This window comes from Streptomyces sp. LN549 (assembly GCF_043203805.1).
Lineage (GTDB): Bacteria > Actinomycetota > Actinomycetes > Streptomycetales > Streptomycetaceae > Streptomyces.
Map to the genome: position 1 here is coordinate 5143093 of NZ_JAZHRI010000002.1, position 57671 is coordinate 5200763.

Below are 57671 nucleotides of genomic sequence, written 5' to 3' on the forward strand. Positions count from 1 at the left end.
CTTCTGGTTCCCCACCGCGCTGAAGGAGCGGACCCTGATGCCGCCCGGCAGCAACGCCGTCCTGCACCGGAAGCCCTTCGACGGGGTGTCCTTGCACGCCGGGTCCGCGCCGGCATCCCCCGGATCGGCCTGGGGGCGTACCGAGAAGATGACCGGGAAGGTGTTGCCGTCCGATCCGCCCTGATAGCGGTTCACCGCCAGGTCGACCGGGCGGACGGTGCCGAGCCGCTCGGGGAGCAGTTCGTCGAGCAGCACCGCGACCTGCCGCTGGAACTCCTCCTGCCGGGCCCGTTCGGCCGGCGGCAGATCGGCCATCGACGTCTCACCGGCGGTCGGCTCGATGTGCACGGGCGTGGGCGCGGGCCGGCCGGTAGCGGCCGGAGAGGGGGTGGCGGTCGTGGTCTGCGAGGCGGCGGACCCGGTCCGCGCCGTCTGCGCGCCCCCTCCGGAGCCCCACATCGGCAGGAGCGCGCCGAACACGCCCAGGGCCACCACGCCCGTCACCCCCGCCCCGACGGCAGCGCGGGCGCGGACCCGGCGCCTGCGGCCCTGGACCAGGGCGACGGGCACCAGGTCGGGCAGTGACGGTGCGCTCTCGGCGGCCTGCTCCATGGCCGCCCTGACCAGCAGGTCCTGGGCGTCGGTGTCCGGGCCCCGGCCGGGGGAGCGGTCAGTAAACATGTCCATGACGGTCTCCTCAGCTTCGGGTGGTGTAGAGATGCGCGTCGCCCAGGCGGGTGCGCAGCGTGGCGAGCGAGCGCGAACACTGGCTCTTCACGGTGGACGGGCTGCAGCGAAGCAGCTCGGCGACCGTCTCCACGCTCAGGTCCTCCCAGTAGCGCAGGACGACCATCGCCCGTGCGCGGGCGGGAAGTTCGGCGAGCGCGGCCAGCAAGGTGACGGTCAGCTCGGGGCCGACCGCGGGTGTGTGGGCGGCGATCGGCGTATGGGCACGGAAGTCGCGCAGCCGGCGCCGGCGTTCGGCGATGTAGGTGCGCGTCAGCACTGTGCGGGCGTAGGCGTCCGGATGGTCGGCCGCGCTCGCCCGGCCCCAGTGCTGGAACAGCTTCGCCAGCGTCGTCTGGGTCAGATCACGGGCGGCGTCGGCGTCCCCGCACAGCAGATACGCGGTGCGGTACAGGCGCCGCTGGCTTGCGCGGGCGAAATCCTCGAAGCCGGCGGCGTCCGCGTTGCGTCCGGCGGTCATCCAGCCTCCTCTGTGGTCTGTCGGTGGTCACTACGCCTGTTACTGAGTGCCGACGGGCCGGAAAGGTTGAAGCCGGACCGGGACCGGTTTCCGGCCCGACGGGACGCGGAGAAGTGGCGGGCGTGCCCTGGCCCGCCCGTGGGCGGCAGCGCGGCCGTGTCCAGCCCGCGGAGGCGCTGCGCCACTGATCGCCGTCGCGGGGTTCCCCGACAGCGGGCCCGCCCCGCCGCGGCCCGGCCGGGCTGCTTGAATGGGTGGGTGACCCGAGCCTCCCTGGACAAGCAGCCGCACGAAGTCGCCTCGATGTTCGACGACGTGGCGGCGAACTACGACCTCACCAATGACGTGCTCTCGCTCGGCCAGGCCCGGCTGTGGCGCAAGGAGGTCGCCGCCGCGGTGCACGCCCGGCCCGCGGAGAAGGTCCTCGACCTGGCCGCCGGGACCGCGACGTCCTCGCTGCCGTTCGCCGCGACCGGTGCGTACGTCGTGCCGTGCGACTTCTCCATCGGCATGCTGCGCGAGGGCAAGAAGCGCAACTCCTGGCTGCCCTTCACGGCGGGCGACGCCACGAAGCTGCCGTTCCGCGACGAGACGTTCGACGCGGTGACCATCTCCTTCGGGCTGCGCAACGTCCAGGACACGGACGCGGCGCTGCGTGAGCTCTACCGGGTGACCAAGCCGGGCGGCCGGGTGGTCATCTGCGAGTTCTCCCAGCCGGTCTGGGCACCGTTCCGGACCGTCTACACCGAGTACCTGATGCGGGCCCTGCCGCCGGTCGCGCGTGCGGTGTCGTCCAACCCCGACGCGTACGTCTACCTCGCCGAGTCGATCCGCGCCTGGCCCGACCAGGCCGGGCTCGCGGCCAAGCTCCAGCAGGCCGGCTGGTCGAAGGTCGCCTGGCGCAACCTCACGGGCGGTGTGGTCGCACTGCACCGGGGCGTACGCGCCTGAGGCCCGGGAGCTCGGGGCCGGCGGGGGCGCCGCCGGTGAAATCCGGTGCGGTGGATCCGAGTTGACGGGAACCGGGTAACGGGGAAGATGTGTCCGTTGATACGGCACGCGTCTTCCCGGTTCCTGTGTGTCACCGTTCCGGCCGTCCCCGTCTCCCCCTTGCGGAGTCCTCATGCCGTCGTACTGTCCCTTCTGCGGAACCCAGGCGCCGGACGAGGCGCGCTTCTGCATGAAGTGCGGGCGCGAACGCCCGCAGGCACCCGCGGCGCCTCCGCAGGCGCCCATGGCGCCCCCGCAGGCACCCGCGACGCCCCCGCCGCCCGTCGCGCCGCCGCCCCCTGCCGCGGTCCCGCTCGCTCCGGTGGCGGGCCCGCCCCTGCCGCCCGCGTACGCCCCGATGCCGGTGGTCCCGGCGGGGCCGTCACCCCTCGGCGCCTTCTTCGGCCGGGTGTTCCGGGGCGACTGGGCGGGCTCGGTGAAGGCCGCGGCCTGGCCGACCGGACTGATCGTGGCCCTCGCGGTGGCGCTCTCCATCCCGACGTACGGGCAGGGCGACGACGTCGTCGTCGGCTGGAGCGACCGGCTGCGGATCGCGCTCGCGATGCTGCTCCAGGCGTTCGGCGGCGGCTTCGAGCTCCGCGCGGTCGGACCCGGCGGCCTGAACGGCTCCGACTACGGCTCCGACTACGACTCCGATTACGGCTCCGACTACGACTACGGCTCCGGCGGCTCGGACTTCGGCTCGGACTTCGGGAGCCTGGACCCGGGCAGCCAGGGCAGTTACACGCTTGCCCTCATCCCGCTCACCGTCACCGTGCTCTGGATCGGTGCGCTGATCCTCGGCGCCCGTGCGGCCCGCAGACAGGGCGGCGGCCTGGAGGCCGCGGTACGGATCAGCCTCGTGGCCACCGCGGCCGTCCTGCTCCTCGGACTCTTCGCGCAGCCCGAGGTCGCGGACGTCGCGGTCTCGTCCTCCCCGGTCCTTGCCGCGCTCGGTGCGCTCGTCATGGCGCTGCTGGTCACCTGCGGCGTACTGCAACGCGACGCGGCGGCCCAGTGGCTGGCGGGACGGCCCGGTGCGCTGACCCTGGTGCGGGCCGCCGGTTCGGCGGTCCGGGCGCTCGGCGTCGTACTGCTGCTCTGCTCCCTGATCGGCTTCGTCCTGTACGCCACCTCGGACGACGTCAACGGCGAATCCCTGCTGGTCGCCCTGCCGTTCCTGCCCAACATCGGACTGCACGTGCTCGGCCTGAGCTGGGGCGCACACGTCGAGTACGACAGCCACGGGTGGCGGGCCCTCCTCGACTCCGGTCCGGAGCGCGGTGGCTTCGGTCTGTCCGAAATGGGTGACGAACTGGGTGGCTGGGCGGTGACCGGGGCGCTCGTCACCGGCGTCGTCTGCGCGCTCACGGTCGGGCTGCTGGCCGCGCGCCGCTCGGCAGGCCGGGGCGAACAGGCAACCGCGGGCGGGCTGTTCCTGCTGCTGTTCCTGACGCTGGCCGGGCTGGGCGGAATCTCGGCGGAGTTCTCCGGCCGCATCGACGACACGAACGGCCGAGGCGCCGTCGAACTCGCCCTGAGCGTGTCGGACGTGCTGCTGTTCGGCCTGCTGTGGGTGGGCGGTGCCGTGCTCGTCGCGCCGTACCTGCTGCGGCTGACGGGGCGTGCCGGGGCGGTTCCGCCGGCGTACGCGGCGTACCCGGCGGCTCCGGGCCCGTTCACGCCCGCTCCCGCCCCCGCTCCTGAACCGTCCGGCGGCAGACGGACCGTCGTCATCTGGTGCGCGACGCTCGCCGCCGCGCTGCTCGTCGGCGGCGGGGTGACCGCCGGTGTGCTGGCGCTGAAGGACCGCAACAGCGACGACAACAAGCCCGCCCCGGTCCGGAGCAGCGAGACGTCGACGGAGTCACCGCCGACCGGACAGTTCGACCCCGACACGCCCACCGACCAGGTCAACGCCCCCGAGGGACCCTCGACGGCCCGGTCCGTCCGGCTGGCAGGCGACCCCGGCTGACCCCGGGCGTCAGCGGTCCAGCTCCAGCCGGAAGCACCGGGCCTCCTGGCCCGCCCGGGGCGTCGTGAAGCTCTCCGCCTGCTCCATGCCCAGGCGCCGGGCCACGGCGATCGACCGCTCGTTGAGCGCGTCGATCGTCGCCACCACCCGCTCCACCCCGGCCGCGCGCAGCCGCTCCAGCGTGAGGCGCGCGGCCGCGGTCACGTAACCGCGGCCCCAGGCGGACCGGGTCAGCCGCCAGCCGATCTCGATCTCGCCCACCGGCCCGTACGCAGCGTGCGGCCACGGCTGCGCGCCGGTGAAGCCGAGCACCTCGCCGTTGCCGTCGAGCACGGTCCACAGGCAGAAGCCCAGCTCGGCGTCGTGTCTGCGCTGGCGGGCGGTCCACTCCTCGTACATGGACAGCTCGTCGGACGTACCGCCGAAGAACTCCATCACCTCCGGGTCGTCGAACGCGCGGTGCCAGGCCACCGCGTCCTCGTCGGTCGGGACACGCAGTTGTACGACGGGGAGTGGGGGAGGCGCGATCGACATCGGGGAGCCCTTCGGAGGTTGATCAGCAGGCCCCCATAGACTGCCCTGGCCATGTGCCGCGCGGCACGCGAATTCGAGTCTTCGGGAGATCCGACCGTGACCGAGCCCCTGTCCGAACACAGCGCGGACGTGATCGTCGTCGGGGCAGGCCCGGCCGGCTCCACGACCGCCTACTACCTCGCCAAGGCCGGACTCGACGTCCTGCTCCTGGAGAAGACCGCCTTCCCGCGCGAGAAGGTCTGCGGTGACGGGCTCACGCCGCGCGCCACCAAGCAGCTCGTCTCCATGGGCATCGACATCTCCGAAGAGGCCGGCTGGCTGCGCAACAAGGGCCTGCGCATCATCGGCGGGGGCGTCCGCCTCCAGCTGGACTGGCCGGATCTCGCCTCGTACCCGGACTACGGACTGGTCCGCAAGCGCGACGACTTCGACGAGCAGCTGGCCCGCCAGGCACAGAAGGCGGGTGCGCGGCTGTACGAGCGCTGCAACGTCGGCGCCCCGGTCAAGGACGAGCGCACCGGCCGGATCACCGGCGTGCACGCGAAGCTCGGCGAGGAGAAGACCCCGGTCACCTTCCACGCCCCCCTCGTCGTCGCCGCCGACGGGAATTCCACCCGGCTCTCCGTCGCGATGGGCCTGCACCGTCGCGAGGACCGCCCGATGGGTGTCGCGGTCCGTACGTACTTCACCTCACCCCGCCACGACGACGACTACCTGGAGTCCTGGCTGGAGCTCTGGGACCGCCGCGGCGCCGAGGACCGGCTGCTGCCCGGCTACGGCTGGATCTTCGGCATGGGCGACGGCACCTCCAACGTCGGACTCGGCATCCTCAACTCCTCCTCCGCCTTCAAGGAGCTGGACTGGCGCGAGGTCCTCAAGGCCTGGTGCGCCTCCATGCCGGAGGACTGGGGATACACCCCCGAGAACATGACGATGCCGATCCGCGGCGCCGCCCTCCCGATGGCGTTCAACCGCCAGCCGCACTACACCAAGGGACTGCTGCTCGTCGGTGACGCGGGCGGCATGGTCAACCCGTTCAACGGCGAAGGCATCGCGTACGCCATGGAGTCGGGGCAGATCGCCGCGGACGTCATCGTCCAGGCGCACGCCCGCGCGACCCCGGCCCAGCGCGAACTGGCACTGAACAACTATCCGAAGGTGCTCAAGGAGACCTACGGCGGCTACTACACGATGGGCCGCGCCTTCGTGAAGCTGATCGGCAACCCGAAGGTCATGAAGGTCGCCACCCAGCGCGGCCTCACGCACCCGCTGCTGATGAAGTTCACCCTGAAGATGCTCGCCAACCTCACCGACCCGACGGGCGGTGACGCGATGGACCGCATCATCAACGGTCTGACGAAGGTGGCTCCGCGGTCCTGACCCGGCGGGACCCGGCGGAGTGGATCCGGGCAGTGGGTACGACGAGAACCGCGGTCGCGGCTCCGAGCCACATGAGCGCGGTGAGCGAGGCGTGGTCGACGACGTGGCCGCCGGCCAGCGCGCCGGCGGCGATCGTCGCCTGGAAGGACGCGGTGAACAGGACCGAGGCCGCCTCGGGGGGTCTGCGGGGCGGCGCGGGCGAACCAGGTCTGTGAGCAGACCGGGACGGCGCCGTAGCCGAGACCCCAGAGGACGAGGAGCGCGAGCGCGCCCGCTTCGGACCGGCCGAGGACGGGCAGGAGCGCCGTCGCGGCGGCGATCGTCGCGGCGGCCGCCGCGAACGCGGTGTGCGGACGGTGTGTCACCAGGGCGCCCCCGAGGAAGTTGCCGGCCACGCCTGCGGCCCCGTAGACCAGCAGGAAGCCGGTGATCATTCCCGGGCCCGCGTGGGTGAACTCCTGCAGAAACGGCGTTACATACGTGTACATGCCGAAATGGGCCAGTACGACGAGGAACGTCAGCAGGAGTGCGAACCGGGTGTCCGTGCCGCGCAGCATGGCGCGGAGCACGGAGGGGCGGGTGATCCGGTCCGGCGGCAGGGCGGGCAGGGTCAGGAGCAGCAGGGCCAGCACGCCCGTGGACAGCAGGCCCATCGTGACGAACGCGGCGCGCCAGCCCGCCAGATCACCGATGAGCGTGCCGGCGGGGACGCCGAGCACGGAGCCGAGGGGGACGGCGGCGAAGACGAACGCCGTCGCCCGGGCGGCCGACGCCGGGCGGACCAGCCGGCCTGCCAGACCGGCGCCGATCGACCAGAAGCCGCCGATGGTGATGCCGACGAGGACCCGGGCGACCAGCACCAGCCAGTAGGCCGTCGCCGCCGCGGTGAGGAAGTTGGCCACCGCGAGCAGCAGGACGAAGCCGCAGAGCATCAGCCGGCGGTCGACGCGGGCCGTCGCGAGGGTCACCACCGGGGCGGCGACGGCGGCGAGGAGTCCCGGCATCGTCATCATCAGGCCCGCGGTGCCGTCCGCGACGGCGAAGTCGGCCCCGATCGGCGTCAGCAGGCCGACAGGGAGGATCTCGGTGGTGACGATGGCGAAGATGCCCAGCATCACGGAGAGGGCGGCCAGACGGCCGCGTAAGGGCGTGCGGGACGTGGTGCGGGTGCGGGGGGTGGCCGTGGTGGACATGGCGGGGCCGTCCTGAGCTCGGTGACGCGGGGGCTGTTCGCCCCAGTTCACAAGCTCCGGCGGGCGGAGTCCGGCAGGTTCGCGACGTCACCCGTGGCCGCCGGGGGTGACGTCGCGAACCTGCCGGAAACGGCGAAGGGCCGCAGCTCCCGAGCGGGGGAGCGACGGCCCTTCGATGTGCGCCGAGGCGCTTGTGAATCCGTGAACTCAGAGGACGCGGACCGCGCCGGTCGGCGGGTCGTAGTCCAGGGAGCGCTGCACCACACCGGTGGAGGAGTTCTGCGCTCCGACGAACTGGCCGCCGCCCACGTAGATCCCGACGTGGTACGCGCTGCCCGCGCCGCCCCAGTAGAGGATGTCGCCCGGCTGGAGGTTGCTCAGCGAGACCTGGGTGCCCGCGGTCGACTGGCTCTGCGAGACGCGGGGCAGGTCGACGCCCACCGTGCGGTACGCGGCCTGGACGAGGCCGGAGCAGTCCCAGGAGTTGGGGCCGGTGCCGCCGGGCACGTACGCGTCGCCGACCTGCGCCTGCGCGAACGCGACGATGGAGGCGGCGGAGCCCGTGGCGGTGGAGGTGTACGACGTCGTTGCGGACGACGAGGACGAGCCGGACGAGGAGGAGCCGGTGGAGGCGCTCAGCGTCGTGCGCGCGGCGGAGCGGGAGGCGCGCTCGGCGGCCTCCGCCTTGGCCTTCGCGGCTGCTTCGGCCTTCTTCTTGGCCTCGGCCTTGCGGACCGCCTCGGCCTTGGCCTTCTTGGCGGCCTTTGCGGCGGTCGTGGCCGCGGCTTCCTCGTGGGCCTGCGTCTCCAGGTCCAGGGCGACCTGCTGCGTGGCCTCGGCGGACGCCGCGACGGCGGTGGAGAGCCCGGCCGTGATGGTGGGCATCTCGATGGTCTGGGTCACCGGCTCGGCCTGGGCCGGACCAGCGGCGCCTGCGACCGCGATGGTGCTGAGGACGCCACCGGCAACTCCGGCCCGCAGCGCCGTCTTCGAGGCGTTTCGGCGGGGCTTCCGGTGGCTGGGTATGAGAGCGGTGTGGGACATGGGTACTAGCGCTATCAGGGCCTCAGGGGTCCCATCAAGAAACGTGTGTTGCGACACAGTTACGTCCGGAACCTGTGAATCCGCTTCCTGAGAGCCCTTATTGACGCCGTAACGGACAAAACGGGCAGGCTCGATCACGGCTGTGATCACGGGCTTTCGGTAATACGCCCGAATTGCCCGTCACTTACCATCCGTTCACACGGTTGGCCAAGCCCGCTTGTATGGCGACCTCCGTCGAGTGGCGCAGGTCACAGTGTGCTCTCGGCCTGACGGGCATACGAGGGTCCGGCGCCACGAGCGTCCCGCCGGCGGGGAACTGGCGGTGCGCGGCGACCCATTCGCCCCATAGGGGGTGGATGTCGAGATGCGTCCACTTCGTTCCGGGTGACCCCCCGTGCGAGTGAGCCTGCCTTCATCCCAGAGTGGGGCAGATCCCTTTATCACCCGATCGCGTCCATCGCCAATTTGGCGACGGGTGCTGCGGCTTGATAGGGCGACACCTCTTTGACCAGCGGTAACGGCAGCAGATGTCACGTCTCGTGATCACTCGGCCGCTTCGTGTACGAAGATCACCGCTCATCCGACTTCATGATCGTTCGTCAGGTGGTGGAGATCACAAAGACGTTGTCGTACCCCGTGTCGCAGATCACAGGACGGCAGGCATAGGATGCGGGGCAGTCGGGCTTGTGAACTGCCTCACATGTGCACGATCTTGGTGAGGTGGCGAGCCAGGTCGCCCGATGCGGTCCAACGGTCAAGGACGACTGGAAGGAGCGAGGAGCGTGAATGCCTACGCGCCCATCCTCGTGCTCGGCGCCCTCGGGGCGGGGTTTGCGATCTTCTCCGTGGTCAGCGCCACGCTTATCGGTCCCAAGCGCTACAACCGGGCGAAGCTCGAAGCGTACGAGTGCGGTATCGAACCCACCCCGACTCCAGCCGGAGGCGGCCGTTTTCCCATCAAGTACTACCTGACGGCGATGCTCTTCATCGTCTTCGACATCGAGATCGTCTTCCTCTATCCCTGGGCGGTCACCTTCGACGCCCTCGGGATCTTCGGGCTCGTCGAGATGCTGCTCTTCGTGCTCACCGTCTTCGTCGCCTACGCGTATGTATGGCGTCGCGGCGGCCTGGAATGGGACTGAGGGGCTGAGGGGCACACATGGGACTCGAAGAGAAGCTGCCCAGCGGCTTCGTGCTGACCACTGTCGAGCAGGCCGCCGGCTGGGTACGGAAGTCCTCCGTCTTCCCGGCCACCTTCGGCCTCGCCTGCTGCGCCATCGAGATGATGACGACCGGGGCCGGTCGCTACGACCTGGCCCGGTTCGGCATGGAGGTCTTCCGCGGATCACCGCGGCAGGCGGACCTGATGATCGTGGCGGGGCGGGTCAGCCAGAAGATGGCGCCCGTGCTGCGGCAGGTCTATGACCAGATGCCGAACCCCAAGTGGGTCATCTCCATGGGGGTTTGCGCGTCATCGGGCGGAATGTTCAACAATTACGCCATTGTTCAGGGTGTTGATCATATTGTCCCGGTTGATATCTATTTGCCAGGCTGCCCGCCGCGGCCCGAGATGCTGATGGACGCGATTCTCAAGCTCCACCAGAAGATCCAGGGCTCCAAGCTCGGGGTCAACGCGGAGGAGGCCGCCCGTGAGGCGGAGGAAGCGGCGCTCAAGGCACTGCCCCTGATCGAGATGAAGGGGCTGCTGCGATGAGCGACCAGGAGCAGAACGGCAACGGCGTCCCCGCCCCGCGCGACGAGCACGGCGAGGTCATCGGCGTACGCAAGGGGATGTTCGGCGCCGACAACGGCGGCGACACCTCCGGCTACGGCGGCCTCGTCCGCACCGTCGCCCTGCCGGGCGCCACCGCGCGCCCGTACGGCGGCTGGTTCGACGAGGTGGCCGACGAGCTCGAAGGGGCCCTGGAGGAACAGGGTCTGCTTCCCGGCAACGCCATCGAGAAGACGGTCGTCGACCGCGACGAGCTCACCTTCCACATCGCCCGCGAGCACCTGCCCACCGTCGCCAGGACCCTGCGCGACGACCCGGCACTGCGCTTCGAGCTCTGTACGGGGGTGAGCGGCGTCCACTTCCCCGGTGACAAGGGACGCGAGCTGCACGCCGTCTACCACCTGCGCTCGATCACCCACAGCCGGCTCATCCGGCTGGAGGTGTCCACGCCGGACAGCGATCCGCACATTCCGTCCCTCGTCGCGGTCTACCCGACCAACGACTGGCACGAGCGCGAGACCTACGACTTCTTCGGGCTCGTCTTCGACGGGCATCCCGCCCTCACCCGGATCATGATGCCGGACGACTGGCAGGGCTTCCCGCAGCGCAAGGACTATCCGCTCGGCGGCATCGCCGTCGAGTACAAGGGCGCCCAGATCCCGGCTCCGGACCAGCGGAGGTCGTACTCCTGATGACCACTCCCCACGCGACACCCCGCGCCACGACGGAGGGGACTGTATATACAGTCACCGGCGGCGACTGGGACGAGGTCGTCGAGTCGGCGGCCAAGTCCGACGACGAGCGCATCATCGTCAACATGGGTCCCCAGCACCCGTCCACGCACGGAGTGCTCCGGCTGATCCTGGAGATCGACGGCGAGACCGTCACCGAGGCCCGCTGCGGCATCGGCTACCTCCACACCGGCATCGAGAAGAACCTCGAATTCCGGAACTGGACGCAGGGCACCACCTTCGTCACGCGCATGGACTACCTGACGCCGTTCTTCAATGAGACGGCGTACTGCCTGGGAGTCGAGAAGCTCCTCGGCATCGAGGACCAGATCCCCGACCGGGCCACCGTCCTTCGCGTGCTCCTGATGGAGCTCAACCGGATCTCCTCGCACCTGGTGTGCATCGCCACCGGCGGCATGGAGCTCGGCGCCACGACGATCATGATCTACGGCTTCCGCGATCGTGAACTGGTTCTCGATCTCTTCGAGCTGATCACCGGTCTGCGGATGAACCACGCGTTCGTCCGCCCCGGCGGACTCGCCCAGGACCTGCCCCCGGGCGCGGTCGACCAGCTGCGCGAGTTCGTGAAGACCATGAAGAAGAACCTGCCGGAGTACGACAAGCTCGCCACCGGCAACCCCATCTTCAAGGCCCGCATGCAGGACGTCGGCTACCTCGACCTCACCGGCTGCATGGCGCTCGGCGCCACCGGCCCGGTCCTGCGCTCCGCCGGGCTCCCGCACGACCTGCGCAAGACCGATCCCTACTGCGGGTACGAGAACTACGAGTTCGACGTCCCCACCGCTGACAGCTGCGACTCCTACGGCCGCTTCCTCATCCGCCTGGAGGAGATGCGCCAGTCGCTGCGGATCGTCGAGCAGTGCATCGACCGGCTCGCGCCGGGACCGGTCATGGTCGCCGACAAGAAGATCGCCTGGCCCGCGCAGCTCGCGCTCGGACCGGACGGACTCGGCAACTCGCTCGACCACATCAAGAAGATCATGGGCACCTCCATGGAGGCCCTGATCCACCACTTCAAGCTGGTGACCGAGGGCTTCAGGGTCCCGGCCGGGCAGGCGTACACAGCGGTCGAGTCGCCCAAGGGCGAACTCGGCGTGCACGTCGTCTCGGACGGCGGCACCCGCCCCTACCGGGTCCACTTCCGCGACCCGTCCTTCACCAACCTCCAGGCCATGGCAGCGATGTGCGAGGGCGGCCAGGTCGCCGACGTCATCGTCGCCGTCGCATCCATCGACCCCGTGATGGGAGGCGTCGACCGGTGACCGAAGCACGTCAGGAAGTCAGTCTGGGGATGCCGCAGCTCCCCGCCCCCGCCTACCCGGCCGAGGTGCGCGCCAGGCTCGAAGCGGATGCGAAGGAGGTGATCGCCCGCTACCCCGGCAGCCGCTCCGCGCTGCTGCCGCTGCTGCACCTCGTGCAGTCCGAGGAGGGGTACGTCTCGCGTACGGGCATGGCGTTCTGCGCCGACGTGCTCGGCCTCACCACCGCCGAGGTCACCGCGGTCGCCACCTTCTACACGATGTACCGGCGGAAGCCCAGCGGCGACTACCAGGTCGGCGTCTGCACCAACACGCTCTGCGCGGTGATGGGCGGCGACGCGATCTTCGACCGGCTCAAGGAGCACCTCGGCGTCGGCAACGACGAGACGACCGAGGACGGCAAGGTCACCCTCGAACACATCGAGTGCAACGCGGCCTGCGACTTCGCGCCCGTCGTGATGGTCAACTGGGAGTTCTTCGACAACCAGACGCCCGAGAGCGCGACGCAGCTCGTCGACGACCTGATCGCCGGCCGCACCGTCGAGCCGACCCGCGGCGCCCCGCTGTGCTCGTACAAGGAGACGGCCCGGATCCTGGCCGGCTTCCCCGACGAGCGCCCCGGCGCCGTCGAGGCGTCCGGCGGCGCCGGTCCCGCCTCGCTCATCGGCCTGAAGCTGGCCAAGGGCGAGGCCACACCGCAGCCCCGCGTGGTGGGACCGCGAGGCGAGGCCCCGCGCGACGAACCGCAGAAGGGCGCCGAACACCTCAGCTCCCACGATGCGCCACAGCAGACCTCGGCCTCCGACCCGGACCACCCGGCCGGTCCCGTAGCCGAGGAGGGGGAGTGATGACGTTGGCCGCCGAAATCGACAAGAACGGGACCAGTCCCGAGAAGCTTCTCGCGCCTGTCCTGTCCGCCTTCTGGGACCAGCCGGAATCCTGGACCCTGGACACCTACCGGCGCCACGAGGGGTACGAGGGGCTGCGCAAGGCCCTCGCCATGTCCCCGGACGACCTCATCGCGTACGTCAAGGACTCCGGTCTGCGCGGACGTGGCGGCGCCGGCTTCCCCACCGGGATGAAGTGGCAGTTCATCCCGCAGGGCGACGGCAAGCCGCACTACCTGGTGGTCAACGCCGACGAGTCGGAACCCGGGACCTGCAAGGACATCCCGCTCCTCTTCGCCAACCCGCACAGCCTGATCGAAGGCATCGTGATCGCCTGCTACGCGATCCGCTCCTCGCACGCCTTCATCTACCTGCGCGGCGAAGTCGTCCCCGTACTGCGGCGGTTGCACGAGGCCGTGCGCGAGGCGTACGAGGCGGGCTATCTCGGTACGAACATCATGGGCTCCGGACTCGATCTGGAACTCACCGTGCACGCGGGCGCCGGTGCGTACATCTGCGGTGAGGAGACCGCACTGCTCGACTCGCTCGAAGGACGCCGCGGCCAGCCACGGCTGCGCCCGCCCTTCCCCGCTGTCGCCGGCCTGTACGCCTGCCCCACTGTGGTGAACAACGTCGAGTCCATCGCCTCGGTTCCCGCGATCCTGAACAAGGGCAAGGACTGGTTCAAGTCCATGGGCAGCGAGAAGTCCCCGGGCTTCACGCTGTACTCCCTCAGCGGCCATGTCTCGGGACCCGGCCAGTACGAGGCCCCGCTCGGCATCACGCTGCGCCAGCTCCTCGACATGAGCGGCGGCATGCGCCCCGGTCACCGGCTGAAGTTCTGGACCCCGGGCGGCTCCTCCACCCCCATGTTCACCGAGGAGCACCTCGACGTGCCCCTCGACTACGAGGGCGTCGGCGCCGCCGGATCCATGCTCGGCACCAAGGCGCTCCAGTGCTTCGACGAGACGACCTGCGTCGTGCGGGCCGTCACCCGCTGGACCGAGTTCTACGCCCACGAGTCCTGCGGCAAGTGCACGCCATGCCGTGAGGGCACGTACTGGCTGGTCCAGTTGCTCCGCGACATCGAGGCAGGCAAGGGCCAGATGGCCGACCTCGACAAGCTGAACGACATCGCCGACAACATCAACGGCAAGTCCTTCTGCGCCCTCGGCGACGGCGCCGCCTCGCCGATCTTCTCCTCGCTGAAGTACTTCCGCGAGGAGTACGAGCAGCACATCACCGGCAAGGGCTGCCCCTTCGATCCCGCCAGGTCGACCGTCTGGGCCGACGACAAGAACGCATCCCAGGGGGTGAACGCATGACAGTCACCACGAGTGCGCCCTCCGGGGGCGGCGAGGCGGCGCTCCCGCCCGAGGACCTGGTCACGCTGACCATCGACGGCATCGAGATCAGCGTGCCCAAGGGCACCCTGGTCATCCGGGCCGCCGAACTCCTCGGCATCGAGATCCCGCGCTTCTGCGACCACCCGCTCCTCGACCCGGCCGGCGCCTGCCGCCAGTGCATCGTCGAGGTCGAGGGCCAGCGCAAGCCGATGGCGTCCTGCACCATCACCTGCACCGACGGCATGGTCGTCAAGTCGCAGATCACCTCGCCGGTCGCCGACAAGGCGCAGCGCGGCGTGATGGAGCTGCTGCTCATCAACCACCCGCTGGACTGTCCGGTCTGCGACAAGGGCGGCGAGTGCCCGCTGCAGAACCAGGCGATGTCGCACGGCGATCCGACCTCCCGCTTCGACGGGAAGAAGCGGACGTACGAGAAGCCCGTCCCGCTCTCCACCCAGGTGCTGCTGGACCGTGAGCGGTGCGTGCTCTGCGCGCGCTGCACCCGGTTCACCAACCAGGTGGCGGGCGACCCGATGATCGAGCTGATCGAGCGCGGCGCGCTCCAGCAGGTCGGCACCGGCCAGGGCGACCCGTTCGAGTCGTACTTCTCCGGCAACACCATCCAGATCTGCCCGGTCGGGGCACTGACCTCGGCGGCGTACCGGTTCCGCGCCCGCCCCTTCGACCTGGTGTCGACCCCCTCGGTGTGCGAGCACTGCGCGGGCGGCTGCGCCACCCGCACCGACCACCGGCGCGGCAAGGTCATGCGGCGCCTCGCCTCCAACGACCCCGAGGTCAACGAGGAGTGGCTCTGCGACAAGGGCCGCTTCGGCTTCCGCTACGCGCAGCAGCGCGACCGGCTCACCACCCCGCTGGTCCGGGGCGAGTCCGGCGAGCTGGAGCCGGCGAGCTGGCCCGAGGCGCTGGCCGCCGCGGCCGCCGGACTCTCCGCGGCCCGCGGCCGGACCGGGGTCCTCACCGGCGGCCGGCTGACCGTCGAGGACGCTTACGCGTACAGCAAGTTCGCCCGGATCGCTCTGGACACCAACGACATCGACTTCCGGGCCCGGGTGCACAGCGACGAGGAGGCCGACTTCCTGGCCGCCCGGGTCGCCGGCCGCGGCCGTGACCTGGACGGCGCGGGGGTCACGTACACCTCGCTGGAGAAGGCTCCGACCGTGCTGCTGGTCGGGTTCGAGTCCGAGGAGGAGGCGCCCGGCGTCTTCCTGCGGCTGCGCAAGGCGAACCGCAAGCACGGCCAGCGCACCTTCGCCGTCGCCTCGCACGCCACCCGCGGCCTCACGAAGGCGGGCGGCACGCTGCTGCCCGCCGCCCCCGGCACCGAGACCGAGTGGCTGGACGCCATCGCGGGCGGTGTCGGCCTGGACGGCGACGGAGCCGTCGCGGCCGAGGCGCTGCGCGGCGGCGGCGCCCTGATCGTGGTGGGTGAGCGACTGGCCGGAGTGCCGGGCGGGCTGACCGCCGCGGTACGGGCCGCGACCGCGACCGGAGCCACCCTGGTGTGGATCCCGCGCCGGGCCGGCGAGCGCGGTGCGGTGGAGGCGGGCGCGCTCCCGTCGCTGCTGCCCGGCGGCCGTCCGGCCACCGACCCGCGGGCCCGGGACGAGGTGGCGGCCGTCTGGGGCGTCGCCGAACTCCCGTCCCGCTTCGGCCGCGACACCGGTCAGATCGTCGAGGCCGCGGCCACCGGCGAACTGGGCGCGCTGCTCGTCGCCGGTGTCGAGCCGGCCGACCTGCCCGATCCGGCCCGGGCCCTGGAGGCCCTGGACCAGGTGGGCTTCCTGGTCTCGCTGGAGCTCCGCCCCAGCGAGGTCACCGACCGCGCCGACGTGGTGTTCCCGGTCGCCGCGGTCGCCGAGAAGTCCGGCACCTTCCTCAACTGGGAGGGCAGGGCGCGGATGTTCGAGGCCGCGCTGAAGCCCGAGCAGATGACCCGCAACCTGGCCCCGGGCGACGCCCGGGTGCTGCACATGCTGGCCGACGCGCTCGACGTCCACTTCGCACTGCCGGACCTGAAGTCGGTACGCCGCGAGCTGGACCGGCTCGGCGGCTGGCAGGGCGCGCACGCCGACGACCCGCGTGCCTCGGCGCAGCCGCTGCCCCGGCCCGGCGACGGCGAGGCCATCCTCGCGGGCCACCGGATGCTGCTCGACCTCGGCCGCCTCCAGGAGGGCGACGAGGCGCTGGCCGGGACCCGGCACGCGGCGGTCGCCCGGCTCTCCGCAGCCACCGCGGCCGAGACCGGCGTCAAGGACGGCGATCTGCTGGCCGTGTCCGGCCCGGCGGGCAGCGTGCAACTGCCGCTCCAGGTCACCGAGATGCCGGACCGGGTGGTCTGGGTGCCGCTGAACTCCGTCGGGCGAGGCGTTCCGGCCGACACCGGTGCCCAGCCCGGCGGTCCGGTCCGGATCGGCCCCGCCGCACCCGGCATTTCCGACGTCACACCGGAGGTGGGGGCGTGAGTGCCTTCGCTCAACTGGCCGCGGGTCCGCACGGCGCCGTGCTCGCCGCCGAGGACCTGTCGATGTTCGGCACCGACCCCTGGTGGCTCGTCGTCATCAAGGCGGTCTTCTGCTTCGCGTTCCTGATGGTGACCGTGCTCTTCTCCATCGTGTGGGAGCGCAAGGTCGTCGCCTGGATGCAGCTGCGCATCGGCCCGAACCGGCACGGCCCCTGGGGCATGCTCCAGTCGCTCGCCGACGGCATCAAGCTGATGCTGAAGGAAGACGTCATCGTCAAGCGGGCGGACAAGGTCGTCTACGTCCTCGCCCCGATCATCGCGGCGATTCCCGCGTTCATGGCGATCGCCGTCATCCCGTTCGGACCGTCCGGCAACGAGGTCTCGATCTTCGGGCACCGTACGGCGATGCAGCTGACCGACCTGCCGATCGCGATGCTCTACATCCTCGCGGTCGCCTCGGTCGGGATCTATGGCATCGTGCTGGCGGGCTGGTCCTCCGGATCGACGTACCCGCTGCTCGGCGGTCTCCGCTCCTGCGCGCAGATGATCTCCTACGAGATCGCGATGGGCGCCGCGTTCGCCTCGGTCTTCCTCTACTCCGGGTCCATGTCGACCTCGAAGATCGTGGAGGCGCAGGAGGACCGCTGGTTCATCATCCTGCTGCCGGTCTCCTTCATCATCTACATCGTCACGATGGTGGGTGAGACCAACCGCGCCCCGTTCGACATGCCGGAGTCCGAGGGCGACCTGGTCGGCGGCTTCAACACCGAGTACTCGTCGATCAAGTTCGCGATGTTCATGCTCGCCGAGTACGTCAACATGGTCACCGTCTCCGCGGTCTCCACGACCCTGTTCCTGGGCGGCTGGCGGGCCCCGTGGCCGATCAGCACCTTCTGGGAGGGCGCGAACCACGGCTGGTGGCCGATGCTCTGGTTCGTCCTCAAGGTCCAGCTCCTGCTGTTCTTCTTCATCTGGCTGCGCGGCACGCTGCCCCGCGTCCGCTACGACCAGCTGATGAAGCTGGGCTGGAAGGTCCTGATCCCGGTCTCCGTGGTCTGGCTGATGCTGGTCGCGACGGTGCGGGCGCTGCGCAACGAGGGCTACGACTTCTCGAAGATCCTGCTCTACGTGGCCGGGGCCGTGATCGCGGTCCTGCTGATCTCCTTCGTGGCCGACATCTTCCGCGACAAGAAGGGCCGGGAAGCCGCGGCCCAGGCGGAACCGGAGCCGGCGTTCGACCCGATGGCGGGCGGGTTCCCGGTGCCGCCCCTGCCCGGACAGACCCTGCCGCCCGTGCCGCGGCGCAGGCCGCGCCGTGAGCGGGAGCTCGTTGTCAGTGGCGGCGTGGATACTCAGAGTGACGGAAATCCGAGTGACGGAAAGGAGGCCGGCAATGTCTGAACTGTCTGAGTCGCCGGGGTCCAAGAGGCCGGCGAAGTCCACCGGACCGACGGGGTCGACCGCGTCCTCGCAGTCCTCGCAGTCCTCCGATTCTTCGGAGGACAAGTTCCAGAATCCGGTGGCCGGCTTCGGCGTGACCTTCAAGGCCATGTTCAAGAAGCGGCTGACCGAGCAGTATCCGGAGACGCCGAAGGTGACGGCGCCGCGCTTCCACGGCCGGCACCAGCTCAACCGCCACCCGGACGGCCTGGAGAAGTGCATCGGCTGCGAGCTGTGCGCCTGGGCCTGCCCGGCGGACGCGATCTACGTCGAGGGCGCGGACAACACCGACGAGGAGCGCTACTCCCCGGGGGAGCGCTACGGCCGCGTCTACCAGATCAACTACGCGCGCTGCATTCTCTGCGGACTGTGCATCGAGGCCTGCCCGACCCGGGCGCTGACGATGACCAATGAGTTCGAGCTCGCCAACACCACCCGCGAGAGCCTCATCTACACCAAGGACGAGCTGCTCGCGGGCCTGGAGGAAGGCATGGTCGACAGTCCGCACGCGATCTTCCCCGGCACGGACGAACAGGACTACTACCGGGGCTTGGTCACCGAGGCCGCCCCCGGTACGGAACGCCAGCTCGCCGTCTCCAAGGGTGAGAAGCCGGACGACGCGGCCGGCGAGAGCGACGGCGCCACGCAGGAGGTGGACGCATGACCGGCCTGGCCGCAGCGGCCTCCCAGACCTCGACCGGTGAGGCCTTCCAGTTCTGGGTGCTGGGCACGGTCGCCGTGATCGGCGCCCTGTCCACCGTGCTGATGAAGAAGGCCGTGCACAGCGCGCTGAGCCTCGCCGGGACCATGATCATCCTGGCGGTGTTCTACCTCGCCAACGGCGCCTACTTCCTCGGCGTCGTCCAGATCGTCGTCTACACCGGCGCGATCATGATGCTGTTCCTCTTCGTGGTCATGCTCGTCGGTGTCACGGCGGCGGACTCGCTGAAGGAGACCCTCAAGGGCCAGCGCTGGCTGGCCGCCGGCTGCGGGCTCGGCTTCGGCGTGCTCCTGATCGCCGGCATCGGCAACGCCTCGCTGAACAGCTTCAACGGACTCGGCACGGCCAACGCGGAGCACGGCGGAAACGTGGAGGGGCTCGCCAGCCTCATCTTCACCAAGTACGTCTTCGCCTTCGAGATCACCGGCGCGCTGCTGATCACCGCCACCGTCGGCGCGATGGTGCTCACGCACCGCGAGCGCACCGAACGGGCGAAGACCCAGCGGGAGATGTCCGAGGACCGCGTGCGCAGCAACCACGTGCCGCCGCTGCCCGCACCCGGTGTCTACGCCCGGCACAACGCCGTGAACGTCGCCGGACTGCTCCCGGACGGCACACCGTCCGAACTCACCGTCATGCAGACGCTGCGCAAGCGCGGCCAGATGCGCGATGTGTCCCACGAGTCGCTGGCCGGCCTCAAGGCACTGGAGCAGCGCTCCGGTGAGCGGCTCGGCCGGGACACCGCAGAAGAAGAGGAGGTCGCCAAGTGAATCCGGTCAACTACCTCTATCTCGCCGCTCTGCTGTTCACCATCGGCGCGGCCGGGGTGCTGATCAGGCGGAACGCGATCGTGGTGTTCATGTGCGTGGAGCTGATGCTCAACGCCTGCAACCTCGCGTTCGTGACCTTCTCCCGGATGCACGGCAATCTCGACGGCCAGATCATCGCCTTCTTCACGATGGTCGTCGCCGCCGCGGAGGTCGTGGTCGGGCTCGCGATCATCGTGTCGCTGTTCCGTTCCCGCCACTCGGCCTCGGTCGACGACGCCAGCCTGATGAAGTTGTAGAGGGGCGCTGGACCCAATGAACGCAGAGAACCTGATTGCGCTGCTTGTCGCGGCGCCCCTGCTCGGAGCGGCGGTGCTGCTCTGCGGCGGCCGACGCCTTGACCGCGTGGGCCACTGGCTCGGCACCGCACTCGCCGCCGCCTCCTTCGTCGTCGCCGTGGTGCTCTTCGCCGACATGCTGGGCAGGAGCGCGGACGACCGCGCGCTGCACCAGTACCTGTTCAGCTGGATTCCGGTCGAGGGCTTCCAGGCCGATGTGGCCTTCCAGCTCGACCAGCTGTCGATGACCTTCGTGCTGCTGATCACCGGTGTGGGCACCCTGATCCACATCTACTCGATCGGCTACATGGAGCACGACGAGCGCCGGCGCCGCTTCTTCGGCTATCTGAACCTCTTCCTCGCGGCGATGCTGATCCTGGTCATCGCCGACAACTACCTGCTGCTGTACGTCGGGTGGGAGGGCGTCGGTCTGGCGTCGTACCTGCTCATCGGCTTCTGGCAGCACAAGCCCAGCGCGGCCACCGCCGCCAAGAAGGCGTTCCTGGTCAACCGGGTCGGCGACATGGGCCTGTCGATCGCGATCATGCTGATGTTCACCACCTTCGGCACCTTCGCCTTCGGCCCCGTGCTGGACGCCGCCGAAGGCGGTCAAACGAGCGAGGGCAAGCTGACGGCGATCGGCCTGATGCTGCTGCTCGCCGCCTGCGGCAAGTCGGCCCAGGTGCCGCTGCAGTCCTGGCTCGGTGACGCGATGGAGGGCCCGACCCCGGTCTCGGCCCTGATCCACGCCGCAACCATGGTGACCGCGGGCGTCTACCTCATCGTCCGCTCCGGCGCGATCTTCAACGGCGCCCCGGACGCCCAGCTGGTCGTCGTGATCGTCGGTGCGGTCACGCTGATCTTCGGTGCGATTGTCGGTTGCGCGAAGGACGACATCAAGAAGGCCCTCGCCGGGTCGACGATGTCGCAGATCGGCTACATGATCCTGGCCGCCGGGCTCGGCCCGATCGGCTACGTCTTCGCGATCATGCACCTGGTGACGCACGGCTTCTTCAAGGCCGGGCTCTTCCTCGGCGCCGGTTCGGTCATGCACGGCATGAACGACGAGGTCGACATGAGGAAGTTCGGCGGCCTCAGGAAGTACATGCCGGTCACCTTCGTCACCTTCGGGCTCGGCTACCTCGCCATCATCGGCTTTCCCGGTCTGTCCGGCTTCTTCTCCAAGGACAAGATCATCGAGGCGGCCTTCGCCAAGGGCGGCACCGAGGGCTGGATCCTCGGTGCGGTGACCCTGCTGGGTGCCGCGATCACCGCGTTCTACATGACGCGCGTGATGCTGCTGACGTTCTTCGGCGAGAAGCGCTGGCAGCCGGACGCGGAAGGCCACGAGCCGCACCCGCACGAGTCCCCGAAGTCCATGACCATCCCCATGATCGTCCTGGCGTTCGGCTCGGTGTTCGCGGGAGGCTTCTTCTCCATCGGCGACCGCTTCCTGCACTGGCTGGAGCCCGTCACGGGTCACAGCCACGGGGACGCCCCGGTCAGTGCGACCACCGTCACGGCCGCCACCATGGTGGTGCTCGTCATCGGTGTCGCCATCGCCTGGGCGATGTACGGACGCAAGCCGGTGCCCGCGGTCGCCCCGCGCGGCTCGCTGCTCACCCGGGCGGCCCGTCGCGATCTCCTCCAGGACGACTTCAACCACGTGGTCCTGGTCCGCGGCGGCGAGCACCTCACCCGATCCCTGGTCTACGTCGACCACTCCCTGGTCGACGGCGTCGTCAACGGCACGGCCGCCTCCATGGGCGGGCTCTCAGGCCGGCTGCGCAAACTGCAGAACGGCTACGCCCGCTCCTACGCGGTCTCGATGTTCGGCGGTACGGCGGTCGTCATCGCCGCGACCCTGCTGATGAGGGCGGTCTGATCACATGTCCTTTCCCCTCCTGACAGCGACGGCGGCGCTCCCGGCGATCGGCGCGATCGCCACCGCCGCCGTCCCGGCCGCCCGGCGCACCGCCGCCAAATGGCTGGCGCTCGCCTTCTCGCTGGGCACGCTCGTGCTGGCGGGCATCGCGCTCGTCCGCTTCGAGCCCGGCGGCAGCCGCTACCAGCTCACCGAATCGCACGCCTGGATCAAGGACTTCGGCGTGCGGTACGAGCTGGGCGTGGACGGCATCGGGCTGGCGCTCATGGCGCTCACCGCCCTGCTGATCCCCTTCGTCATCCTGGCCGGCTGGCACGACGCCGACCCCCTGGAGACGAACTCCTCGCGCTGGCGCCCCACCCAGGGGTTCTTCGCCCTGATCCTGATGGTGGAAGCGATGGTGGTCCTCTCCTTCGTGGCCACCGACGTCTTCCTCTTCTACATCCTCTTCGAAGCCATGCTCATCCCGATGTACTTCCTCATCGGTGGCTTCGGGGACCGGGCCCACGCCGGCAGCGACGAGAACGCCGCCGCCCAACGCTCGTACGCGGCAGTCAAGTTCCTCCTCTACAACCTGGTCGGCGGCCTCATCATGCTGGCCGCGGTCATCGGTCTCTACGTGGTCGCGGGGACGTTCTCGCTCTCCGAGATCGCCGAGGCCCGCGCCAACGGCTCGCTCTCCATGGCGACGAGCACCGAGCGGTGGCTCTTCCTCGGGTTCTTCTTCGCCTTCGCGGTGAAGGCCCCGCTGTGGCCGCTGCACACCTGGCTGCCCAACGCCATGGGTGAGGCGACCACTCCGGTCGCCGTCCTGATCACGGCGGTCGTCGACAAGGTCGGCACCTTCGCGATGCTGCGCTTCTGCCTCCAGCTCTTCCCGGAGGCCAGCAAGTGGGCCACCCCGGTGGTCCTGGTCCTGGCGCTGATCAGCATCGTCTACGGGGCGCTGCTCGCCGTCGGCCAGCGCGACATCAAGCGGCTGATCGCCTACGCGTCGATCTCGCACTTCGGCTTCATCATCCTGGGCATCTTCGCGATGACCAGCCAGGGCCAGTCGGGCGCGACGCTCTACATGGTCAACCACGGCATCTCGACCGCCGCGCTGATGCTGGTGGCGGGCTTCCTGATCACCCGGCGCGGATCGCGGCTCATCGCCGACTACGGCGGAGTGCAGAAGGTGGCGCCGGTCCTGGCCGGCACCTTCCTGATCGGCGGTCTGGCCACGCTGTCGCTGCCGGGGCTCGCCCCGTTCGTCAGTGAGTTCCTGGTCCTGGTCGGCGCGTTCGCCGCGTATCCGGCGGTCGGCATCATCGCCACCACCGGGATCGTGCTCGCCGCGATCTACGTCCTCGTCCTCTACCAGCGGACGATGACGGGACCGGTGAAGGCCGAGGTCCAGGGCATGGCGGACCTCAAGGTCCGTGAGCTGGTGGTCGTCGTCCCGCTGATCGCTCTGCTGATCTTCCTGGGCGTCTACCCGAAGCCGCTGACGGAGATCGTCAATCCGGCGGTGCAGCACACCATGTCGGACGTACAGAAGAAGGACCCCCAGCCCGAGGTGGAGGCCGCCAAGTGAGCGCAACAGCTGTCCACAGCCTGTGGACAATGGCGGGCGGGGTGACATCGGCCGCCCCGGACGAGAAGTTCAAGGCACCGGTCATCGAGTACACCCAGCTGACCCCGGTGCTGATCGTGATCGGAGTCGCCGTCCTGGGCGTGCTCGTCGAGGCCTTCGTGCCGCGCCGGGCCCGCTACTACACGCAGGTCTTCCTGACCGTCGTCGCCCTGGTCGCCGCGTTCGCCGCGGTGATCGGTCTGGCAGCCGCCGGATACGGTACGACAAAGGCACACATCGCCGCGATGGGCGCCATCGCCGTCGACGGACCCGCCCTGTTCCTCCAGGGCACCATCCTGCTGACGTCACTGGTCGCCGTCTTCACCTTCGCCGAGCGGCGGCTCGACCCCGAGTCGCACGGCAACCGTGTGGACTCGTTCGCCGCGCAGGCCGCTTCGGTCCCCGGCGGCGACAGCGAGAAGGCCGCCGTCAGGGCCGGGTTCACCACCACCGAGGTCTTCCCGCTGGTCCTCTTCTCGGTGGCCGGCATGCTGGTCTTCCCCGCGGCCAACGATCTGCTGACGCTCTTCGTGGCCCTGGAAGTCTTCTCGCTCCCGCTCTACCTCCTGTGCGCCGTCGCCCGCCGCAAGCGGCTGATGTCGCAGGAGGCCGCGGTGAAGTACTTCCTGCTCGGCGCCTTCTCCTCGGCGTTCCTGCTCTTCGGGATCGCCCTGCTCTACGGGTACGCGGGCTCCGTCTCGTACGCCGAGATCGCCACCGTCGTCGACGGCTCCATCCAGCAGATCGACCCGGCGCTCGCCGACACCATGGGCAACGACGTGCTGCTGCTGATCGGCGGCGCGATGATCCTGACCGGCCTGCTCTTCAAGGTCGGTGCCGTTCCGTTCCACATGTGGACCCCGGACGTCTACCAGGGCGCCCCGACCCCGGTCACCGGCTTCATGGCCGCGGCCACGAAGGTCGCCGCGTTCGGTGCGCTGCTGCGCCTGCTGTACGTGGTGCTGCCGGGCCTCTCCTGGGATCTGCGCCCGGTCATGTGGGGCATCGCGATCGTCACGATGGTGGGTGGCGCGGTCGTCGCCATCACCCAGACCGACATCAAGCGGCTGCTGGCCTACTCCTCGATCGCGCACGCCGGATTCATCCTCGCCGGTGTCATCGCGGCCACCCCGCAGGGCATCTCCTCGGTCCTGTTCTACCTGGCCACGTACTCCTTCGTGACGGTCGGCGCCTTCGCCGTCGTCACCCTGGTGCGTGACGCGGGCGGCGAGGCGACGCACCTGTCGAAGTGGGCCGGGCTCGGCCGGCGCTCCCCGCTGGTCGCCGCGGTCTTCGCGGTGTTCCTGCTGGCCTTCGCCGGTATCCCGCTCACCTCGGGCTTCTCCGGGAAGTTCGCGGTGTTCAAGGCCGCGGCCGAGGGTGGTGCGGGCGGCCTTGTCGTCGTCGGTGTGATCTCCTCGGCGATCGCCGCGTTCTTCTACATCCGGGTCATCGTGCTGATGTTCTTCAGCGAGCCGAAGGCGGACGGCCCCACGGTCGCCGTCCCGTCCCCGCTGACGATGACCACGATCGCCGTCGGCGTCGCGGTCACCCTGGTGCTGGGCCTGGCCCCGCAGTACTTCCTGGACCTGGCGAGCCAGGCCGGAGTGTTCGTGAGGTAGCCGGAGTGTTCGTGAGGTAGGCGGACGCACCACCGCTTCGACAGCGCCGGACGGGCTTGGAAGTCAAGCCCGTCCGGCGTTGTCGTACGCGGCGCCTATCGTGGCAGGGAGAGCGCAGGAACAGAACGGGACAGCCGTCGGGGGAACAGAGCGATGAGCATGACGGGCGGGACAGGCGTGACGGACATGACCACGGGCGTGACCGAGAGCGATGCGCGGCAGACGCTGCACCGGGTCTTCGGGTACGAGACGTTCCGCGGCGAGCAGGAAGCGGTCGTCGACCACGTCGTGGCGGGCGGCGACGCCGTCGTGCTCATGCCGACCGGTGGCGGCAAGTCCCTCTGCTACCAGATCCCGGCCCTGGTCAGGAAGGGCACGGGCATCGTCATCTCCCCGCTGATCGCCCTGATGCAGGACCAGGTGGACGCGCTGCGGGCGCTCGGCGTGCGCGCCGGGTTCATCAACTCCACGCAGGACTTCGACGAGCGCCGCTCGATGGAGGCCCAGTTCACCGCGGGCGAGCTCGACCTGCTCTACCTGGCCCCCGAGCGCCTGCGCCTGGACTCCACCCTCGGGCTGCTCTCCCGCGGCGAGATCTCCGTGTTCGCGATCGACGAGGCGCACTGCGTTGCCCAGTGGGGCCACGACTTCCGGCCCGACTACCTGGCCCTGTCCGTGCTGGGCGAACGCTGGCCCGACGTCCCGCGCATCGCCCTGACGGCCACCGCGACGGACGCCACGCACCGCGAGATCACCCAGCGGCTGGGCATGCCCGACGCCAAGCACTTCGTGGCCAGCTTCGACCGGCCCAACATCCAGTACCGCATCGTGCCCAAGGCCGACCCGAAGAAGCAGCTGCTCACCTTCCTCAAGGAGGAGCACGCCGGCGACGCGGGCATCGTCTACTGCCTCTCGCGCAATTCCACCGAGAAGACCGCCGAGTACCTCTGCCGCAACGGCATCGAGGCCGTCCCGTACCACGCGGGCCTGGACGCGGGCACCCGCGCGATCCACCAGTCCCGCTTCCTGCGCGAGGAGGGCCTCGTCGTCGTCGCGACGATCGCCTTCGGCATGGGCATCGACAAGCCGGACGTGCGGTTCGTCGCCCACCTGGACCTGCCGAAGTCGGTCGAGGGCTACTACCAGGAGACCGGCCGCGCCGGCCGTGACGGAGCCCCGTCGACGGCCTGGATGGCGTACGGACTCCAGGACGTCGTCCAGCAGCGCAAGCTCATCCAGGGCGGTGAGGGCGACGAGGCGTTCCGCCGCCGGGCCGCCTCGCACCTGGACTCCATGCTGGCGCTCTGCGAGACCGTCCAGTGCCGCCGGGCTCAGCTGCTCACGTACTTCGGCCAGGAGCCAACCGCGGCCTCCTGCGGCAACTGCGACACCTGCCTGACCCCGCCCGAGACCTGGGACGGCACGGTGGTCTCCCAGAAACTGCTGTCCACGGTGGTCCGGCTGAAGCGGGAGCGCGGACAGAAGTTCGGCGCCGGCCAGATCATCGACATCCTGCTGGGCCGCAAGACCGCGAAGGTCATCCAGTTCGACCACGACCAGCTCTCGGTGTTCGGCATCGGCGAGGAGCTGGCCGAGGCGGAATGGCGGGGCGTCGTCCGCCAGTTGCTGGCCCAGGGCCTGATCGCCGTCGAGGGCGAGTACGGCACGTTGGTGCTCACGGAGGAGAGCGGCACCGTCCTCGGCCGGGAGCGCGAGGTGCTGCTGCGCAAGGAGGCGAAGCAGGCCGCGTCGTCCCGTTCCTCCTCGAAGGGCGAGCGGAAGGCGAAGTCCTCGGCGGCCGCCGCCGAGCTTCCCCCGGAGGCCCTCCCGGTCTTCGAGGCGCTGCGCGCCTGGCGCGGCGCCCAGGCGAAGGAGCTGGGACTCCCGGCCTATGTGATCTTCCACGACGCGACGCTGCGCGAGATCGCGACCCTGCGTCCGTCGTCGCTCGGCGAACTGGGCGGGATCAGCGGCCTCGGCGAGAAGAAGCTGGCGACGTACGGGGAAGGGGTGCTGGAGGTCCTGGCGGGACTCGGGGAGACGGCCGCCCCGGCCCCCGCGCCGGTGAGCCCGGCCCCGGCCCCGGCTGCCCCGGCTCCGGCGGCCCCGGCCCCGGCTGCCCCGGCCCCGGCTGCCCCGGCCCGGGTCCCGGCCCCGGCCGCCGATCCGGAATTCGGCTGGGACGAGGAGCCGCCGGAGTACGAGTGAGGCGGCAGCGGGGGAGCGGCGGATCTACTGCGGGTCCGCCGCCCGGCGCCGCGAGACGGTCGCGATGGGGGTCGAGATCGACAGGGAAGGGCGCGGAGACCTTCATCCGCTCGTGGAAGATGCCGGTCGAGGTACAGGCGCCTGTCGCAAGCCGGGCCCCGGACTTGGGCGGGGCCACATAGTCGAGACGCGGTAGTCGGTGCCGATCGTGTCCTCGTACGGCAGGACACCGCCCGGGAACGCACCCGTGCGCACCTGGTGGCGCAGCAGGTCGGCGAGGAGCCGGGCACCGTCCGCGCGCAGTCGGCGCCGGCGGGCGGCGGCGACCGGCACGGTGTGCTCACGGATGCGTTCGGCTGGCATGCGGTGGACCATACCGACGCCGTAAGGGAGTTGGTGTTGCCACAGTGTTGCGCCACTTGGGGACACCGGCGCAACGGCTGTGACCTGCGGTGATGTGGCAGGTTACGGGAAGATCTGCCACCGGCGCGGGGTCAGGAGACGTTGCTGGAGTTCATCCCCGCCCGTCCCGCCCGCCTCCCGGACGGGTCCGACGTGTCCTGGCGGACGTTGCGGTACACCGCGTAGGCCGGCCACCGCTCCTGGACCAGTGACCGCATCGCCGAACGGGACGCCCGGCCGCCCCCGGCCACGCGCGGGTCGAGGTCTGCCGCCGAGACGAGCGCGGCCAGCGCGCGGCTGCGGTGGTCCGGGAAGCCGGCCCTCTCGGCCGCCGCGAACCGCTCCCGGACCGGGCCCGCGTAGCTATGCGGTCCCGCCGGGTGGCGCTGGCAGGGCAGCAGACCGAGGACGCGGCGGGTCTCCCTGAGCAGGACACCGCGCTGTACCAGGGCCTCCAGATACATGTCCGCGGCCGGCCGCCCGGCACGCCGGACCCAGCCCTGGGCCGAGACGCCCGAGCGGCCCTTGCCGGGTGCCGGCAGGCTCCGCATCAGCGCGGCCAGCAGCGGGTCCGGCGGCTCCAGCGGGTTGACCGTCTGCACCTCGCCGCGCTGCTCGGTGATCCGCCCCTGGAGCTCCAGCTCCGCCAGGGCCGCCCCGGCCATCGCGTACTCCAGGAAGCGGTTGCGGCAGTACGGCTTGCCGCGCTGGGGGTCCAGCGCGAGCAGCAGCAGTTCCTCGGGCAGCGTGGGGCCGGGGGGCCGGGTCATGGTGCGGACACGATCCGTCCGGTCACCTCGCCGAGACCGACCCGGGTGCCGTCCGGGCCCGGGGCCCAGGCCGTGATGGTCACCGTGTCGCCGTCCTCCAGGAACGTCCGCTTGCCCTCCGGGAGTTCGAGCGGATCGCGCCCGTTCCACGTGAGTTCGAGCAGGGAGCCCCGCTGGGCCGGGTCGGCGCCGCTGATGGTGCCGGAGCCGTACAGGTCACCGCTGCGCAGTGAGGCGCCGTTCACCGTCATCTGTGCCAGCTGCTGGGCCGCCGTCCAGTACATGGTGGAGAACGGCGGCTCCGCGACGACCTGGCCGTTGATCGCGACGGAGAGCCGGAGGTCGAAGCCTCCGGGCTCCTCCTCGTCCGCGTCGTCGAGGTAGGGCAGCAGCGGGAAGTCGCGTGCGGGCGGGGCGGTCCGGGCGGCGTCCAGGGCCTCCAGTGGTGTCACCCACGCCGATACGGACGTGGCGAAGGACTTGCCGAGGAAGGGGCCCAGCGGGACGTACTCCCAGGCCTGGATGTCGCGTGCCGACCAGTCGTTGAGCAGCGACAGGCCGAAGACGTGCTCGCGGAAGTCGGTGAGCGGCACCGGGCGGCCCTGCTCCGAGCCGACTCCGACGACGAATCCGACCTCGGCCTCGATGTCCAGCTTGACGGACGGGCCGAAGACGGGCGCCGGGTCGGCAGGGGCCTTGCGCTGCCCCGACGGGCGCACCACGTCCGTACCGGAGACCACGACCGTGCCCGCCCGGCCGTGGTAACCGATGGGCAGGTGCTTCCAGTTGGGGGTGAGCGCCTCGCCGTCCGGGCGGAAGATCCGGCCGACATTGGTGGCGTGGTTCTCGCTGGCGTAGAAGTCCACGTAGTCCGCGACCCGGTAGGGCAGATGGAGCGTCACGGAGTCGACGGGATGCAGCAGCGGCTCGATGTCCGCGCGGTGGGCCGGCACCGTCACCCAGGCGGTCAGTGCCCGGCGCACATCGCTCCAGGCGGTGCGGCCGGCCGCGAGCAGGGGCATCAGGTCGGGCTGGGCCAGCAGTTGCGCATAGGGCGAACCCAGCGCGTGCGCGGCCGCCCCGGCATCCAGCACGTGGCTGCCGATGCGCACACCGACCCGCGTCTCGCCGGGCCGGTCGGGCGTGGAGAAGACACCGTACGGAAGGTTGTGCGGACCGAAGGGATCGCCCTCGGCCACGTCGAGCGGGCTGCTCTGCTCGGGCATCTGTTGCTGCCTCGCTTTCCAGGTCGCTGTGGGGGACACGTTACGTGGGGGACATCCCCCAACGGCAGTGCCCCAACCATCCCCAATGCCCGGAAAGTTCACCCGTGTCCCCGCATACCGGAAAGGTACGCGGGGACACGGCCGTGCCGTTCAGCCCGACGTGCGCGGAATCCGCTTCTCCCAGGTCCGGTGGAAGACGACCTCGCCGCCCTCCTTGCAGACCACCTCGTTGGAGGTGATGAAGTCGTCCGCGTCCGCGGAGATCTCGGAGCGCGTCTCGACCAGCACGTCCCAGGCCATCTCCGGCCGGTGCAGCCGGATCGTCCAGTCGGAGCGGGTGCGCGCGGAGAGCGGGTCGTTCTCCTGGATCGTGTACGTCTCCACGGCGTCCTCGGTGAACTCCAGGCCGTCCGGGTAGACGCGCGTGCCGCCGTAGCGCGGGTCGACCTCCATCCGCCACTCGCCCTTGGCGACATCGCGGACCACCAGCCGCTCGGGGCGCTGCTCGTCGAGGGTGACGGGGAAGACGACCCCGAGCGGCTCCGACTGCTCCGGCTCCTCGAAGCGGATCGAGGGGTCCTCGGTGTGCCGGCGCACCGGGAGCTCGACGAAGCTGCCGTCCGCGTCCAGGGTGAAGCCCTTCGAGCCGGCCTGCGGCCAGATCCACGGCCAGTACGAGGAGGAGACCGCGAGCCTGATGCGGTGGCCAGGAGGGAAGGTGTGCCCGATGCCGTTCAGGTCGAAGGTGACGTCCTCGGTCTCGCCGACGGGCCAGTCCTCGGTACGGTCCCGGCCGTCGCGGGCGGCGAGGTTGAGGACGCCGCGGGTGACGAGGGTGGACGAGCCGTCGGGGGCGACGTCGCAGAGCCGCGCGACGGCCTGGCCGCGCGGCACGTCCATCCGGATGCGCAGCTTCACCCGGGGGCGGCCCAGGATCTCGATCGGGGCACCCTCGACCGGGAATTCGAAGCACACCGACTTGGCGTCCTCGTCACGCTGGTCGGGCGGCAGGTCGGCGTCGTTGCCGAACGGGAAGAACCGGCCGGCGTCCACCCCGGTCTGCTGCGGCGAGTGGACGATCTGCGGCCCGCCCTGGAGGGCGTACGCGACCGGCGCAACGTTCTCCGACGGCCAGCTGGTGTCCCCGACCCAGCGGCCGGGCAGCGTCTCGTAGACCGTGGCCGGCCGGTGCGACTCGCTGATCCAGGACCGCAGCAGGGGCTCCGCCATGACGCCGGTGTCCTTGTCCTTCAGATGCTGGTCCCACCAGCGCAGCGTCTCCTGGAGGAAGCCGATGCCGGGTCCCGGCGGGAGCCCGCGGTCGGGGTACTGGTGCGACCAGGGCCCGATCAGCCCGCGGACCTTCCCGGGGTCCAGGTGCTCGACGAGCCGGAGCACGGTGTCGCGGTACGGGTCGTGCCAGCCGCCCACCGCGAGGACACTGGCCTGGATCGCGGAGTAGTCCTCGCAGACGCTGCCGTGCTTCCAGTAGTCGTCGCGCGTCTGGTGTGCCAGCCAGGTGTGGATGAAGGGGTCCACGGCTTCGAGCCGGTTCAGCCACATCTCCCGCCAGTCGTCGCCGACGTCCGCGGGGTCGGGCGGCCGGCAGACGAAGGCCAGCATGGTCGCCGCCCAGGCGTGCATGTCCACGGCGAGGACCGAGCCGCCCATGTAGTGGACGTCGTTGTCGTAGCGGTCGTCGGCCGAGCAGACGGTGACGATCGCCTTCAGCGGCTCAGGGGCGAGCGCGGCGATCTGGAGCGAATTGAAGCCGCCCCACGAGATGCCGAACATGCCGACCCGGCCCGAGCACCACTCCTGCTGGGCCAGCCAGTGGATGACGGCGACCCCGTCGGCGAGCTCCGTCGCGTCGTACTCGTCGCCCGGCATCCCCTCGCTGTTGCCGTGGCCGCGCACGTCGACCCGGACCGAGGCGTAGCCGTGGCCCGCGTACCAGGGGTGGCGCTGCCAGTCGCGTGGCGCGGTCCAGTCGCTCAGCCGGTAGGGCAGGTACTCCAGCAGCGCGGGGACGGGTTCGTCCGTGACCGGCCGCCAGATCCGGGCGTACAGCTGGGTGCCGTCCGGGAGCGGGATATAGAGGTCCTCGCGGGTCGTCTCGTACGGGAACGCGGTCTGGATGTGCATGGGGGTACCTCAGTGGACGGGGTGCATGGTGCGCTTGAGCCAGGGTGCGGCGGCGATGACGGCCACACCGGCCGCCACCGCGATAGCGCCATTGACACCGAAGTAGGCGGGGTTGGAGACCTCGCCGTACAGCTTCACGATCTGGGCCTGGATGCCGTTGGCGAGGGCCAGGGAGAGGAACCAGAGCGCCATCGTCTGGCTGGCGAACGCCTTCGGGGCGAGCTTCGTGGTCGCGGACATGCCGGAGGTCTCCAGCAGGATGTCGCCGAGCCCGAGCAGCAGGTAGGAACCGACGATCCACCAGGCGGCCATCTTGTACGTGTCGTCGGCGTGCCCGGAGGTGGGCAGGACCATCAGCAGGAACGAGAGCCCGCCGAGGATCACCCCGATCGCGATCTTGTTGGACGCGTGCGGCTGGCGGGGGCCCATCTTCGCCCACACGGCAGCCACCACCGGGGCCAGCGCCACCTCGAAGGCGCCGAGCGCGGAGGCGTACCAGCTGGCCGGGAAGTGGAAGCCGAAGATCTCTGTGCGGGCGTTGGACGACGCGAGCAGCATCATCGTCGAGTACGCCTGGAAGAGGATGAAGTTGAAGACGACGGATGCCAGGAACAGCACCACGTACGGGCGCAGCCTGCCGCGTTCCTCCGCGGTGACCCGGGGGCTGCGGAACATCACCACGAAGTAGACGACCGGCGCGATCACGGAGATCAGCGTGAGCAGGTCGACGAAGCGGTCCATGGTGAGCCAGCCCGCGAGGGCCAGCGCGGTGGCGACGGCGGCGACCACCACGATGCCGATGACGATGAGCCGGACGGCCCGTCGCATGGGCCCGGGGGCCAGTGGGAACTCGGCGGTGTTCTTACGCCCGGCCAGGTGACGGCGGCCCATTACGTACTGGATCAGGCCGAGCGTCATACCGATGGCGGCGGCCGAGAAACCCCAGTGCCAGCTCGCGTGGTCACCGAGCCAGCCGGTGATCAGCGGGCCGAGGAACGCGCCGATGTTGATGGCCATGTAGTAGAGGGCGAAGCCGGCGTCGCGGCGCTCGTCCTCGGTGCGGTAGAGCTTGCCGACCATGGTGGCGACATTGGGCTTGAGCAGGCCCGTTCCGGCGCTGATCAGGCCCAGGCCGACCCAGGTCATGGCATTGGTGGGCACCGCCATGGCGTAATGGCCGATGGCGATGAGGATGCCGCCGTACAGGACGGCGCGGTACGAGCCGAGGATCCGGTCGGCCAGCCAGCCGCCGGCCACGGAGACCAGGTAGACGAGGGTGCCGTAGGCGGCGGAGACGGACGCGGCGGTGCCGGCCTCCATCCCCATGCCGCCGTTGGCGACGGTGTCGGCGAAGTAGAGGACCAGGATGGCCTGCATGCCGAGGAACGAGAACCGCTCCCAGACCTCCAGGCCGGACAGGGTCATCAGACCCCGCGGCTGGCCGAAGAAGGCGTGGTCATCGCCCGGCGGCGGCTGGGTCGGTTCGGTGTCGGTGGCCGTGTGGGACAAAGGGACAACTCCTGATCGTATGAGCTGATCCCGAACATACCGGCGGTGGCGGGAAGGCGCCCACGGTGATCCAAAGGGGACCGGATACGCTGACTTGAGTGATGACAGCGACACATCGACATTCCGTGTGATCGTCAGCAGACAGGAGATCCCCTCGTGACCGTCGTCGGGCCGTTCGGACTGAGCGTGCGGGACCAGGCTCTTGAGGCCGGTGTCCAGGCCGGTTTGGCTGCTGTCGAGTCGGGGCTGCTCGATGCCACCAAGAGCGAGGTGCCCTTCATCACGGAGGCCGCCCAGCACCTGGTGCGCGCGGGCGGCAAGCGGTTCCGGCCCCTCCTGGCGATGCTGGCCGCCCAGTTCGGTGACGCCGACGCCCCGGGCGTGGTGCCCGCGGCCGTGGTCGTCGAGCTGACACACCTCGCGACGCTGTACCACGACGACGTGATGGACGAGGCCGACGTGCGGCGCGGGGTCGACAGCGCCAATTCCCGCTGGGGCAACTCGGTGGCCGTGCTGACCGGCGACTTCCTCTTCGCGCGCGCGTCGCACATCCTGGCCGACCTCGGCCCCGAGGCCGTCCGCATCCAGGCCGAGGCGTTCGAGCGTCTGGTCACCGGCCAGATCCTGGAGACCGCCGGCCCGCGCGACGGGCGCGACCCGGTCGAGCACTACCTCGACGTGATGCGCGGCAAGACCGGCTCGCTGATCGCCGTCGCCTGCCGGTTCGGCGCGATGATGTCCGGCGCCGACGAGTCGGCGACCGACATCCTCACCCAGTACGGCGAACGCCTCGGCGTCGCCTTCCAGCTCGCCGACGACGTCCTCGACATCGCCTCCGACTCCCACGAGTCCGGCAAGACCCCCGGCACCGACCTCCTCGAAGGCATCCCGACCCTGCCCGTCCTCCACCTGAGGGCGCAGGCCGCGGCCGACGGCAAGCCGGACGACCTGGAGCTCGTCGAGCTGCTGGACAGCGACCTGAACGAGCCGGGCCGGCTCGACGAGGCACTGCGCCGACTGCGCGCCCACCCGGCGCTCGACCAGGCACGACGCGACACGGTCCGGTACGCCCAGGAGGCGCGGGCCACCCTCTCGCCGCTGCCCTCGTGCTACGCGAAGGACGCCCTCGAAGAGATGTGCGACGCCGTGGTGCACCGCGCGGGCTGAGCGCCGTCCGCCGGAACCCCTACTGGGCGGCGGAGGATCCGCCCCTCGGCGTCATCCCGGAGAGGTACGCGGAGTTGCTCCCGCGGGCTGACGCCTTGAGCCGCCCGATTTGGTCAGATGGAGAACAACCACTCCTGACCAAAACGGGTGAGAATGGCGGCACGGAGTGGACGAGTGCATCCGGACGGAAGCCGCCGACCACGGAGGTAGGGCACACATGGCACCGAACGACAGCGCAGGCACCAACGGCACGGCAGCGCCCGGCACCAAGGGCGCCGTCGCGGGCCGCAGGAAGGCGGTGCGCTACATCGTCCCGGTCGCGGTGGCGGGAGTCGCGGCCGCGACGATCGGGCTGGTCCCGGCGCTCGCCAGCTCGGGAGACCCCGATCTGCCGAAGATCACCGCACAGGAACTCATCGAGAAGATCGCCGCATCGGACACGCAGCAGCTCTCCGGCACGGTGAAGATCAGCACCGACCTCGGCATCCCGTCGATGGGCGGCCTGGCCGGCTCCTTCGTCCCGGACGGCGCGGGCGACAAGGGCTCGGCGAGCGCCGACCCGCAGACCAAACTGACGGAGCTCGCCTCCGGCACGCACACCCTCCGGGTGGCCGCCGACGGACCCGACAAGCAGCGGGTGTCGATCCTGGACCGGGCGTCCGAGTACAGCCTGATCCACAACGGGGACCAGGTCTGGGCGTACGACAGCAAGTCGAACACGGTCTACCACGCCGAGGGCCGGGCCGAGGACCGCGCCGAGGCGGGCGAGCACCGGGCCGCCCCCGACGGCGTACCCACCACCCCGAAGGCCCTGGCCGAGCAGGCGCTGAAGGCCGCCGACGGCACCACGTCCGTCAGGGTCGAGGGCACCGCGCAGGTCGCCGGGCGCGACGCGTACCGGCTGGTCATCAAGCCCGAGCAGAGCGGCTCCACGATCGGCTCGATCACCGTCGCGGTGGACGCGGAGAACGGCGTACCGCTCAAGTTCACCCTGCAGCCCAGCAGCGGTGGCAAGGCGGCGATCGACGCCGGGTTCACCTCGGTCGACTTCGACAGGCCCGACGCGTCCTCGTTCTCCTTCACCCCGCCCAAGGGCGCCGAGGTGACCGAGGCGGACGAGGCCGAGGGCCACGGAAAGGCCGAGGCCGAGAAGGCGAAGGGCGACCTGAGCGCGTTCGAGGGGATGAACGTGATCGGCAAGGGCTGGAACACCATCGCCGAGTTCAAGACCCCCGGCGGGGCGGCCCTCCCGTCGGAGGGGTCGGGCGAGGTACCGGCCGAGGCGCAGCAGTTCCTGGACTCCCTCGGCGACAAGGTCACCGGAAAGTTCGGCTCGGGCACGGTCTTCAAGACGCGCCTGGTCAACGCTCTGATGACGGACGACGGCCGTGTCTACGTCGGTGCGGTCACCAAGGACGCGCTGGTGAAGGCGGCGGACAACGCCGGCTGACACACCGACCGGTACACCTTTCGCCCCGCCCCGTCGTAGCCTCCGTACGGCGGGGCGGGTGCGATCCGCGGCGCTTTCCGTACCTGCCGCTTCCGTGCCTGCCACTTTCCGCACCCGCCGCTTTCCGAATCAAGGGGAGTACGCATGACCGAGTCCGGGACCGTGAGCGGGCCCAGGGCCCGTCCGGCGGTGAACGAACCCGCAGCCGTGATCGAGACCCGGGGTCTGACCAAGCGCTACCGTGGCGGCCAGCTCGCCGTCGACGAGCTCGACCTCACCGTCCCGGGCGGCAGCGTCTTCGGCTTCCTCGGGCCCAACGGCTCCGGGAAGACCACCACGATCCGGATGCTGATGGGCCTGATCGATCCGACGTCCGGCACCGCGACCGTCCTGGGACACCCCATGCCGGGCGCGGCCCGCACCGTGCTCCCGCAGGTCGGGGCGCTGATCGAAGGCCCCGCGCTGTACGGGTTCCTGAGCGGCCGGGACAACCTCGTGCGCTACGACCGCGCCGACCCCACCGCCGATCCGCGGACCCGGAGCGCCCGCGTCGGCCACGCCCTGGAGCGGGTCGGTCTTGCCGCCGCGGCCGGCAAGAAGGCCCGGGCGTACTCACTGGGCATGAAGCAGCGCCTAGGCCTTGCCGCAGCCCTGCTCCGGCCCCGCAGGCTGCTCGTCCTGGACGAGCCGACCAACGGCCTGGACCCGCAGGGCATGCGGGAGATCCGCGCCCTGGTCCGGGAGCTGGCCGCCGAGGGCACCACGGTCTTCCTCTCCTCCCACCTCCTCGACGAGATCGAGCAGATCTGCACCCACGCGGCAGTCATGGCCCGGGGCCGGCTGATCACCCAGGGGCCCGTCGCCGACCTCGCCGCGGGCACCCTCGGCCGGCTCGCCGTCACCACTCCGGACCCGGCCGAAGCCGCCCGCATCCTCAAGGAGCACGGGATCACCGGCATCGCCCCGGACGGCGACCGGGTACGGGCCGACGCCCCGCCGGGCTCCGTCGAACTCGCGGACCTGAACGCCGCCCTGGTCCACGGCGGGGTCCGGGTCCGGTCCTTCGGCGTCGAACGGGCCTCGTTGGAGGACGCCTTCGTCGCACTCACCGGAGAGGGATTCGATGTCGCAGGCTGAACTCGCACCCGCCGAGGCCGCTCCGGTCCGGCGCAACCCGCTGTGGACGCTCGGCATCCTGCGCTCCGAACTGACCACCACCCTGCGCCGATGGCGCACCCTGGCCCTGCTCGGCGTGCTCGCCGCCGTCCCCGTACTGATCGGGATCGCGGTGCGCATCGAGACGGCCGACGGCTCGTCGCCCGGTCCCGGCGGAGGCGGGGGAGGGCCCGCGTTCCTCTCCCAGGTGACCAACAACGGGCTCTTCCTGGTCTTCGCGTCCCTCGCCGCGACCCTCCCGGTCTTCCTCCCCATGGCGGTGGGCGTCATCGCGGGCGACGCGGTCGCGGGCGAGGCCAACGCGGGGACGCTGCGCTATCTGCTGGTCGCGCCGGCCGGCCGGACCCGGCTGCTCCTCGCCAAATACGCCTCCACCCTGGCCTTCTGTCTGGTCGCGACCCTCGTCGTGGCGGCCTCCGCGCTGGCCGTGGGTGCGCTGCTCTTCCCCTTCGGCGAGGTCACGACGATCTCCGGGACCCGGATCGGCTTCGGCGAGGGGCTGCTCCGGGCGGGGCTCGTCGCGGTGGCGGTCGCGGCGTCACTGATCGGCTTCGCGGCGCTCGGACTCTTCGTGTCGACCCTCACCAACAGCGGGATCGCAGCCATGGCGGCGACGGTCGGGGTGCTGATCACCGTGCAGATCGTGGACACCATCCCGCAGCTGAGCGGGATCCACCCGTATCTCTTCCCGCACTACTGGCTGTCCTTCTCGGACCTGATGCGCGCGCCCGTGTACTGGGACGAGGTGCTGAAGAACCTGGAGCTTCAGGGGCTGTACGCGGCGGTGTTCGGCTCGGCGGCCTGGGCCAGGTTCACGGCGAAGGACATCACCGCGTGACGGGAGCGGACCGGCACCCGTACCGTCGGCCGGCGAGCCGTCCCCCGATCGGCTCGTCGCGGCACGAACGGCACGAACGGTGCGAAAGGTAAGGAACGAGCCGACACGGTACGTTCCGTTTCCCGCCTGAGCATTGTTCGGCTTTTGGCGACGGACTGTCAACAAGGATTGGCTCAAACAGACCTATGCTCACCGAATGATCACATCGCCGAGTTCGCTGCGCCGGAGCGAGAGCTCCCGCAGGGCGACGCTGGAGGCCGCCCTGGACCTCTGTACGGAGAAGGGGTACGGCCGCGTCACGGTCGAGGCCATCGCGGCTCGGGCCGGTGTCAGCAAGAAGACGATCTACCGTTGGTGGCCGTCGAAGAGCGCGGTGCTGCTGGAGGCGTTCACGGAGGCACTGACCATCGCCACGCCGTTCGCCGACACCGGCGACATCGCCGAGGACCTGCGCGCGCATGTGGCGGGCGCGGTGAAATTCCTGGCCGAGCCACCCTTCGGGCCCGCGTACGCAGGAATACTCTCCGAGCTCCACCATGACGAGGAGTTGGCCGAAACGGTCCGTACGCAACTGATCGACCCCCGCTTCGAGGCGGCGGTCGGCCGGATGCGCGGCGCGCAGGAGCAGGGCCAGATCCCGCCGGGCGCGGACCTGCGCCTCGCGGTGGAGATGCTGTACGGCCCCGTCTACTACCGCCACGTCCTGCGCAAGCCGATGCAGGACGCGGAGACGGTTGCGGCGCTGGTCACCCACGTGCTGCGGTCGCTGGGGGCGCGGTAGCGCCGAAGGCCTGAAGGGCCGGCGGGCACTCCACTACGCGGACCGGGCCTTCAGCAGCCGTGGGTCAGCGCACGAAGACCCGCTCGAGGACGACCGCTATCCCGTCGTCCTCGTTGGACAGGGTCACCTCGTCGGCCGCCGCGCGCAGCTCCGGATGGGCGTTGGCCATGGCCACCCCGTACCCGCAGCGGCGGAACATGGGCAGGTCGTTGGGCATGTCGCCGAAGGCGATCGTGGCGGCGAGATCCACGCCCAGCTCCTCGGCCGCCAGCGCGATCCCGGCGCCCTTGTCGACCCCGTACGGCTGGAGTTCGACCGTCCCGGGCCCGGAGTGCGTCACGGTGGCCAGATCCCCGACGACCGCCCGTGCCGCGGTGGCGAGCGCGGCGTCGCCCAGCTCGGGGTGGCGGATGAGCACCTTGACGACCGGCGCGGCCCACAGCTCGTCCCGGTGCCGCGTGCGCTGCGCGGGCAGGGAGGCGTGCGGCATCCGGTACCCCGGCTCGATCAGCGTGCGCCCGTCGGCCCCGTCCTGATCGACCGCGGCGAAGACGGCCCCCACCTGCGCCTCGATCTTCCCGAGTGCCGCATCAGCCGCCTCACGGTCGAGCGTGACCGCCCGGACGGTGCGCCGGGCCCCGGCGTCGTACAACTGCGTCCCCTGCCCGCACACGGCGAGCCCTTCGTACCCCAGCCCCGCCAGTAACTCCCGCACCCCCGGCACGGGCCGCCCGGTCACCACCAGATGCCGGGCCCCGGCCGAAGCGGCGAGACGGAGCGCGGCGCGGGAACGGGGGCTCACGGTGTCGTCGTGGCGCAGCAGAGTGCCGTCCAGGTCCGTGGCGACGAGGGCATATGCGGGCGGGAAGGGCATGGGTCAAGCCTAGGGTCCGCCAGGGGCACGGCCTACTCGTCCGGGTCCCAGGCGCTGAGCTGCTCGAAGAGACGTCGGTCGCCGTCGAGCTCCACCGAGTCGATCGGGATGCGATCGTGCAGGATGAGGACCAGCTCGTCGGCCGTGCCCCGGGCGGAGGCGTCGGCGGCGTCCGGCGAGGCCGTGGTGGCCGGCCCGGCGTCGGGTCCGGGGAGGCGGGCGGTCCGTGCGCCTTCGGCGGAGAGCGAGAGGCGCCAGGAGCGGCCCTCGGAGGCGTGGAAGTCAATGGCAGCGGGCTTGTGGGGCCAGGGGCTCGTCGTTGCGACGCAGGTGGACAGGAACTCGTCGACCCCGTCGAGTGCCACCTCGTCCGGGAGCGGCTGCGGGGCACCCACGGTGATCTGGGCGTCGTACGTGTGCACCGCCATCTGCTGGAGCTGGTGCCGGGCTACGGCACCGGACGTCCCGGGCGACTGCAACGTCTCCCACCACGTCCAGCAGTCGCGATCCGGGCCGGCCTCCCGCAGTGCTTCCAGCAGGAGTTCCGTGGACTGCGCCAACCAGGCCAGCAGGGCCTCGCGCTCCCGGGGCGCGGCCGGGGCGCCCTCCGCTGCGGACTTGGCCGGAGCCGGCCCGGCGGCGACGGTGGCGGCCCAGTCGCGGCGCCCCTCGCCGATGTGCTGCGCCAGATCGAACAGCGTCCACTCGGGGCAGGTCGGCACCTGTGCGTCGAGGTCGGGTGCGGAGGCGACCGCGGCGCGGAAGGCGGTCGACCGTTCGTCGATCAGCCGCAGCAGAACGGGGAACTCAAGTGGCTTTGTCACACCGAGTGTTTATCACCGCGTTCCGACAATCGGAAAGCGGTTTTGTTCCTGCGTACTCACAGCCCGCCCGCCGCACTTCTGACACGATCCGAGTGTGACCACGTTGTTCCTGATGGTCGGCCTGCCAGGGGCCGGAAAGACCACGAGAGCCCGGCAGCTCGCCGAGGAGCACGGTGCGCTGCGCCTGACGCCCGACGACTGGATGCTCCCCCTGTTCGGTGAGGCGGAGCAGGACGGGAAGCGCGATGTGCTGGAGGGGCGCATGCTCTGGCTCGCCCTGGAGGCGGTCAGGCTGGGCACCGACGTCGTGCTGGACTACGGCTGTTGGTCCCGGGACGAGCGGTCCGCGATCCGCTGGCTGGTGGAGGCGGAGGACGCTTCTCTCCACATGATCTACCTGCCGGTGGACGACGAGACCCAGCGTGCCCGGATCGCCCATCGCCGGGCGACCGCCGCCGGGGAGACGCTTCCGGTGACCGAGACCGACATCCTGCACGGGCGGGCGCACTTCGAGGAGCCCGACGCGGCGGAACTGGGATGCCGGACGGTCTCCCAGCCGCCCTCCGGGTGGGCTGGCTGGCGGGAGTGGGCCACCGACCGGTGGCCGTCGTTCGGGTGACCGCTACGGCCGGTGTCGACGCCCCGTCCCGTCGGGCCCTCGGTGCAGGGGACGCCGCACGACGGCGACGACGGCTACTGGACGCAGAACTCGTTGCCCTCCGGATCACTCAGCACCGTCCACGTCCCGCCCGGCTCCGCCACCTTGCGGAGCACCTTCGCGCCCAGCCCCTCCAGCCGGGCCACTTCCGCGTCGCGGCGCTCCGGTCCGGCGTGCAGGTCGAGGTGGAGCCGGTTCTTCACCGTCTTGGGCTCCGGTACGCGCTGGAACAGCAGCCGCCGCCCCAGCCCCGTGCCGCTCTCCTCCTCGTGGGGGTCGTCCGGGTGCCGCACCGCTGCCAGGTCGAGCCAGGCCCGCCGCCCGTGCGCGGTCGTCGTGATCGCCTCCGGTACGGCTCCGAGGCCCAGGAGGCGTTCGACGAGGGGGCTGTTGTCCTCGATCTCGTAGCCGAGGGCGGCGGACCAGAACCCGGCCTGGGCGTGCGGGTCGGCGGCGTCGATGACGACTTTCCACTCAAGAGTCATGGGAGACATTCTTGCCCGGAACGGCGGATTCCGGGTGCTCAATCGATACCAGGCGGGCGAAGGCCACCACGTTCGACAGGTAGCCGCCCGCATCGGGGTCGTAGGCGCCGCCGCAGGTGAGCAGCCGGAGCTGGGCGTCCTTCGTCGGGCCGTAGACGCGGGTGCTGGGGAAGTCGCTCTTCTCGAACTCCTCGATCGCGTAGATGCGGAAGGTCGCGACCGTTCGGTCCGTCCGGCGCACGTCGACCGTCGCGCCGGGGCGCAGCGTGTCGAGTCCGGCGAAGGCGGCCGGGCCGGTCGGGGTGTCGACGTGGGCGACCACGACGGCGGTGCCGGGGGAGCCCGGTGTTACTCCGTCCCGGTACCAGCCGGCCAGATTGCGCTCCGCCGGGTCGGGGACGCCGAGCTTGCCCCGGCCGTCCAGGGTCAGGTCCACCAGGGGTGTGCTGACTCCGAGGGCGGGGATGTCGACGCGGACGGGGCGGGAGGCGGGGGCGGGCCCGACTGGTGCCACGGTGACTGCGCCGTCCCGGGGGGCGGCGTGGATGCCGGGCTCCGTCAGGGGGGAGCCCAGGAGCAGGACGAGTGCCGCCGCGGCGGCCGGGATCAGCCCGGCCGCCGCGATCAGGCGCGGGAACGGCCGCCGTGAGGGCCGTTCCCGCGGGGTGCGGGCGCTCAACCGCGCCGGCGCCGTACCGTGCGGAGCCCGCCGAGAGCGGCGCCCGCCGCTGCCAACAGCCCGGCGGCACCGGCCGCCAGGCCCGTACCGGAGAGGCCGGTCGATCCGCTGCCGGTCAGGGCGGTGGAACCGTCGCCCGCATCGACCGGGCCGCTGGGCATCGCGCCGCCACCGTTGCCGTGGCCGCCGCTGGTGCCGCCGCTTCCGCTTCCGCCGCTGCCGCCCTCGTTGCCGCCGCCGTTGCCGTGACCGCCGCCCCAGTGGCCGTTCCCGTTGCCGTTGCCGCCGCTGTGACCGCCGCCGTTGCCGCCGCCGTTGCCGCCGCCGTGTCCGCCGCCGTGTCCACCGCCGTTGCCGCCGCCGTGGCCGCCGCCGTTGCCGCCGCCGGACGGGGTCGGGGTCGGGGTCGGCTTGGGGTGGTGGGTGTGGGTGGGGCTGGGCGAGGGGCTGGGTCCGCCGTCGTCGGCCGCCGTGATGTGGGTGCGCTCCGTCGCTCTCGTGCTCGTGCGCCGCGGTGCGTCGAGACCGGGGATGGTGACGGTCAGTTCGGTCGTCACGTCGAGCGGGCCCGTGGGCGCGCCGTCGTCGGCGGCGAGGGTGAACGCGGCGCCCGCCTCTCCGCCGGGCTCCAGCGTGCCGCCCGCCCGGAGGTTGGTCCGCAGTTCGCCGGTGAGCCTCCCGTCCGGGTGTTTCGTCAGGGCGACCTCGGAGCCCTCGGACATGACGGTCAGCTGGTCCGCCTGGAGACCGTCCGGTCCCTTGAGCGTCAGGTGCGTGCCGATGCCGGGGTACTGCGGCCCGTCATCCGGGTTGGTGTAGGAGACGTCGGCTGGACGCGGGCCGTCCCCCGCCTCGATCTCCTCGGGGACGGTGAGCGCGGCCGACGCACGGCCCGTGACGGCGAAGTCCCAGGTGGTGCCCTTGGCGGTGATGTTGTCGACGTAGGTGTTGAGCCTGCCGTCCGCGGCGCCGAGCCGGCCGATGTTGGCGATCACCCCGTAGGCACCCTCGCACTCCTCGATGAAGTGCGACAGCGGGGCGTCCCCGCCCGCCGGGATGCCGGCCACGGCGTTCGAGGTCCGCATCACCGAGTTGCCGGAGAGCCGGTACTTCTGCCAGGTGTCCGGCTTCAGCGCCTCGCCCTGCGTGTCGGTGTTGTTGCCGGGTTCGAACGACAGGGTGGTGAAGGTGCCGCACAGGGCCGGCAGTTGCAGGTTGGCCCCGATGTTGGTGGCGCTGGAGCCCTCGGTGGAGAGGTACGCCCAGTACGAGATGCCGGCGTCCAGCAGCGGCTGCATGGGCTCGGGCGTCCAGGTCGAGTTGAAGTAGTGGGCGGCCTGGGCCTGTTCGCCGGCGCCGATGGCCAGGTGGAGGCTGCCGTTCAGATGGACCGGGTCGGGCTTCGGGGAGACTTCCTGGATGCCGGGGTCCCGGTCAGGGGCCGTCTCCTGGAGCCGGAACCAGGGGCCCGTCGGGCCGAGGCCCGAAGGGTGGACGGTCTGCACGGTGTCGTCCGCGCCTGCGGTGGGGGCGACACCGCAGGCGAGGAGCGTCAGAGCGGACAGGGCGGCGGTGGTGGTCGCGGTGCGCAGGAGCGTGCGTGACGTCCCGGAAGTGCGCATGGGTCGGGTCATGAGTGTGAGGAAAATATAAACCGTGCGTCAGTAGTGTATTACCCACCGTGACGCGCTGAGGCTCGCTCCAATGCCGCAGCGCGCAGGTACTCCCCGACCGCCTGCCGGTCTCCGGCCGGGGTGATCAGTCCGACGTGGTTGTCCGGGCGGATCAGGACCAGGAGGTCCTCGCCGGGCTCGACGCCGTACGCCGAGCGGGCGTGGCCGTCGTCGTCGGCCAGGCCGTGCGCGGTGCCCGTGTCCACCCCGTACGCCCGCAGTTCGCCCTCGTGCGCTGCCGACGCCTCCCGCAGCGCGGGTGCGGTGCCCGCGCCGAAGCCGAGCAGGGTGAAGTGCGGTCCCGCGAAGGCCTCGAAGAGTCGGCGGGGGGTGCCGGTGGCGACGTCGCGGCAGGGTGCGTCAGGGGCGCGGTCGCCCGCCCGCAGCCGGGAGGTGGCGCGGCCGAGGCGGGCCAGCGAGCTCCAGTGGTAGCCGCTGCCCGGGCTGGTGGTCCGCTCGGTGACCGCCGTGTCCAGCCCGCCGCCCGGCTTCTTGATCGCCTCCATGGTGGCCCGCAGCCGCTCCGCGCTGAGGTCCAGGACGTCAGCCGCTACCGGCAGCCGCTCCTCCTCGTAGGTGTCGAGCAGGGCCGGGTCCGCCTGCCCGGAGGCGACCCGGGCGAGCTTCCAGCCGAGGTTGTACGCGTCCTGGATGCCGGTGTTCATGCCCAGCCCGCCCGCGATCGAGTGCACGTGGGCGGCGTCGCCCGCCAGGAACACCCGGCCCACCCGGTAGCGCTCCGCCATGCGTTCGTTGACCCGGTAGGTGGAGAGCAGCGCGGCCTGCGACAACAGGTCGCCCGGCAGCCCGGTGTGCTTGGCGAACAGTCGCTGGAAGCTCTCCAGCGACGGGGGCACGGGGACGCCCGCGGCGTCGGTCTCGGGGCCGGCCTGGAACCACCAGCCCGACTGCGTACCGGGGATCGGGCAGAGCATCACGGCGCCGTCCTCGTCGAACCACTGGTGCCAGAAGCCGCGGTCCGGCCCCCGCACCTCGACGTCGCCGCAGACCATCATCTGCGTCTCGTCCGTCTTCCCCTCGAACGGGACGCCGAGCAGCTTGCGCACCGCGCTGTGGCCGCCGTCGCAGCCGACGACGTACCGCGCCTCGATCTCCCCGCCGTCGGCGAGCGTGGCGGTCACGGACGCCTCGCCCTCGGCCAGTCCCACGAGCTCGCGGCCGAGTCCGACCCGTACGCCGTACGTCGCGAGCCGGTTCCGCAGGGCCTCCTCCAGCCGCCACTGGGCGATCGTCCGGGGCCGGCCGAAGGGGGCGTCCGGCGTCGGGTGCGCATCCGCGAAGGGGGCGGCGTCGGCGATCGGCACCCCGCCCCGGTACTTGCGCATCGGCAGCGGCGCGGATCCGGCGGCCAGGACCTCCTCGACGACGCCGAGGTCCTCCAGGACCTCCAGGGAGCGCGGATTGGGCCCCTTGGCCCGGGAACTGCGCGGGAACTGCGGGGTCTTGTCGATGATCGTCACGTCGACGGCCCGCCGGGCGAGATCGATGGCCAGGGTCAGCCCGGTCGGCCCGGAGCCGACGATCAGCACGGTGGTCGGGGATGCGGACATGCGTACTCCTCGGTTGCGTTTCCGTGGACCCCAAGAGAAACGCAACCGAGTAAAAAAAGCAACTAGGTAATGGAATGCGTGGTGGTGGGTGCCTCCGCCGCGGACGGGGCGGCCTGCTTCGCCGCGGCGAGCCGTGCGGCCTGTGCCTGCACCCTCGTGCGCCGCGAAGTCCGCAACGCATCCCAGGTCAACAGCGTGAGGGCCAGCCAGACCAGCCCGAAGCCGGCCCACCGCTCAGCGGGCATCGCCTCGTGGAAGTACACGATCCCGAGAATGAACTGGAAGACCGGCGCCAGGTACTGCAACAGCCCGAGAGTGGAGAGCGGCACGCGGATCGCGGCTGCCCCGAACAGGATCAGCGGGATGGCGGTCACCAGGCCCGTCGCGGCGAGCAGCGCCGCGTGGCCGGCGCCCTCGGAGGTGAAGGTCGACTCACCCTGTGTGCCCAGCCACACCAGGTAGCCGAGCGCGGGCACGAACAGTACGGCGGTCTCGGCGGTGAGCGACTCAAGGCCGCCCATGTTGACCTTCTTCTTCGCCAGGCCGTACGTCGCGAACGAGAAGGCCAGGACCAGCGAGATCCACGGCGGCTGTCCGTAGCCGATCGCCAGCACCAGCACCGCCGCGACGCCGGTACCGACCGCCACCCACTGTGCGGGGCGCAGTCGTTCACCGAGGAGCAGGACGCCCATGGCGATGGTGACCAGCGGGTTGATGAAGTAGCCGAGGGAGGCCTCGACGACGTGCCCGTTGTTCACGGACCAGATGTACAGGCCCCAGTTGACGGTGATCACGGCCGCGGCGACCGAGATCAGGCCCAGCTTCTTCGGCTGTCCGACCAGTTCGCCGATCCAGGCCCAGCGGCGCAGGGCCAGCAGCGCGATGCCGACGACGCCCAGGGACCAGACCATGCGGTGGGCCAGGATCTCGACCGCGCCGGACGGCTTCAGCAGGGGCCAGAAGAGCGGGACGACCCCCCACAGGCCGTAGGCCGTGACGCCGGACAGGAGTCCGGCCCGCTCTTCGTTCTTTCCCTTCACGGGCCCTCCTGGCAGGTGTCTGTCGACGACTCCGTCAACCTGACGAAGGTAGCGCCGACGGGCCCCGGTGTCATAGCCGTATCGCCAGACGGTCATGACATCGGGCAGGGGCCTGCTGTGGGTTTCCTGCCGTGCCCGGGCAGAGGGGCCTGCTGTGGGTTTCCTGCCGTGCGGCTGAGCCGGGGGGCAGCCCTTACCGTGCGGCTGCCGCGGCGGCGACGGTCTCGGCGAGCGGCGTCGTCGGGCGGCCGATCAGCCGGGCCAGGTCGCCACCGGTGTGGGCCAGCAGTCCGCGCCGGACCGCCTCGTCCACGTCGACGAGGATCGCGGCGAAGCCCTCGGGCACGCCCGCGCCGACCAGGATCTCCTGGTGCACGGCGGCCGGGACGTCGTTGTGGACGACCTCCTGGCCGAAGGCCCTGGCGACCTCCGCGGCGTACTCCGCGAACGACCAGGCGACGTCCCCGCTCAGCTCGTAGACCGCGCCCAGGTGGCCCTCGCCGGTCAGTGCGGCGGCGGCCGCGGCGGCGTAGTCGGCGCGGGAGGCGGAGGCGACCCTGCCCTCGCCCGCGTTGGCCACGACGGCGCCGTGGGCCAGGACCGGGGCCAGGTTCGCGGTGTAGTTCTCCGTGTACCAGCCGTTGCGCAGGAAGGTGTAGGGCAGGCCGGAGTCGAGGATCAGCTGCTCGGTCACCTTGTGCTCGGCCGCCAGCTGGAAGTCCGCGTCGGGGCCGCCCAGGATGCCGGTGTACGCGAGCTGGGCCACGCCCGCAGCCTTGGCCGCGTCGATGACCGCGGTGTGCTGCGCGACCCGGCTGCCGACCGCGTTCCCGGAGATGAGCAGCACCCGGTCGCCGGCCCGGAAGGCGCCGGCCAGCGTCTCGGGGCGGTCGTAGTCGGCGATCCGGAGCTCGACGCCGCGGTCGGCGAGGCCGGCGGCCTTCTCCTTGTCGCGGACGACGGCGGCGATCCCTTCGGCGGGGACGGTGGTCAGCAGCTGCTCGACGACGAGACGGCCGAGCTCTCCGGTGGCTCCGGTGACGACGATGCTCATGGGGTTTTTCTCCTCTTCAGGTGCTCAAGTTCCCGTTCATGCGTTCTGGTACTCACCGTAAGGGTGGCGCTAACCAAACGAAAGTACCCACTTTGAAGTAAGGTACTGGCATGAGCGTAAGCAACCTGGAGCGACGGCCCGATGTGCGGGAGCCGATGTGTCCGTCCCGGCTGGTCCTCGAACACGTCACCAGCCGCTGGGGCGTCCTCGTGCTCGCCGCCCTGCTGGAGCGCTCGTACCGCTTCAGCGAACTGCGCCGCGCGGTCGGCGGCGTCAGCGAGAAGATGCTGGCGCAGACCCTCCAGACCCTGGAGCGCGACGGTTTCGTGGACCGGGACGCCAAGCCGGTGATCCCCCCGCGTGTGGACTACACCCTCACCGGCCTGGGCCGGGAGGCCGCCGAGCAGGTGTGGGCCCTGGCGCGCTGGTCGGAGCGGAGCCTTGACGCGGTGGACGCGGCGCGCGCGGCGTACGACGCGCGCAAGGAGATGCGTACCGGCTGAGGGGCGCACGTCCGGGCGTGCACAGCGAAGCGCCGGCCCTCCCCGTGCACACGGGGAGGGCCGGCGCTTCTCGGTCGCACGGGCGTCAGCCGACGACCGTCCAGTTGTCGTTGCCCGCGAGCAGGGCGCCGAGGTCGCCCTTGCCCTGCTGTTCGATCGCGGTGTCGAGCTGGTCGGCCATGAGGGTGTCGTAGACCGGCCGTTCGACGCTGCGCAGCACCCCGATCGGGGTGTGGTGCAGGGTGTCCGGGTCGGCCAGCCTGCTGAGCGCGAAGGCGGTGGTCGGAGACGCGGCGTGCGCGTCGTGGACGAGGATCTGCGACCGGTTCTCCTCGGTGACGGCGACCACCTTCAGATCGCCGGTGAGCGAGTCCCGTACGACGCCCTTGGAGTCGTCGGTGCCGAAGAGGATCGGCTGCCCGTGCTCCAGGCGGATCACCGCTTCCTGGGCCTGGTCCTTGTCCTTCAGGACCTCGAACGCGCCGTCGTTGAAGATGTTGCAGTTCTGGTAGATCTCCACCAGCGCCGTGCCGGGGTGGTCGGCCGCCGCGCGCAGCACGCTCGTCAGGTGCTTGCGGTCGGAGTCGACGGTACGGGCGACGAACGAGGCCTCCGCGCCGATGGCGAGCGACACCGGGTTGAAGGGCGCGTCGAGCGAACCCATCGGCGTCGACTTGGTGATCTTGCCGACCTCGGAGGTGGGGGAGTACTGCCCCTTGGTGAGCCCGTAGATCCGGTTGTTGAACAGCAGGATCTTCAGGTTCACATTGCGGCGCAGCGCGTGGATGAGGTGGTTGCCGCCGATGGACAGCGCGTCGCCGTCACCGGTGACCACCCAGACGGACAGGTCGCGCCGGGAGGAGGCGAGTCCGGTGGCGATGGCCGGGGCGCGGCCGTGGATCGAGTGCATCCCGTAGGTGTTCATGTAATACGGGAAGCGGGAGGAGCAGCCGATTCCGGAGACGAAGACGATGTTCTCCTTCGCCAGTCCGAGCTCGGGCATGAAGCCCTGCACGGCGGCGAGGACCGCGTAGTCGCCGCAGCCGGGGCACCAGCGCACTTCCTGGTCGGACTTGAAGTCCTTCATGGACTGCTTGGCCTCGGTCTTCGGCACCAGCTGGAGGAGTTCGTTGGTCTCAGGCATCGATGGCCTCCTGGAGGGCCGTCGCAAGCTGCTCGGCCTTGAACGGCATGCCGTTGACCTGGTTGTAACTGTGCGCGTCCACCAGGTACTTGGCCCGGATGAGCGTGGCCAGCTGCCCGAGGTTCATCTCGGGGACGACCACCTTGTCGTAACGCTTCAGCACCTCGCCGAGATTCCGCGGGAACGGATTGAGGTGACGCAGATGCGCCTGCGCGATCGGGTGTCCGGCGGCGCGCAGCCGTCGGACGGCTGCGGTGATGGGGCCGTACGTCGAACCCCAGCCGAGCACCAGGGTCTTCGCCCCCGCCGGGTCGTCGACCTCCAGGTCCGGGACCTCGATGCCGTCGATCTTGGCCTGACGGGTGCGGACCATGAAGTCGTGGTTGGCGGGGTCGTAGGAGATGTTGCCCGTGCCGTCCTGCTTCTCGATGCCGCCGATACGGTGTTCGAGACCGGGCGTGCCCGGGACGGCCCAGGGGCGGGCCAGGGTCTGCGGGTCGCGCTTGTACGGCCAGAACACCTCGGTGCCGTCGGCCAGTTCGTGGTTGGGGCCGCCGGCGAACTGGACGCGCAGGTCCGGGAGGCTGTCGGTCTCGGGGATGCGCCAGGGCTCGGAGCCGTTGGCCAGGTAGCCGTCGGAGAGCAGGAAGACCGGGGTGCGGTAGGTCAGGGCGATCCGGGCGGCGTCGAGCGCCGCGTCGAAGCAGTCCGCCGGGGTCCTCGGGGCCACGATCGGCACCGGGGCCTCCCCGTTGCGCCCGTACATCGCCTGGAGCAGGTCGGCCTGTTCGGTCTTGGTCGGCAGCCCGGTGGAGGGGCCGCCGCGCTGGATGTCGATGATCAGCAGGGGCAGTTCGAGGGAGACCGCGAGGCCGATCGTCTCCGACTTCAGGGCCACCCCCGGCCCGGACGTCGTCGTCACCCCGAGCGCACCGCCGAAGGCGGCGCCCAGTGCGGCGCCGATGCCCGCGATCTCGTCCTCGGCCTGGAAGGTGCGGATGCCGAAGTTCTTGTGCCTGCTGAGCTCGTGCAGGATGTCGGAGGCCGGAGTGATGGGGTACGAGCCCAGATAGACCGGCAGGTCCGCCTGCCGGCCCGCGGCGATCAGGCCGTAGGACAGGGCGAGGTTCCCCGAGATGTTGCGGTAGGTGCCGGTGGGGAACGCGGCTGTCGCCGGGGCCACTTCGTAGCTGACCGCGAAGTCCTCGGTGGTCTCCCCGAAGTTCCAGCCGGCCCGGAACGCCGCCACGTTCGCCTCGGCGATCTGCGGCTTCTTGGCGAACTTGGCCCGCAGGAACTTCTCCGTGCCCTCGGTAGGCCGGTGGTACATCCACGACAACAGGCCCAGCGCGAACATGTTCTTGGAGCGCTCGGCCTCCTTGCGGGAGAGCCCGAACTCCTTCAGCGCCTCGATGGTGAGCGTGGTCAGCGGCACCGGATGGACGTTGTACGCCTCCAGCGAGCCGTCCTCCAGCGGACTGGTCTCGTAGCCCACCTTCGCCATCGGCCGCTTGGTGAACTCATCGGTGTTGACGATGATTTCGGCGCCGCGCGGCACATCGGCGATATTGGCCTTGAGCGCGGCCGGGTTCATCGCCACCAGGACGTTCGGCGCGTCGCCGGGGGTCAGGATGTCGTGGTCGGCGAAGTGGAGCTGGAACGAGGACACGCCCGGCAGGGTTCCTGCGGGGGCGCGGATCTCGGCGGGGAAGTTCGGAAGCGTGGAGAGGTCGTTCCCGAAGGACGCGGTCTCCGACGTGAAACGGTCACCCGTGAGCTGCATACCGTCTCCGGAGTCACCCGCGAAACGGATGATCACCCGGTCCAGGCGGCGGATCTCTTTCTCGCCGGTGCCTGCTGGTGCGGACTGGGGGGCACGCTGTCCCCCTACGAGTGCCTCACTGGCCTCGTCGGCCTGTTCGGCTGGGCTACTGACCTGGCTGGTCACTTACTGGACCTCCCTCGGCGCGGCGGCTCGGAACCATCCGGCCCGCCGGCGGTCCCCAGCCCCACCCTACGTCTGTAAGGGTCGCCTTCCTCTGGCCGATCACATAGTGGACGGCCTTTTGAGACGCTTTTCGGTGCTGTTCCGTCATGATTCACCAGCCGCCCGGATCCCCGTTGGACCCTCGCTGGAGACATTCGGGGGTGAACCGCCGGTTCCGTTCGTTCCCGCCCGCGCCCACCCCTCTCGCGGCCGGATGCGGCCGTCGCGTTTCGCCCGGACAGGCCCGGGTGAGAGCTACCTGACAGGGTGTCAGGTGTTGGTGGGCGGCATCAGGAGTTCAGATAGGTCAGGACGGCCAGGACACGCCGGTGGTCACCGTCGCTGGGGGACAGCCCCAGCTTCAGGAAGATGTTGCTGACGTGCTTCTCCACCGCGCCGTCGCTCACCACGAGCTGCCTGGCCACCGCCGAGTTCGTCCGCCCCTCCGCCATCAGGCCGAGCACCTCGCGCTCACGCGGCGTCAGGCCGGCCAGCACGTCCTGCTTACGGCTGCGGCCAAGCAGCTGCGCCACCACCTCGGGGTCCAGTGCCGTGCCGCCCTGCGCCACCCGGACCACCGCGTCCACGAACTCGCGGACCTCGGCGACCCGGTCCTTCAGCAGATACCCCACACCCCGGCTGGACCCGGCCAGCAACTCGGTGGCGTACTGCTCCTCGACGTACTGCGAAAGGACCAGCACCCCGATCCCCGGATACTCCTTGCGCAGCTGCACCGCGGCCCGCACGCCCTCGTCGGTGTGTGTCGGCGGCATCCGCACATCGGCGACCACCACATCGGGCAGCGCGTCCTGCCCGGCGAGGTCGCCCACCGTCTTGATCAGCGCCTCCGCGTCACCGACCCCCGCCACGACGTCATGCCCGAGATCCGTCAGCAGCCGGGTGAGTCCCTCCCGGAGCAGTACCGAATCCTCGGCGATGACTACGCGCACCCTGTCCTCCACCACGACGCTGAATCCCCCACTGCTCGCTGTTCCCACCCGTATGCCGTCCAGCATCCCAGTACCTGCAGCGACGGCGCGAGCCTTTGCAGGGTTGCGTCGCGGCGCGCCGGTCCTTGCGGGGGCCGGAACGCCCGGGTGCCGGGCCGGCCCGGGGTACGGGTCCGCCCGGCGCCCGGGTGCCGGAGGGGAGCCGGCGGCTCAGCCGCGCCAGGGCAGCTCGGCCGTGACCTTCGTCGGGCCGCCCACGGGGGACTCGACGACGAGGATCCCGTCCACCGCGTCCAGCCGTTCGGTCAGACCGGCCAGACCGCTGCCCGACGTCAGGTCGGCGCCACCGCGCCCGTTGTCGCTGACCTGGAGCATCAGCCGGTCCGCCGACCTCCACACGTCGACCGAGGCGCGGGTGGCGTGGGCGTGCTTGCTGACGTTCTGCAGGAGCTCGGAGACGGTGAAGTAGGCGATGCCCTCGATGGCCTGCGCGGGACGGGTCGACAGGTCGACCTCGACCGTGACGGGGACGGTGCAGCGGGAGGCGATGGCGGACAGGGCGGCGTCCAGTCCGCGGTCGGTGAGGACGGCGGGGTGGATGCCGCGGGCCAGGTCGCGCAGCTCCTGGAGAGCGACCTTCACCTCACCGTGGGCCTCGTCGACCATCTTGGCCGCGGCCTCCGGATCGGCGGTCAGCTTCTCCTTGGCCAGCCCCAGATCCATGGCGAGGGCGACGAGCCGGGCCTGCGCGCCGTCGTGGAGGTCCCGCTCGATGCGGCGCAGGTCCGCGGCGGCCGTGTCGACGACCACACCGCGGTCCGACTCCAGCTCCGTGACACGCGTCGCCAGCCGCGACGGGCCCAGCAGGCCGGCCACCATCAGCCGGTCCACCGAGGTCAGGCCGCGCATGATCCACGGCGTGACCAGGACGAACACCAGACCGAAGGCGCTGGTCAGAGCAAGCTCGACGGACGAGTCCAGGTAGACCTGGTGGGTGGCGTCGCCGTACAGCTGAACCCCGTCGACCCCCGTGTAGGTGGGGAAGACCCAGTGCCACAACGGGTACGTGAGGGCCGCCCAGCCCCACGACCACAGGGTCAGTGAGACGCCGAACGCGAAGACCGCCCACGGGAAGTGCAGCAGTGCGTAGAGCAGGTGCCGCCAGGACACCCCGCTCTTCAGGACCGCCCCCATCCAGGACATCGGACCGCCGGTCCTGCCCCGTACCGGCGCGGGATCGGCCACGTCGAGCTTGAGCAGGCCACGCGCCCGGGCCCGCTCCAGCGCGCCGAAGCCGCGGCACATGGTCAGGCCTGCGGCCAGGACGGGGATCCCCAGGAAGGTGATGAGCAGTCCGGCGCCCACCGAGGTCATGGTGATCGCGAAGACGAACAGCACGATGCTGATCGGCAGGCTCAGCATCAGATAGCCGAACTCGCGCCAGGTCCTGGCCTCGATGGGGGCCCGCAGCGCGGCCGGCAGGACGTGCTTCGTTGCGAGGTGGTCCCCAGGACCGCTTCCCTGCCGCTGGGGGTCCCGGGTGTCCGGTCCGTATGCCGTGGCCATGGGTTCCGTCCGTTTCTTCCACGTCTGCTTCTGCTGCATCTGCGTCTGCGTGTACGTCTGCGTCTGGGTCTGTGTGTACGGCTGGGCGGTACGTCTTCGTGTGCGGCTGCGTCTGCGAGTCCGCTGCCGTGTCGGTGTGCCGTGTGCCTGCTTCAAGACTGCTGGGTCGTAAGCGCTCACACCATGAGGGCGGTATCCCTCTTCGACCGGGGGTTTTCCCCACCCCGGCCCCGCCGGCTGGCGGGGTCAGGCCGTGTGGGCGCCGGCCACGGTCTTCTCACTCTCCCGATCGCGCCAGGGCAGCTCCGCGGTGACGGTCGTCGGGCCGCCGGCCGGGGAGTCGAGGACGAACAGCCCGTCGACGGCCCCCAGCCGCTCGGCCAGCCCCGCCATCCCCGTACCGCCGTCCATCGAGGCCCCGCCCCGGCCGTCGTCGGTGACCTGGATCAGCAGCCGGTCAGCCGCGCGCCACACATCGACGGATGCCGAACGGGCCCCGCTGTGCTTGCTGACGTTCTGCAGGAGCTCGGAGACGGTGAAGTACGCGATGCCCTCGATGGCCTGCGCCGGCCGCCCAGGCAGATCCACCCCCACGGTGACGGGAACGGTGCAGCGGGAGGCGATGGCGGACAGGGCGGCGTCCAGTCCGCGGTCGGTGAGGACGGCCGGGTGGATGCCACGGGCGAGATCACGCAGCTCCTGGAGGGCCACCTTCACCTCGCCGTGCGCCTCGTCGACCATCCTGGCCGCGGCCTCCGGATCGTCCGTCAGCTTCTCCTTCGCCAGCCCGAGCCCCATGGCGAGGGCCACGAGGCGGGCCTGCGCCCCGTCGTGCAGATCGCGCTCGATGCGGCGCAGGTCCGCGGCGGCCGTGTCGACGACGACACCGCGGTCAGACTCCAGCTCGGCGATCCGGCGCTCCAGCTCGTCGGAGGGGGACAGCAGCCCGCGCACCATGCCGCGGTCGGCGTTGGTCATCAGCCGCGCCATATAAGGAAGCACCGGCCACAGGACGAAGAGGCTCACGAGCGTCACCGCGAACGTGACCACGCCCCAGGGCAGCCGTATGAAGCAGTACAGCGCCGCGCGCCAGCCGACCGGGTCCTTCAGGCTCGACCACAGCCAGGCGAAGAAGCCCTCCTCCCGGCGGACCCGGGCCATCGGGCTCGGCTCGTCGATCCGCAGCCCGAGCAGCCCTCGCGCCCGGCCCCGTTCCGCCCGCCCCAGCAGCCGGGCACCCTGGAGCCCCAGCGCCAGCAGCGGCAGACCGATCACCGTGACCGCCAGCCCCACGCCGATGGCGACCATCAGCACGGTGTAGACGAATCCGGCGATCGCCATCGGGAGATTGGAGAGGAGATGCGCGATCTCCTTCCACGTCCACCGGTCGAAGGCGAAGCGGACAGGAGGCGGCCCGTCGTGGTCGGGTACCTGGGGGCTCATGGTCATGCGTCCAGCCTGCCGGGCCCGGCCCCACGACGCCATGGGGCTCGTGGGTGGGGGCGAAGTAGGGATATCCCTACCAGTTGCCCGACGCAACTGCTTACCGTCCCTTTACAGGGCCTAGACTCCCGTGCGTACAGATCGTCGGACAGGTTTGAGGGAGCGAGGGGGCGGACGTGACGGACGTGGCGGACCTGCCGGGATCGACCGTTCTCGCGTCGGACTACTTCCACGGCTACTCGGTGGTCGGACTGCTCGCGGTGATCGGCGTGCTGTTCGTCGCCGTCGCCTTCGGAGCCGGCCGCCTGCTGCGCCCCGTGGTGCCGACGCCGGAGAAGCTCCTCACATACGAATGCGGCGTGGACCCGGTGGGGGAGGGCTGGGCACACACCCAGGTCCGCTACTACGTCTACGCCTTCCTGTACGTGATCTTCGCCGTCGACTCGATCTTCCTGTTCCCGTGGGCGACCGTCTTCGCCGCGCCCGGATACGGCGCGACGACGCTGGTGGAAATGTTCATCTTCCTCGGTTTCCTGGCCGTGGGACTGCTCTACGCATGGAAGAAGGGCGTCCTCGAATGGACGTGACGAGCCCGTCGTCCTCCGGCCACCCGCACCCCGGCCCGGAGGCGGACGCCGAACCCGTACCCACGTTCCTCCCGGAGCCGAAGCGCCTGGGCGTGCTGTCCCGGCTCGCGCCCGAGCCGATGAAGGTGGTCCTCAACTGGGGCCGCCGCTACAGCCTCTGGGTCTTCAACTTCGGACTCGCCTGCTGCGCCATCGAATTCATCGCCGCCTCCATGGCGCGCCACGACTTCATCCGGCTCGGCGTGATCCCCTTCGCGCCGGGCCCCCGCCAGGCCGACCTCATGATCGTCTCCGGCACGGTGACGGACAAGATGGCGCCTGCGGTGAAGCGGCTGTACGAGCAGATGCCCGAGCCCAAGTACGTCATCTCCTTCGGCGCCTGCTCCAACTGCGGTGGCCCGTACTGGGACTCGTACTCCGTGACGAAGGGCGTCGACCAGATCATCCCGGTCGACGTCTACGTGCCCGGCTGCCCGCCCAGGCCGGAGGCCCTGCTCCAGGGCATTCTCAAGCTTCAGGAGAAGATCGCGCGCGAGTCGCTGGGCGAGCGCTACGCGACCGGCGGCAGCCGGCCCTCCACCGCCGCACTGCGCAGCGGACTGGTCTCCGCGCCGCCCGCACCGGGTTCGCCGGGTTCGCCGGGTTCGCCGGGGGAGGAGGGGAAGTGACCGCCGCCGAGAAGTACGACCGGCTGCCGGACGCCGTCACCGAGCTCTTCGGCGAGGACGCCACGGCGGAGCGGGCGTACGAACTGCTGACCGTCGACGTGCCCGCCGCCTCCTGGATCGACGCCCTCGAAACGGCGCGCGACGACCTCGGCTGCACCTACTTCGACTGGCTGAGCGCCGTGGACGAACCGGGTACAGGCTTCCGGGTCTGCGCCCATGTCGCCGCGCTGCCGGCAGCGTCCGGCAGCGTCCGGCGACTGCTGGTCCGTACGACCGTGCCCCACGAGGCGGCCGTGCTGCCCACCGCGATCGATGTGTATGCGGGCGCCGCCTGGCACGAGCGCGAGACCCACGAGATGTTCGGCATCGCTTTCGAGGGCCACCCGCACCTGGTCCCGCTGCTGCTGCCCGAGGGCTTCGAGGGCCATCCCCTGCGCAAGGACTTCGTCCTCGCGGCGCGCGTGGCGAAGGCCTGGCCGGGCGCCAAGGAGCCGGGCGAGTCGGAGCACGGCGGCCCGAAGCGCCGCACGATGCTGCCGCCCGGTGTGCCCGACCCGAACGAATGGGGCCCCCTGAAGGGTCAGCTCCCGCCGGCCCCCGCCCGCCCGGCGCGCGCGGCCAGGCCCGCTGGCGACCGCCCGGCCCGCCGCACCCGCAGCGTGAGCGACGGCTCGGCGGGCCAGCAGCCGCCGACGACGTCGACCCCGGACACGACCCCGGACACGTCAGCACCCGCGACCGCCCCGCCCGAGGCCACGGGCACGGGCACGGGCACGGAGTCCGCATCCCGGCCGACGCCCGCGCGCCGTACCCGCAGTGCGTCGCAGGGTTCGGCCAGCCAGGAGAGGCCGGGGACTCCGGCGGCCCCGAGCGAGGCGCCGACGCCGGCGCCGGCCTCGGATGCGCCGTGGCACGACGCCCGCCCGGCGTTCGACGAGCCCCCGGTCCGGGAAGGGGCGGCCAGGGGAGAAGCCCCGCGCAGCGGCACCCCCGACGACCCGACCCCCGAACCACCCACCGAGCAGGCCACCGAGACCTCCGAGGCCCCCGAGCCCCCCGAGGCCCCCGAGACCTCTGAGGACACCAAGCCCCCCGAGCCCCCCGAGGCCCCCAAGCCCCAGACC

49 protein-coding genes and 2 pseudogenes (2 of these 51 only partly in view) are annotated in these 57671 nt (G+C 70.8%); 28 read left to right on the forward strand and 23 right to left on the reverse strand.

Translation table 11 applies throughout. The features are described 5' to 3' along the window. On the reverse strand, positions 1 to 687 hold the 5' portion of the coding sequence (locus tag SH922_RS23350; protein WP_393059841.1) for a hypothetical protein. It extends 216 nt beyond the left edge of the window; the window shows 687 of its 903 coding nt (coding positions 1-687); the start codon lies at positions 685 to 687; the stop codon falls past the left edge of the window. Between the two features lie 10 nt (positions 688 to 697). Next, positions 698 to 1207 carry a SigE family RNA polymerase sigma factor gene (locus tag SH922_RS23355; RefSeq protein ID WP_393059842.1) on the reverse strand — a complete coding sequence of 170 codons (510 nt, stop codon included), beginning with the start codon at positions 1205 to 1207 and terminating at the stop codon, positions 698 to 700. A gap of 258 nt (positions 1208 to 1465) precedes the next feature. Here SH922_RS23355 and SH922_RS23360 point away from each other — a divergent pair, with 258 nt between their 5' ends. Further along, complete coding sequence (locus SH922_RS23360) at positions 1466 to 2158, forward strand: demethylmenaquinone methyltransferase (RefSeq protein ID WP_362550090.1); 693 nt, start codon at positions 1466 to 1468, stop codon at positions 2156 to 2158. Between the two features lie 172 nt (positions 2159 to 2330). Continuing rightward, the gene (locus SH922_RS23365) at positions 2331 to 4172 is read left to right on the forward strand and encodes a zinc ribbon domain-containing protein (protein ID WP_393059843.1); all 1842 of its coding nucleotides are present in this window, start codon (positions 2331 to 2333) and stop codon (positions 4170 to 4172) included. A 9-nt stretch (positions 4173 to 4181) separates the two neighbouring features. Here the strand turns inward: SH922_RS23365 and SH922_RS23370 are convergent, their stop codons facing one another. Beyond that, positions 4182 to 4706 carry a GNAT family N-acetyltransferase gene (locus SH922_RS23370; RefSeq protein WP_393059844.1) on the reverse strand — a complete coding sequence of 175 codons (525 nt, stop codon included), beginning with the start codon at positions 4704 to 4706 and terminating at the stop codon, positions 4182 to 4184. Positions 4707 to 4802: 96 nt separating this feature from the next. On the opposite strand from SH922_RS23370, the gene SH922_RS23375 reads away from it, so the two are divergent. Further along, complete coding sequence (locus tag SH922_RS23375; protein ID WP_393059845.1) at positions 4803 to 6086, forward strand: geranylgeranyl reductase family protein; 1284 nt, start codon at positions 4803 to 4805, stop codon at positions 6084 to 6086. Here SH922_RS23375 and SH922_RS23380 read toward each other — a convergent pair. Next, positions 6052 to 7279: pseudogene (locus SH922_RS23380) on the reverse strand (MFS transporter). The gene SH922_RS23375 and the pseudogene SH922_RS23380 sit on opposite strands and share 35 nt — an antisense overlap. A 207-nt stretch (positions 7280 to 7486) precedes the next feature. After that, positions 7487 to 8323 carry a C40 family peptidase gene (locus SH922_RS23385; RefSeq protein WP_393059846.1) on the reverse strand — a complete coding sequence of 279 codons (837 nt, stop codon included), beginning with the start codon at positions 8321 to 8323 and terminating at the stop codon, positions 7487 to 7489. Positions 8324 to 9105: 782 nt separating this feature from the next. Here SH922_RS23385 and SH922_RS23390 point away from each other — a divergent pair. From SH922_RS23390 to recQ, 15 genes are all read left to right on the forward strand, one after another. Continuing rightward, positions 9106 to 9465: an NADH-quinone oxidoreductase subunit A gene (locus SH922_RS23390; RefSeq protein WP_123460983.1), complete on the forward strand. Its 360-nt coding sequence runs from the start codon at positions 9106 to 9108 to the stop codon at positions 9463 to 9465. 17 nt (positions 9466 to 9482) lie between these two features. Further along, positions 9483 to 10037 (forward strand): NADH-quinone oxidoreductase subunit B family protein, encoded by a 555-nt coding sequence (locus tag SH922_RS23395; RefSeq protein ID WP_111337185.1) that lies wholly within the window; start codon positions 9483 to 9485, stop codon positions 10035 to 10037. Continuing rightward, positions 10034 to 10747 (forward strand): NADH-quinone oxidoreductase subunit C, encoded by a 714-nt coding sequence (locus SH922_RS23400; RefSeq protein WP_393059847.1) that lies wholly within the window; start codon positions 10034 to 10036, stop codon positions 10745 to 10747. The genes SH922_RS23395 and SH922_RS23400 overlap by 4 nt, the downstream gene beginning before the upstream one ends. After that, entirely contained in the window at positions 10747 to 12069 is a 1323-nt protein-coding gene (locus SH922_RS23405) for an NADH-quinone oxidoreductase subunit D (RefSeq protein ID WP_350991962.1), read from the forward strand. The genes SH922_RS23400 and SH922_RS23405 overlap by 1 nt, the downstream gene beginning before the upstream one ends. A 29-nt stretch (positions 12070 to 12098) precedes the next feature. Beyond that, the gene (nuoE, locus tag SH922_RS23410) at positions 12099 to 12914 is read left to right on the forward strand and encodes an NADH-quinone oxidoreductase subunit NuoE (protein WP_393063666.1); all 816 of its coding nucleotides are present in this window, start codon (positions 12099 to 12101) and stop codon (positions 12912 to 12914) included. After that, positions 12911 to 14278, forward strand: a complete 1368-nt coding sequence (nuoF, locus tag SH922_RS23415) for an NADH-quinone oxidoreductase subunit NuoF (protein WP_393059848.1) — start codon at positions 12911 to 12913, stop codon at positions 14276 to 14278. The genes nuoE and nuoF overlap by 4 nt, the downstream gene beginning before the upstream one ends. Beyond that, positions 14275 to 16782: an NADH-quinone oxidoreductase subunit G gene (locus SH922_RS23420; protein ID WP_393059849.1), complete on the forward strand. Its 2508-nt coding sequence runs from the start codon at positions 14275 to 14277 to the stop codon at positions 16780 to 16782. The genes nuoF and SH922_RS23420 overlap by 4 nt, the downstream gene beginning before the upstream one ends. Continuing rightward, positions 16779 to 18182: an NADH-quinone oxidoreductase subunit NuoH gene (gene nuoH, locus SH922_RS23425; protein WP_393059850.1), complete on the forward strand. Its 1404-nt coding sequence runs from the start codon at positions 16779 to 16781 to the stop codon at positions 18180 to 18182. Before SH922_RS23420 ends, nuoH begins: the two co-directional genes overlap by 4 nt. Continuing rightward, positions 18175 to 18885, forward strand: coding sequence for an NADH-quinone oxidoreductase subunit NuoI (gene nuoI, locus SH922_RS23430; protein ID WP_393059851.1), 711 nt, complete (start codon positions 18175 to 18177; stop codon positions 18883 to 18885). Before nuoH ends, nuoI begins: the two co-directional genes overlap by 8 nt. Then, positions 18882 to 19712 (forward strand): NADH-quinone oxidoreductase subunit J, encoded by an 831-nt coding sequence (locus SH922_RS23435; protein ID WP_393059852.1) that lies wholly within the window; start codon positions 18882 to 18884, stop codon positions 19710 to 19712. Before nuoI ends, SH922_RS23435 begins: the two co-directional genes overlap by 4 nt. Continuing rightward, complete coding sequence (gene nuoK, locus SH922_RS23440) at positions 19709 to 20008, forward strand: NADH-quinone oxidoreductase subunit NuoK (RefSeq protein ID WP_018101339.1); 300 nt, start codon at positions 19709 to 19711, stop codon at positions 20006 to 20008. Before SH922_RS23435 ends, nuoK begins: the two co-directional genes overlap by 4 nt. Before the next feature lie 16 nt (positions 20009 to 20024). Further along, positions 20025 to 21932 carry an NADH-quinone oxidoreductase subunit L gene (gene nuoL / locus SH922_RS23445; protein ID WP_393059853.1) on the forward strand — a complete coding sequence of 636 codons (1908 nt, stop codon included), beginning with the start codon at positions 20025 to 20027 and terminating at the stop codon, positions 21930 to 21932. A gap of 4 nt (positions 21933 to 21936) precedes the next feature. After that, positions 21937 to 23508, forward strand: coding sequence for an NADH-quinone oxidoreductase subunit M (locus SH922_RS23450; RefSeq protein ID WP_393059854.1), 1572 nt, complete (start codon positions 21937 to 21939; stop codon positions 23506 to 23508). Next, positions 23505 to 25169 carry an NADH-quinone oxidoreductase subunit NuoN gene (gene nuoN / locus SH922_RS23455; RefSeq protein ID WP_393059855.1) on the forward strand — a complete coding sequence of 555 codons (1665 nt, stop codon included), beginning with the start codon at positions 23505 to 23507 and terminating at the stop codon, positions 25167 to 25169. Before SH922_RS23450 ends, nuoN begins: the two co-directional genes overlap by 4 nt. A 159-nt stretch (positions 25170 to 25328) precedes the next feature. Then, positions 25329 to 27377, forward strand: coding sequence for a DNA helicase RecQ (gene recQ, locus SH922_RS23460; protein ID WP_393063667.1), 2049 nt, complete (start codon positions 25329 to 25331; stop codon positions 27375 to 27377). Positions 27378 to 27560: 183 nt separating this feature from the next. On the opposite strand, the pseudogene SH922_RS23465 reads toward recQ, so the two are convergent. The 5 genes and pseudogenes from SH922_RS23465 to SH922_RS23485 form a co-directional block, all read right to left on the reverse strand. Then, positions 27561 to 27752, reverse strand: a pseudogene (locus tag SH922_RS23465) (GntR family transcriptional regulator); the annotation flags it as partial. A gap of 119 nt (positions 27753 to 27871) precedes the next feature. Further along, the gene (locus SH922_RS23470) at positions 27872 to 28549 is read right to left on the reverse strand and encodes a GPP34 family phosphoprotein (protein WP_393059856.1); all 678 of its coding nucleotides are present in this window, start codon (positions 28547 to 28549) and stop codon (positions 27872 to 27874) included. Further along, positions 28546 to 29775, reverse strand: coding sequence for a fumarylacetoacetase (fahA, locus tag SH922_RS23475; RefSeq protein WP_393059857.1), 1230 nt, complete (start codon positions 29773 to 29775; stop codon positions 28546 to 28548). The genes SH922_RS23470 and fahA overlap by 4 nt, the downstream gene beginning before the upstream one ends. A gap of 150 nt (positions 29776 to 29925) precedes the next feature. Continuing rightward, the gene (locus SH922_RS23480; RefSeq protein WP_393059858.1) at positions 29926 to 31920 is read right to left on the reverse strand and encodes a CocE/NonD family hydrolase; all 1995 of its coding nucleotides are present in this window, start codon (positions 31918 to 31920) and stop codon (positions 29926 to 29928) included. Positions 31921 to 31929: 9 nt separating this feature from the next. Further along, positions 31930 to 33429: a peptide MFS transporter gene (locus tag SH922_RS23485; protein ID WP_393059859.1), complete on the reverse strand. Its 1500-nt coding sequence runs from the start codon at positions 33427 to 33429 to the stop codon at positions 31930 to 31932. Positions 33430 to 33585: 156 nt separating this feature from the next. Here SH922_RS23485 and SH922_RS23490 point away from each other — a divergent pair, with 156 nt between their 5' ends. The 5 genes from SH922_RS23490 to SH922_RS23510 all read left to right on the forward strand — a co-directional run bounded on the left by SH922_RS23490 (position 33586) and on the right by SH922_RS23510 (position 38841). Further along, positions 33586 to 34596: a polyprenyl synthetase family protein gene (locus SH922_RS23490; RefSeq protein ID WP_393059860.1), complete on the forward strand. Its 1011-nt coding sequence runs from the start codon at positions 33586 to 33588 to the stop codon at positions 34594 to 34596. Positions 34597 to 34813: 217 nt separating this feature from the next. After that, on the forward strand, positions 34814 to 36046 hold the full coding sequence (locus tag SH922_RS23495) for an outer membrane lipoprotein carrier protein LolA (RefSeq protein WP_393059861.1): 1233 nt from the start codon (positions 34814 to 34816) through the stop codon (positions 36044 to 36046). Positions 36047 to 36190: 144 nt separating this feature from the next. Next, positions 36191 to 37183, forward strand: a complete 993-nt coding sequence (locus tag SH922_RS23500; protein ID WP_393059862.1) for an ATP-binding cassette domain-containing protein — start codon at positions 36191 to 36193, stop codon at positions 37181 to 37183. Next, entirely contained in the window at positions 37170 to 38060 is an 891-nt protein-coding gene (locus tag SH922_RS23505) for an ABC transporter permease (protein WP_393059863.1), read from the forward strand. Before SH922_RS23500 ends, SH922_RS23505 begins: the two co-directional genes overlap by 14 nt. Positions 38061 to 38256: 196 nt before the next feature. After that, positions 38257 to 38841, forward strand: a complete 585-nt coding sequence (locus tag SH922_RS23510) for a TetR/AcrR family transcriptional regulator (RefSeq protein ID WP_393059864.1) — start codon at positions 38257 to 38259, stop codon at positions 38839 to 38841. A gap of 64 nt (positions 38842 to 38905) precedes the next feature. Here SH922_RS23510 and SH922_RS23515 read toward each other — a convergent pair whose 3' ends face one another. Both SH922_RS23515 and SH922_RS23520 read right to left on the reverse strand, forming a co-directional pair. Beyond that, complete coding sequence (locus SH922_RS23515; protein ID WP_393059865.1) at positions 38906 to 39715, reverse strand: HAD family hydrolase; 810 nt, start codon at positions 39713 to 39715, stop codon at positions 38906 to 38908. Between the two features lie 32 nt (positions 39716 to 39747). After that, positions 39748 to 40539 (reverse strand): maleylpyruvate isomerase N-terminal domain-containing protein, encoded by a 792-nt coding sequence (locus SH922_RS23520; protein WP_393059866.1) that lies wholly within the window; start codon positions 40537 to 40539, stop codon positions 39748 to 39750. 94 nt (positions 40540 to 40633) lie between these two features. On the opposite strand from SH922_RS23520, the gene SH922_RS23525 reads away from it, so the two are divergent. Then, a complete protein-coding gene (locus SH922_RS23525) occupies positions 40634 to 41158 on the forward strand; it encodes an AAA family ATPase (protein ID WP_393059867.1) in 525 nt (174 codons plus the stop codon). 74 nt (positions 41159 to 41232) lie between these two features. Here the strand turns inward: SH922_RS23525 and SH922_RS23530 are convergent, their stop codons facing one another. The 6 genes from SH922_RS23530 to SH922_RS23555 form a co-directional block, all read right to left on the reverse strand. Continuing rightward, the gene (locus tag SH922_RS23530; protein WP_393059868.1) at positions 41233 to 41691 is read right to left on the reverse strand and encodes a VOC family protein; all 459 of its coding nucleotides are present in this window, start codon (positions 41689 to 41691) and stop codon (positions 41233 to 41235) included. Further along, positions 41672 to 42361, reverse strand: coding sequence for a class F sortase (locus SH922_RS23535; protein ID WP_393059869.1), 690 nt, complete (start codon positions 42359 to 42361; stop codon positions 41672 to 41674). The genes SH922_RS23530 and SH922_RS23535 overlap by 20 nt, the downstream gene beginning before the upstream one ends. Further along, positions 42358 to 43995 carry a hypothetical protein gene (locus SH922_RS23540; protein WP_393059870.1) on the reverse strand — a complete coding sequence of 546 codons (1638 nt, stop codon included), beginning with the start codon at positions 43993 to 43995 and terminating at the stop codon, positions 42358 to 42360. Before SH922_RS23540 ends, SH922_RS23535 begins: the two co-directional genes overlap by 4 nt. Before the next feature lie 38 nt (positions 43996 to 44033). After that, entirely contained in the window at positions 44034 to 45605 is a 1572-nt protein-coding gene (locus SH922_RS23545) for an FAD-dependent monooxygenase (protein WP_393059871.1), read from the reverse strand. Between the two features lie 62 nt (positions 45606 to 45667). Next, on the reverse strand, positions 45668 to 46645 hold the full coding sequence (rarD, locus tag SH922_RS23550) for an EamA family transporter RarD (RefSeq protein ID WP_393059872.1): 978 nt from the start codon (positions 46643 to 46645) through the stop codon (positions 45668 to 45670). A gap of 193 nt (positions 46646 to 46838) precedes the next feature. After that, positions 46839 to 47699 carry an SDR family oxidoreductase gene (locus SH922_RS23555; RefSeq protein WP_393059873.1) on the reverse strand — a complete coding sequence of 287 codons (861 nt, stop codon included), beginning with the start codon at positions 47697 to 47699 and terminating at the stop codon, positions 46839 to 46841. Positions 47700 to 47809: 110 nt separating this feature from the next. Between SH922_RS23555 and SH922_RS23560 the strand changes: the two genes are divergently transcribed. After that, the gene (locus tag SH922_RS23560; protein ID WP_393059874.1) at positions 47810 to 48202 is read left to right on the forward strand and encodes a winged helix-turn-helix transcriptional regulator; all 393 of its coding nucleotides are present in this window, start codon (positions 47810 to 47812) and stop codon (positions 48200 to 48202) included. Positions 48203 to 48287: 85 nt separating this feature from the next. Here the strand turns inward: SH922_RS23560 and SH922_RS23565 are convergent, their stop codons facing one another. The 5 genes from SH922_RS23565 to SH922_RS23585 form a co-directional block, all read right to left on the reverse strand. Further along, entirely contained in the window at positions 48288 to 49346 is a 1059-nt protein-coding gene (locus SH922_RS23565) for a 2-oxoacid:ferredoxin oxidoreductase subunit beta (protein WP_393059875.1), read from the reverse strand. Next, positions 49339 to 51294, reverse strand: a complete 1956-nt coding sequence (locus SH922_RS23570; protein WP_393059876.1) for a 2-oxoacid:acceptor oxidoreductase subunit alpha — start codon at positions 51292 to 51294, stop codon at positions 49339 to 49341. Before SH922_RS23570 ends, SH922_RS23565 begins: the two co-directional genes overlap by 8 nt. A 329-nt stretch (positions 51295 to 51623) precedes the next feature. Further along, positions 51624 to 52283, reverse strand: coding sequence for a LuxR C-terminal-related transcriptional regulator (locus tag SH922_RS23575; protein WP_393063668.1), 660 nt, complete (start codon positions 52281 to 52283; stop codon positions 51624 to 51626). A 210-nt stretch (positions 52284 to 52493) separates the two neighbouring features. Then, positions 52494 to 53849: a sensor histidine kinase gene (locus SH922_RS23580; protein ID WP_393059877.1), complete on the reverse strand. Its 1356-nt coding sequence runs from the start codon at positions 53847 to 53849 to the stop codon at positions 52494 to 52496. A gap of 246 nt (positions 53850 to 54095) precedes the next feature. Further along, positions 54096 to 55298 (reverse strand): sensor histidine kinase, encoded by a 1203-nt coding sequence (locus SH922_RS23585; RefSeq protein ID WP_393059878.1) that lies wholly within the window; start codon positions 55296 to 55298, stop codon positions 54096 to 54098. 179 nt (positions 55299 to 55477) lie between these two features. On the opposite strand from SH922_RS23585, the gene SH922_RS23590 reads away from it, so the two are divergent. The 3 genes in view from SH922_RS23590 to SH922_RS23600 are tightly spaced (each overlapping or abutting the next) and all read left to right on the forward strand, a layout consistent with a single transcriptional unit that may run on beyond the window. Then, positions 55478 to 55879 (forward strand): NADH-quinone oxidoreductase subunit A, encoded by a 402-nt coding sequence (locus tag SH922_RS23590; protein WP_393063669.1) that lies wholly within the window; start codon positions 55478 to 55480, stop codon positions 55877 to 55879. Next, the gene (locus tag SH922_RS23595) at positions 55870 to 56547 is read left to right on the forward strand and encodes an NADH-quinone oxidoreductase subunit B (RefSeq protein ID WP_393059879.1); all 678 of its coding nucleotides are present in this window, start codon (positions 55870 to 55872) and stop codon (positions 56545 to 56547) included. Before SH922_RS23590 ends, SH922_RS23595 begins: the two co-directional genes overlap by 10 nt. Then, a protein-coding gene (locus SH922_RS23600; protein WP_393059880.1) for an NADH-quinone oxidoreductase subunit C crosses the window boundary here: on the forward strand, positions 56544 to 57671 show its 5' portion. It continues 18 nt past the right edge of the window; only the first 1128 of its 1146 coding nucleotides appear in the window; its start codon is at positions 56544 to 56546; its stop codon lies off the right edge, out of view. Before SH922_RS23595 ends, SH922_RS23600 begins: the two co-directional genes overlap by 4 nt.

Bases quoted from the DNA above. Each gene is read 5' to 3' on its own strand.
- SH922_RS23530 (WP_393059868.1), bottom strand. From the start codon at position 41,691: ATGTCTCCCATGACTCTTGAGTGGAAAGTCGTCATCGACGCCGCCGAC.
- SH922_RS23505 (WP_393059863.1), top strand. From the start codon at position 37,170: ATGTCGCAGGCTGAACTCGCACCCGCCGAGGCCGCTCCGGTCCGGCGC.
- SH922_RS23400 (WP_393059847.1), top strand. From the start codon at position 10,034: ATGAGCGACCAGGAGCAGAACGGCAACGGCGTCCCCGCCCCGCGCGAC.
- SH922_RS23495 (WP_393059861.1), top strand. From the start codon at position 34,814: ATGGCACCGAACGACAGCGCAGGCACCAACGGCACGGCAGCGCCCGGC.
- SH922_RS23585 (WP_393059878.1), bottom strand. From the start codon at position 55,298: ATGACCATGAGCCCCCAGGTACCCGACCACGACGGGCCGCCTCCTGTC.
- SH922_RS23370 (WP_393059844.1), bottom strand. From the start codon at position 4,706: ATGTCGATCGCGCCTCCCCCACTCCCCGTCGTACAACTGCGTGTCCCG.
- SH922_RS23540 (WP_393059870.1), bottom strand. From the start codon at position 43,995: ATGACCCGACCCATGCGCACTTCCGGGACGTCACGCACGCTCCTGCGC.
- SH922_RS23555 (WP_393059873.1), bottom strand. From the start codon at position 47,699: ATGAGCATCGTCGTCACCGGAGCCACCGGAGAGCTCGGCCGTCTCGTC.
- nuoL (WP_393059853.1), top strand. From the start codon at position 20,025: ATGAACGCAGAGAACCTGATTGCGCTGCTTGTCGCGGCGCCCCTGCTC.
- fahA (WP_393059857.1), bottom strand. From the start codon at position 29,775: ATGCCCGAGCAGAGCAGCCCGCTCGACGTGGCCGAGGGCGATCCCTTC.
- nuoE (WP_393063666.1), top strand. From the start codon at position 12,099: ATGCCGCAGCTCCCCGCCCCCGCCTACCCGGCCGAGGTGCGCGCCAGG.
- SH922_RS23435 (WP_393059852.1), top strand. From the start codon at position 18,882: ATGACCGGCCTGGCCGCAGCGGCCTCCCAGACCTCGACCGGTGAGGCC.
- SH922_RS23470 (WP_393059856.1), bottom strand. From the start codon at position 28,549: ATGACCCGGCCCCCCGGCCCCACGCTGCCCGAGGAACTGCTGCTGCTC.
- recQ (WP_393063667.1), top strand. From the start codon at position 25,329: ATGACGGGCGGGACAGGCGTGACGGACATGACCACGGGCGTGACCGAG.
- SH922_RS23515 (WP_393059865.1), bottom strand. From the start codon at position 39,715: ATGCCCTTCCCGCCCGCATATGCCCTCGTCGCCACGGACCTGGACGGC.
- SH922_RS23405 (WP_350991962.1), top strand. From the start codon at position 10,747: ATGACCACTCCCCACGCGACACCCCGCGCCACGACGGAGGGGACTGTA.
- SH922_RS23365 (WP_393059843.1), top strand. From the start codon at position 2,331: ATGCCGTCGTACTGTCCCTTCTGCGGAACCCAGGCGCCGGACGAGGCG.
- SH922_RS23355 (WP_393059842.1), bottom strand. From the start codon at position 1,207: ATGACCGCCGGACGCAACGCGGACGCCGCCGGCTTCGAGGATTTCGCC.
- SH922_RS23545 (WP_393059871.1), bottom strand. From the start codon at position 45,605: ATGTCCGCATCCCCGACCACCGTGCTGATCGTCGGCTCCGGGCCGACC.
- SH922_RS23420 (WP_393059849.1), top strand. From the start codon at position 14,275: ATGACAGTCACCACGAGTGCGCCCTCCGGGGGCGGCGAGGCGGCGCTC.
- SH922_RS23385 (WP_393059846.1), bottom strand. From the start codon at position 8,323: ATGTCCCACACCGCTCTCATACCCAGCCACCGGAAGCCCCGCCGAAAC.
- SH922_RS23500 (WP_393059862.1), top strand. From the start codon at position 36,191: ATGACCGAGTCCGGGACCGTGAGCGGGCCCAGGGCCCGTCCGGCGGTG.
- SH922_RS23560 (WP_393059874.1), top strand. From the start codon at position 47,810: ATGAGCGTAAGCAACCTGGAGCGACGGCCCGATGTGCGGGAGCCGATG.
- SH922_RS23450 (WP_393059854.1), top strand. From the start codon at position 21,937: ATGTCCTTTCCCCTCCTGACAGCGACGGCGGCGCTCCCGGCGATCGGC.
- SH922_RS23595 (WP_393059879.1), top strand. From the start codon at position 55,870: ATGGACGTGACGAGCCCGTCGTCCTCCGGCCACCCGCACCCCGGCCCG.
- SH922_RS23395 (WP_111337185.1), top strand. From the start codon at position 9,483: ATGGGACTCGAAGAGAAGCTGCCCAGCGGCTTCGTGCTGACCACTGTC.
- SH922_RS23510 (WP_393059864.1), top strand. From the start codon at position 38,257: ATGATCACATCGCCGAGTTCGCTGCGCCGGAGCGAGAGCTCCCGCAGG.
- SH922_RS23580 (WP_393059877.1), bottom strand. From the start codon at position 53,849: ATGGCCACGGCATACGGACCGGACACCCGGGACCCCCAGCGGCAGGGA.
- SH922_RS23480 (WP_393059858.1), bottom strand. From the start codon at position 31,920: ATGCACATCCAGACCGCGTTCCCGTACGAGACGACCCGCGAGGACCTC.
- SH922_RS23565 (WP_393059875.1), bottom strand. From the start codon at position 49,346: ATGCCTGAGACCAACGAACTCCTCCAGCTGGTGCCGAAGACCGAGGCC.
- nuoI (WP_393059851.1), top strand. From the start codon at position 18,175: ATGTCTGAACTGTCTGAGTCGCCGGGGTCCAAGAGGCCGGCGAAGTCC.